The sequence below is a fragment of the uncultured Slackia sp. genome (assembly GCF_959608125.1).
Classification (GTDB): Bacteria; Actinomycetota; Coriobacteriia; order Coriobacteriales; family Eggerthellaceae; genus Slackia.
This window is the reverse complement of record NZ_CAUHPG010000002.1, coordinates 115,344-169,250: the sequence shown is the minus strand read 5'-3', so window position 1 is coordinate 169,250 and position 53,907 is coordinate 115,344. Positions and strand designations below refer to the sequence as shown.

General features: G+C 61.4%; 40 protein-coding genes and 4 tRNA genes (1 of these 44 cut by a window edge). 33 read left to right on the top strand and 11 right to left on the bottom strand.

What is annotated here, in order from left to right:
* From Q6E04_RS01485 to Q6E04_RS01450, 8 genes are all read left to right on the top strand, one after another.
* A partial coding sequence (locus tag Q6E04_RS01485) for a sodium:alanine symporter family protein (RefSeq protein WP_303249058.1) occupies positions 1 to 1,155 on the top strand: 1,155 nt, incomplete at its 5' end.
* A 698-nt stretch (positions 1,156 to 1,853) separates the two neighbouring features.
* Complete coding sequence (locus Q6E04_RS01480) at positions 1,854 to 2,765, top strand: signal peptidase I (RefSeq protein ID WP_303249057.1); 912 nt, start codon at positions 1,854 to 1,856, stop codon at positions 2,763 to 2,765.
* Positions 2,766 to 2,862: 97 nt separating this feature from the next.
* Positions 2,863 to 3,651: a SipW-dependent-type signal peptide-containing protein gene (locus tag Q6E04_RS01475; protein WP_303249056.1), complete on the top strand. Its 789-nt coding sequence runs from the start codon at positions 2,863 to 2,865 to the stop codon at positions 3,649 to 3,651.
* A 246-nt stretch (positions 3,652 to 3,897) separates the two neighbouring features.
* Positions 3,898 to 4,584 carry a hypothetical protein gene (locus tag Q6E04_RS01470; RefSeq protein ID WP_303249055.1) on the top strand — a complete coding sequence of 229 codons (687 nt, stop codon included), beginning with the start codon at positions 3,898 to 3,900 and terminating at the stop codon, positions 4,582 to 4,584.
* A gap of 62 nt (positions 4,585 to 4,646) precedes the next feature.
* Complete coding sequence (locus Q6E04_RS01465; RefSeq protein WP_303249054.1) at positions 4,647 to 10,529, top strand: hypothetical protein; 5,883 nt, start codon at positions 4,647 to 4,649, stop codon at positions 10,527 to 10,529.
* Between the two features lie 179 nt (positions 10,530 to 10,708).
* Positions 10,709 to 11,305: a hypothetical protein gene (locus Q6E04_RS01460; protein ID WP_303249053.1), complete on the top strand. Its 597-nt coding sequence runs from the start codon at positions 10,709 to 10,711 to the stop codon at positions 11,303 to 11,305.
* A 10-nt stretch (positions 11,306 to 11,315) separates the two neighbouring features.
* Positions 11,316 to 12,218 carry a hypothetical protein gene (locus Q6E04_RS01455; protein WP_303249052.1) on the top strand — a complete coding sequence of 301 codons (903 nt, stop codon included), beginning with the start codon at positions 11,316 to 11,318 and terminating at the stop codon, positions 12,216 to 12,218.
* 258 nt (positions 12,219 to 12,476) lie between these two features.
* Positions 12,477 to 13,085, top strand: coding sequence for a YqhA family protein (locus Q6E04_RS01450; protein WP_303249051.1), 609 nt, complete (start codon positions 12,477 to 12,479; stop codon positions 13,083 to 13,085).
* Between the two features lie 171 nt (positions 13,086 to 13,256).
* Here the strand turns inward: Q6E04_RS01450 and Q6E04_RS01445 are convergent, their stop codons facing one another.
* A complete protein-coding gene (locus Q6E04_RS01445; protein WP_303249050.1) occupies positions 13,257 to 13,520 on the bottom strand; it encodes a hypothetical protein in 264 nt (87 codons plus the stop codon).
* Here Q6E04_RS01445 and Q6E04_RS01440 point away from each other — a divergent pair.
* From Q6E04_RS01440 to Q6E04_RS01425, 4 genes are all read left to right on the top strand, one after another.
* Complete coding sequence (locus Q6E04_RS01440; RefSeq protein WP_303249062.1) at positions 13,519 to 14,055, top strand: TetR/AcrR family transcriptional regulator; 537 nt, start codon at positions 13,519 to 13,521, stop codon at positions 14,053 to 14,055. The genes Q6E04_RS01445 and Q6E04_RS01440 overlap by 2 nt on opposite strands.
* A gap of 35 nt (positions 14,056 to 14,090) precedes the next feature.
* Positions 14,091 to 18,821 carry a 2-hydroxyacyl-CoA dehydratase gene (locus tag Q6E04_RS01435; protein WP_303249049.1) on the top strand — a complete coding sequence of 1,577 codons (4,731 nt, stop codon included), beginning with the start codon at positions 14,091 to 14,093 and terminating at the stop codon, positions 18,819 to 18,821.
* Positions 18,822 to 19,006: 185 nt separating this feature from the next.
* Complete coding sequence (locus Q6E04_RS01430) at positions 19,007 to 19,333, top strand: hypothetical protein (RefSeq protein ID WP_303249048.1); 327 nt, start codon at positions 19,007 to 19,009, stop codon at positions 19,331 to 19,333.
* Between the two features lie 161 nt (positions 19,334 to 19,494).
* The gene (locus tag Q6E04_RS01425; protein WP_303249047.1) at positions 19,495 to 20,334 is read left to right on the top strand and encodes a UbiA family prenyltransferase; all 840 of its coding nucleotides are present in this window, start codon (positions 19,495 to 19,497) and stop codon (positions 20,332 to 20,334) included.
* A 353-nt stretch (positions 20,335 to 20,687) separates the two neighbouring features.
* Here Q6E04_RS01425 and Q6E04_RS01420 read toward each other — a convergent pair whose 3' ends face one another.
* On the bottom strand, positions 20,688 to 22,259 hold the full coding sequence (locus Q6E04_RS01420; protein ID WP_303249046.1) for a sodium:solute symporter: 1,572 nt from the start codon (positions 22,257 to 22,259) through the stop codon (positions 20,688 to 20,690).
* An 880-nt stretch (positions 22,260 to 23,139) separates the two neighbouring features.
* Between Q6E04_RS01420 and Q6E04_RS01415 the strand changes: the two genes are divergently transcribed.
* The 10 genes from Q6E04_RS01415 (at position 23,140) to Q6E04_RS01370 (ending at position 35,497) form a co-directional block, all read left to right on the top strand.
* A complete protein-coding gene (locus Q6E04_RS01415; protein WP_303249045.1) occupies positions 23,140 to 24,549 on the top strand; it encodes an NAD(P)/FAD-dependent oxidoreductase in 1,410 nt (469 codons plus the stop codon).
* Positions 24,550 to 24,694: 145 nt separating this feature from the next.
* Positions 24,695 to 25,207 (top strand): hypothetical protein, encoded by a 513-nt coding sequence (locus Q6E04_RS01410; RefSeq protein WP_303249044.1) that lies wholly within the window; start codon positions 24,695 to 24,697, stop codon positions 25,205 to 25,207.
* Positions 25,208 to 25,252: 45 nt separating this feature from the next.
* Entirely contained in the window at positions 25,253 to 25,738 is a 486-nt protein-coding gene (locus Q6E04_RS01405) for an RNA polymerase sigma factor (protein WP_303249043.1), read from the top strand.
* On the top strand, positions 25,735 to 26,667 hold the full coding sequence (locus Q6E04_RS01400) for a hypothetical protein (RefSeq protein WP_303249042.1): 933 nt from the start codon (positions 25,735 to 25,737) through the stop codon (positions 26,665 to 26,667). Before Q6E04_RS01405 ends, Q6E04_RS01400 begins: the two co-directional genes overlap by 4 nt.
* A gap of 176 nt (positions 26,668 to 26,843) precedes the next feature.
* Positions 26,844 to 27,554, top strand: coding sequence for a response regulator transcription factor (locus Q6E04_RS01395; protein WP_303249041.1), 711 nt, complete (start codon positions 26,844 to 26,846; stop codon positions 27,552 to 27,554).
* 102 nt (positions 27,555 to 27,656) lie between these two features.
* The gene (locus tag Q6E04_RS01390) at positions 27,657 to 28,607 is read left to right on the top strand and encodes an ABC transporter ATP-binding protein (RefSeq protein WP_303249040.1); all 951 of its coding nucleotides are present in this window, start codon (positions 27,657 to 27,659) and stop codon (positions 28,605 to 28,607) included.
* A complete protein-coding gene (locus Q6E04_RS01385) occupies positions 28,600 to 29,385 on the top strand; it encodes a hypothetical protein (RefSeq protein ID WP_303249039.1) in 786 nt (261 codons plus the stop codon). Before Q6E04_RS01390 ends, Q6E04_RS01385 begins: the two co-directional genes overlap by 8 nt.
* 220 nt (positions 29,386 to 29,605) lie before the next feature.
* A complete protein-coding gene (locus Q6E04_RS01380) occupies positions 29,606 to 30,493 on the top strand; it encodes a sensor histidine kinase KdpD (RefSeq protein ID WP_303249038.1) in 888 nt (295 codons plus the stop codon).
* Between the two features lie 181 nt (positions 30,494 to 30,674).
* Entirely contained in the window at positions 30,675 to 33,317 is a 2,643-nt protein-coding gene (locus Q6E04_RS01375; RefSeq protein WP_303249037.1) for a YhgE/Pip domain-containing protein, read from the top strand.
* Positions 33,314 to 35,497 carry a YhgE/Pip domain-containing protein gene (locus Q6E04_RS01370; protein WP_303249036.1) on the top strand — a complete coding sequence of 728 codons (2,184 nt, stop codon included), beginning with the start codon at positions 33,314 to 33,316 and terminating at the stop codon, positions 35,495 to 35,497. The genes Q6E04_RS01375 and Q6E04_RS01370 overlap by 4 nt, the downstream gene beginning before the upstream one ends.
* 723 nt (positions 35,498 to 36,220) lie before the next feature.
* Here the strand turns inward: Q6E04_RS01370 and Q6E04_RS01365 are convergent.
* Positions 36,221 to 37,186, bottom strand: a complete 966-nt coding sequence (locus tag Q6E04_RS01365; RefSeq protein ID WP_303249035.1) for a TDT family transporter — start codon at positions 37,184 to 37,186, stop codon at positions 36,221 to 36,223.
* A gap of 192 nt (positions 37,187 to 37,378) precedes the next feature.
* On the opposite strand from Q6E04_RS01365, the gene Q6E04_RS01360 reads away from it, so the two are divergent.
* Positions 37,379 to 38,272, top strand: coding sequence for a LysR family transcriptional regulator (locus tag Q6E04_RS01360; RefSeq protein WP_303249034.1), 894 nt, complete (start codon positions 37,379 to 37,381; stop codon positions 38,270 to 38,272).
* 107 nt (positions 38,273 to 38,379) lie between these two features.
* On the opposite strand, the gene Q6E04_RS01355 is transcribed toward Q6E04_RS01360, so the two are convergent.
* Positions 38,380 to 38,455, bottom strand: a tRNA-Arg gene (locus Q6E04_RS01355).
* 173 nt (positions 38,456 to 38,628) lie between these two features.
* Here Q6E04_RS01355 and Q6E04_RS01350 point away from each other — a divergent pair.
* The 3 genes from Q6E04_RS01350 to Q6E04_RS01340 all read left to right on the top strand — a co-directional run bounded on the left by Q6E04_RS01350 (position 38,629) and on the right by Q6E04_RS01340 (position 39,329).
* Positions 38,629 to 38,705, top strand: a tRNA-His gene (locus Q6E04_RS01350).
* Positions 38,706 to 38,801: 96 nt separating this feature from the next.
* Positions 38,802 to 38,877, top strand: a tRNA-Lys gene (locus Q6E04_RS01345).
* Positions 38,878 to 39,113: 236 nt separating this feature from the next.
* Complete coding sequence (locus Q6E04_RS01340) at positions 39,114 to 39,329, top strand: hypothetical protein (protein ID WP_123198087.1); 216 nt, start codon at positions 39,114 to 39,116, stop codon at positions 39,327 to 39,329.
* A 183-nt stretch (positions 39,330 to 39,512) separates the two neighbouring features.
* On the opposite strand, the gene Q6E04_RS01335 is transcribed toward Q6E04_RS01340, so the two are convergent.
* Positions 39,513 to 40,583: a hypothetical protein gene (locus Q6E04_RS01335; protein ID WP_303249033.1), complete on the bottom strand. Its 1,071-nt coding sequence runs from the start codon at positions 40,581 to 40,583 to the stop codon at positions 39,513 to 39,515.
* Positions 40,584 to 41,109: 526 nt separating this feature from the next.
* On the opposite strand from Q6E04_RS01335, the gene brnQ reads away from it, so the two are divergent.
* Positions 41,110 to 42,402: a branched-chain amino acid transport system II carrier protein gene (gene brnQ / locus Q6E04_RS01330; RefSeq protein ID WP_303249032.1), complete on the top strand. Its 1,293-nt coding sequence runs from the start codon at positions 41,110 to 41,112 to the stop codon at positions 42,400 to 42,402.
* A gap of 168 nt (positions 42,403 to 42,570) precedes the next feature.
* Positions 42,571 to 42,647: transfer RNA gene (locus Q6E04_RS01325), tRNA-Asp, on the top strand.
* A 245-nt stretch (positions 42,648 to 42,892) separates the two neighbouring features.
* Here Q6E04_RS01325 and Q6E04_RS01320 read toward each other — a convergent pair.
* From Q6E04_RS01320 to Q6E04_RS01310, 3 genes are all read right to left on the bottom strand, one after another.
* Entirely contained in the window at positions 42,893 to 44,530 is a 1,638-nt protein-coding gene (locus Q6E04_RS01320; protein ID WP_303249031.1) for an aminotransferase class I/II-fold pyridoxal phosphate-dependent enzyme, read from the bottom strand.
* A 232-nt stretch (positions 44,531 to 44,762) separates the two neighbouring features.
* On the bottom strand, positions 44,763 to 45,182 hold the full coding sequence (locus Q6E04_RS01315; protein WP_303249030.1) for a peptide deformylase: 420 nt from the start codon (positions 45,180 to 45,182) through the stop codon (positions 44,763 to 44,765).
* Positions 45,183 to 45,281: 99 nt separating this feature from the next.
* The gene (locus Q6E04_RS01310; protein WP_303249029.1) at positions 45,282 to 46,661 is read right to left on the bottom strand and encodes an MATE family efflux transporter; all 1,380 of its coding nucleotides are present in this window, start codon (positions 46,659 to 46,661) and stop codon (positions 45,282 to 45,284) included.
* A 358-nt stretch (positions 46,662 to 47,019) separates the two neighbouring features.
* On the opposite strand from Q6E04_RS01310, the gene Q6E04_RS01305 reads away from it, so the two are divergent.
* On the top strand, positions 47,020 to 48,285 hold the full coding sequence (locus Q6E04_RS01305) for a RidA family protein (RefSeq protein WP_123198085.1): 1,266 nt from the start codon (positions 47,020 to 47,022) through the stop codon (positions 48,283 to 48,285).
* Positions 48,286 to 48,408: 123 nt separating this feature from the next.
* Here the strand turns inward: Q6E04_RS01305 and Q6E04_RS01300 are convergent, their stop codons facing one another.
* Positions 48,409 to 48,861: a C-GCAxxG-C-C family protein gene (locus Q6E04_RS01300; RefSeq protein ID WP_303249028.1), complete on the bottom strand. Its 453-nt coding sequence runs from the start codon at positions 48,859 to 48,861 to the stop codon at positions 48,409 to 48,411.
* A gap of 168 nt (positions 48,862 to 49,029) precedes the next feature.
* Between Q6E04_RS01300 and Q6E04_RS01295 the strand changes: the two genes are divergently transcribed.
* The 4 genes from Q6E04_RS01295 to dxs are packed head-to-tail and all read left to right on the top strand — an operon-like array spanning position 49,030 to position 52,100.
* The gene (locus Q6E04_RS01295; protein WP_303249027.1) at positions 49,030 to 49,380 is read left to right on the top strand and encodes an Asp23/Gls24 family envelope stress response protein; all 351 of its coding nucleotides are present in this window, start codon (positions 49,030 to 49,032) and stop codon (positions 49,378 to 49,380) included.
* A 31-nt stretch (positions 49,381 to 49,411) separates the two neighbouring features.
* A complete protein-coding gene (gene nusB, locus Q6E04_RS01290) occupies positions 49,412 to 49,942 on the top strand; it encodes a transcription antitermination factor NusB (protein WP_303249026.1) in 531 nt (176 codons plus the stop codon).
* 1 nt (position 49,943) lies between these two features.
* Positions 49,944 to 50,153: an exodeoxyribonuclease VII small subunit gene (locus Q6E04_RS01285; protein ID WP_303249025.1), complete on the top strand. Its 210-nt coding sequence runs from the start codon at positions 49,944 to 49,946 to the stop codon at positions 50,151 to 50,153.
* A gap of 48 nt (positions 50,154 to 50,201) precedes the next feature.
* Positions 50,202 to 52,100, top strand: coding sequence for a 1-deoxy-D-xylulose-5-phosphate synthase (gene dxs, locus Q6E04_RS01280; protein WP_303249024.1), 1,899 nt, complete (start codon positions 50,202 to 50,204; stop codon positions 52,098 to 52,100).
* Positions 52,101 to 52,210: 110 nt separating this feature from the next.
* Here the strand turns inward: dxs and Q6E04_RS01275 are convergent, their stop codons facing one another.
* A complete protein-coding gene (locus Q6E04_RS01275) occupies positions 52,211 to 53,284 on the bottom strand; it encodes a DUF4179 domain-containing protein (RefSeq protein WP_303249023.1) in 1,074 nt (357 codons plus the stop codon).
* A 149-nt stretch (positions 53,285 to 53,433) separates the two neighbouring features.
* A protein-coding gene (locus tag Q6E04_RS01270) for an RNA polymerase sigma factor (RefSeq protein ID WP_303249022.1) crosses the window boundary here: on the bottom strand, positions 53,434 to 53,907 show its 3' portion. Its footprint extends 192 nt past the window's final position; 474 of the gene's 666 nt are visible here — the last part of the coding sequence; the start codon falls outside the window, past its right edge; the stop codon is at positions 53,434 to 53,436.

Sequence of the window (53,907 nt, the reverse complement as noted above, 5' to 3'; positions counted from 1 at the left end):
GGCGCCGTGCTGTGGATGTGGCTCACGGGCGTGTTCGGCATGGCTACCAAGTACTCCGAGGTCTATGCTGCGGTGAAATACCGCGTGAAAGATTCAAACGGCGAAATGCACGGCGGCGCCATGTACGCCTGGCGACGGGCCTTCGTTCGTCCCGACGGCTCCATACCCTGGTGGGCGAAGCTCGGCTCGGTGGCGTTCGCGCTGTTCGCTGGCGTAGCATCGCTGGGCATCGGGTCCGCGGTGCAGTCCAGCTCCATGGCGGGCGTGATCGATTCCAATTTCCCGGGCATTCCCATGTGGGCCTTGGGCCTTGCGATCGTGATCATGGTTTCGATCGTCATTTTCGGCGGCGTGAAGGTCATTTCCCGCGTGTGCGAGAAGCTGGTGCCGTTCATGGCCATCGCCTATGTATGGGGCTGTGTCGTGATTATCGGCATGAACTGGGAATACGTCTGGCCTGCCATCAAGCTTATCTTCGAATGCGCCTTCACCGCGAAGGCCGCGTTCGGCGGCGCCGTGGGCAGCGGCATCATGCTGGCTTTGCAGTTCGGCTGCGCGCGCGGCCTGTTCTCCAACGAAAGCGGTCTGGGATCGGCCCCGATCGTGGCTTCTGCCGCCGCCACGCGCAACCCGGCACGTCAGGCGCTCGTTTCCATGACGGGCACGTTCTGGGACACCGTGATTATCTGCGCGCTGACGGGCGTGGTGCTGGTTTCCACGATGTTGGCCAATCCCGACATCGTGACGGTGGGCAACCTCAGCGAAGGCGCCGCGCTTACGAGCGCCGCGTTCGCCTCGATTCCGTACGTGGGCACGCCCATCCTGGTGATCGGCATGATCTTGTTCGCGTATTCCACCATGCTGGGCTGGAGCTACTACGGCACGCGTTGCGCGACGTTTCTGTTCGGTCGCCGCGCGTTGCGTCCCTACCAGGTGCTTTACGTGTTCGCGGCGTTTTTGGGCGCGATTGGCGTCGGCGGTGTGGTGTGGACGGTATCCGACATCGCCAACGCTTTCATGGCGCTGCCCAACATCATCGTGGTGTTGCTGCTCAGCGGCATGATCGCCCGAGAAACGCGCCACTATGTGTGGGATAAAAACCTCGACGAGAAGTCGAGCGAGCGCACGCCTTTGAGGGAAGACGTGATGCGCTAGATGCCTGGTCCGCCCCGTCGTCGAATATGCAAGGTTCGACGACGGGGCGGACCTTTTCGGTTTTACGGACCGTACGATCGAGTGTCGTCGATTTGGCCAGGGGCCGCTGCAACTGCATTCGACGCATGGAGCTCTTCGGATAATGCCGGGCAAAGCCTGCTTATTCCGTCTACTTAGTATCATATGGTGAAGATATGTTGAAAATGATGAATAATCAGACCGTCCGAATGAAATAAACGACCGTTTGCCCGTAAATCTAACAAAATCGACATATTGTCGAAACCGCATTGCAACAAATTTTCCACAGTCCTATTATTATTGAGTCGATTTATATGAATAATCATTTGAACGTTGTATGACAGACTGCCCGACCGACGGTCTGTCTTTTTTACACCTATACATTCTGTTGCGGAAAACGAAGGGGGGCGATTCCGCATGAGGGCTCTGCTGCCGGTCGGCTGCAATGAGCGCGCTGCTTTCGTAAGCGGCGCACCTTCTGCGTCCCTTTCTTTTCGGGTTTGCACTTCTTTTCTATTCCTCCTGACGAATAGCGTCCGGGGGGGGGTATTCACAGCTCGTTTAGCGCTTCAACTGAATCGATTTTTCAATCGCTGTCAAACGACGGCGATTTTTGCATGCGTTGTTGCGGACGCATTGCCTCGCTGTGCGCTCGTATCGGGAAAGCGGAGGGCTGATGCATGATCGCGCGCATTTGGAATGTCGTTCTTACGCTCCTGTTGATCGCCGCCGCCGCGTTGGTGATCGCTTTCGCAGGCGTGCGCCTGGTGGGGCTGACCCCTTTCGCGGTGCTTTCCGGTTCGATGGAGCCGCAGTATCCGGTGGGCTCTCTCATTTATGTGAAAGACGCCGACCCTGCGACGGTCCAGGTGGGGCAGGCCATCACGTTCGAGGACGGAGCCGATCGCTTGGTCACGCATCAGGTGTACGACATCGATCCCGAACAACGCCTGTTCTATACCCAGGGTATCGCCAACGTGAACAGCGCGGGCGAGATTTCGCACGACGCCGCGCCCACATCGTGGGATGCGCTGGTCGGCGTGCCGGTGGCGTGCATTCCGTACCTGGGCTATGTGAACGATTGGATCACCCACGCGCCCGGCATCTACATCATGGTTGGTTTGGTAGCCGTGATCATGGCTATCTCGATTGCTATGGAGCTGTATCGCATGAGCGTCGAAAAGCGCCGTGCCGTCGAATTTGAGCGCTACCGGCAGGATATGCAGCGCCGTTCGGGCGCTTATGCGGGCTACGCGCAGGGGCGCAATCCCGCCGCTTCGTATGCCGCGCATGCCATGCCGAACCGCGGCGCGAACCCCGGCGCGCAGGGCGTGCCGTACGGCGCCGTTCCTCCGAATGCTTACGGCGCGCAGCCTTACGGCAATGCGGGTCGCACGTCTGCTTACGACCCCGCGCGCGGCATGGCGCCCGGCGCGGGCCAGGCGGCACCGTATGATGCGCGCGGCGTAGCACCGCAGGTTCCGCCGTATGCCGGCGGCTCTCAGCAGCAGCCCGCAAGCGCGTACGTGCCCGTGGTGCCCGCCGGTGGCAAGCACGCGACTCCTGCGCGCCGTGCTGGCAAACGACGATAGCGAACCCCAGCCCGAAGCGGCTTTCCATAAGGCGACATCCATCCGGTGCGATGTTGACAAAAGGATGCTTGTAGAAGCACGAAAGAAAGGAGAGGAAATGGACACCTCGCAAAACACGGGAAAGAAGAGGACGACGCTGATCGTCGCCCTGGTGGCCTGCCTGGTGCTGGCCGTGGGCGCAGGCGTGTTCGCCTGGTTTAGCGCTCAGGACACTAAGACGAACACGTTTGTGAGCGGCACTGGCATCACCGACCCCGATGTGAAGCCCGACCCCGATAAGCCCACGGACCCCCATCCCGACCCCGATAATAACCCCAATACAGATGGTAAGATCGTCGAGACCGAGTGGAACGAGAACTCCCCGCTGGCTCCGGGTTCCATTACGCCGAAGAATCCCAATATGGGTATCGGTGGGGATTCCATGCCCGCCTACGTTTTCGCCATGGTCGAGAATACCTTGCCTGCCGACGCATATTTCGTGCTGGGCAAAGGCTGGAAGCCGGTAGAGGGCTTCTTCACCGAGTACACGACCGAGAAGCACCCCAGCATTACCGACCCCGATGCCAAGCTCTACAAGAGCGGCCTGTTCGTGTATGTGGGCGAGACCAGCGATTGGGCGATGCTTGCTCCGACGGTCGACCCCGCGGGCAACAAGGCGAATTACACCGGTGAGCTCTTCGATAAGGTCTACACCAGCTCCACGTTCAACAAGGACGAGGTCAAGGGCGACAAGAACACCATCAAGGTAAGCGCTTACTTTGCCGCCGCTTCTGGCGATAGCGAGTACACCGACGGAAACAAGAACCAGCTCAAGCAGGAATCCAAGGATGAAATCCTCGCGAGTGTCAAGGCCTGGGCTAAGCCTGTCGCCACGCCCCTTCCGTAGGTTCTGATTGCCGCTTAGCCGTCTCTATGCGATTTCTTCCATAGGTCGTCGAGAAGGATCCGCGACGGGAAAAGCCCGTCGCGGATGCGGCATTTCCGGCGCTCGTTCAAGTCCTATCGGTTTGTTCGTCGTGTAAGCGCATATATGCGATATGCGGGTTTCCTCGATATCTCATATATGCATTTGCATAGAAGATGAGGCCACAATGTGCAAAGTGGCCTCATGGTCAGAAAGGGGGTCTGCCGCATGCCTGTTAAAGGAAAGCATGCTAAAGCCGACTCGACGAAATCGCGCATGATGCCATGGCTGGTTGTGGCCATGATCGCGTGCGCCCTCATTGTTGCCCAGACCCTCTCTTTCATCACGCGTGAAATACCGCTGCAGACCAAGGTCCAATTCGGCGACGTGGGAATCGTGACGCATGTTCTCACGAAGAATGCCGAGGGTGCCGAGGTCGAAGCTGCCGATGGCGATAATCTCGGCACGCACGACGCCCATGTGAGCCGCATCCTGCGCGTGGAGAATACGGGCGATCATCCCGTGTTCGTGCGTCTGAAGGTCGGCTTCGAATATGCGAAGAGCGGCGAAGAGCAGGGCAAGGAGCAATGGAGCCCCGTCGATGCCGAATACGTCGGCTTCACCTGGAAGGACGCCCCCGATTCGAACGCCGCATGGATCACGCGTCCCGACGATTCCGAGGGCAATACCGACGGATTCTTCTATCTGAATAAGGTGCTTCCGCCCAAGGGAGCACCTGATGATAAAGGGGCTCTTTCCGACCCGTTGAATATCGGCATCGACGTCGATACGGCGGGAATGGTCGCCGCATACGGCGCCGATTGCACGTTCCGGCTTGTCGTGAAGGGCTATGGCGTGCAGAGCGAGAACCAGAAGAGCGAAAACGTACTTGATGCGGAAGGCTGGGCAGAATGAAAGACCTTCTGAAAACGATCCTGAGCGCTCGTAAGCGAGCGGATATCGAAACGAACGCATGCATGCCCCGTGAATGCGCGGCATGCGAGGCGGCGCACGGCCCTCGCACGAGCGAGGGCGTTTCCGCGTGCGGTGCGGTCGGCGCGCCGGCCCGTTTCGGCGCTGCGGCAGCGGCCCTGATGCTGGCGGTCGCGGCCTTGTTCGCGGCGTGCTCGTTCGTCGCGCCCCAGCGGGCGCTGGCCTATAACCCCGACGGGCCGACGATAAAGGTTGCCACCGTCGATGAGCTGTTGATCGAGATCGGTAAATCGCGGGAAGCGTCCTACACGGGAAATATCGAACTTACGGCCGATATCGATTTCAGCGAGTTCGACAAGGACGGCGGCAAGCTCGAAGAAATCGTGAAACAGCACGGTTCGCTTACCTTCGGCGACAAGGACCACCCGTTCAAGGGCGGTTTCGACGGCAAGGGCCATTACATCATAGGCTTGGACTACCATCGAAATTTCTGGAAGCCCAAGGCGAACACGGGCCTCTTCTCCTTTACCGAAGATGCCTATATCCATGACATTCATTTCCGCGACTGCTATATCGGCGCCGACTTCCGCGGCGGTGTGCTGGTGGGTCAGGCGTGGAACACGCGCATCGAATCGGTGCGTATGGAGGATTGCACCATCTCGGTCACGCCGGCCAATAATGCGGTGTCGCTGATCACCAACGCTGGCGTCATGGGCGGCATCGTCGCGGGCGAGCTGCGCAGCGGCTCGCATATGTACAACTGCACTGTGCAGGGCGGCCGCGCGGTGAACAACTCGGTGGTGGGCATTTCCGGCCTGGGCGGCGAGGGCTTGTACCTGGGAGCGCTCGTGGGCTCGGCTGAGAATTCCGAAATCGAATACTGCCGTGTGCTGCCTTCCATTAAGTATTACGAGGACCGCAAGACGAATCCCGATGTCGACGTGTATGCGCGCGACGCCGACGGCCACTACCTGTATCAGACCGAGGTCTACAACCGCTACGAGGTTGCCGTGGGCGCCGTGTCCGGTCAGGGCGTGTACGCCGGCGGCGTGGTGGGTTACGCCAAGGACGTCGACGTGGTGGACTGCTTCTCCACCGCGTGGGTGCATACGTGGGTTGCCAACTACGTGGGCGTGGGCGCCGGCAACATCGGCTACGTGGGCGGCATCATCGCGCATTCCAAGAGCGATGGCGATAACGGCACCACGAGCCAGGTCATTCGCAGTCACTATGCGGGCAACATGGAAAGCTATCAGTGGAACGCGGTGGCCGTGATCCCCATCATCCAGAGCAACGTGTACCTGGCCGGTCTGGTGGAGCGCGACTGGAACGAGGATACGCGCCTGTACAATTCGTATTTCAAACGTAACGACATCGTGGGCAAAGACGAGGCCATCAAGCCGTATCCGCAGGGCTACGTGCGTTCGCTTGGCGATTGGCTGGGCCTGAACCACGGCGACGGCAGCTCGGCCGAGGGCTTCGGCTACGGCCCGATCGCCGACGATGCGAAGTACGCCGATCGCCTGTTCTGGGAAGGCGAGGGCTACGACTTCGAAGGCGACGAGCTGCGCTATTCGACTATCGACAATCAGGGCGAGGGCCATATCAACAAGTGGATCATGGACGACTACCTGGGCATTCCCGTGCACGGCGACTCCGTTAAGGCCACGTTGGACTTTCCCGGCGCCGGCGACGTGACCATCTCGCAGTCCAGCCTGGGCAAGGAGCAGAAGACTGCCGACCCGTATAACTTCGTCGTCCAGCCGGTGAGCGCCAATGAAACGGAACTCACGTTCACGGCCGCGGTGAACAACGATCGCGCCGCCAACCCAGCGCTGGCCATGGTGTCTTCCGATGCCAACGAGGGCTTCCGCTTCCAGGGCTGGTTCCGCAACGAGAAGGTAACGCCCAACCACATCCAGCAGGACAACCATGCGTTCTTCGATCCCATGGTGCCGCCTGCGCCCAACGGTAAGCAGGTGTTCAATAACGAAGCCGACAAGCTGAACCTGGCGTACAAGGCCGTGAACCCGGGCACGGGCGACCAGCGCAATGAGGAATTCTCTAACAACGACTTGTTTGTGGCCTACTACCAGGCCCAGGTTTTGTTCCACGGCGTGAAGGGCGAGGTTCTCGATTTGACGGGCGCCGCGAACGTCGATACGTCGGATGACTGGTACAACCACCAGGACCTGCTGCCCGTGGTTCCTGAGCCCGCAGTGCGCGACGGCGTGGACGGCGGTGCGAAGTTCCTGGGTTGGACTACGCAGAAGAACGCGACCACCGGCGGCGGTTGGCCCAACGTCACTATGTCCGAACTGAACGGCATGAAGGCGAATGGAGAGTTCTTCGAGGGCGGCGAGAGCATCGAGCGTCCCATGGACCTCTATCCCGTATACGCCTCTCTGGGAATGAATATCAACGTGATCGCCGAGGGCCATGAGCTCGATTCGACCAGTTCGGACCTGAATGTCCGAGAGGGCGTTCTGGAAGCGAACGTGACGGCTGTCGACGGAAAATATGTTCTGAGTGTCCAGGGCTACGATGCTGACGAAAAGCTCATGCTCGAGGGCGAGCTGCCCGACGGCTACCGCTTCCTCGGCTGGTACGAGGTGGAGGTGGACGAGGCTGGCGAGCCCGTAGTGGATTCCACTTACGGTAATGCCGTCATGCAAGATTGGGGAAAGTGGAATAAGGACCCCAAAGAGAACGTTATGCCCGTTTCGACTGTGTCTGCAAATGTGTATCAGCATGGCTTGAGACTGTCGGCAAAGCCGACGTACACCATTCCGGCTGACACCGATCTCACAAAGAAGCACGCATACATCGCGCGTTTTGAGTATCGTGTTGATTACTACGCAAAGACCCCCAGCGCCGAGAAGCCGACGGAGTGGTCGTCCCCTTATTTGATGGCTTCGGTATGGGAACCCTACTTGGGTAAGTTCAATGACATTCCGGGCCCCGAGTTCTATGATTGGCGACATGATCACTGGACGCTCGATAAGATTGATGGCTGTGCGGAAACGGAAGAGCACAGGGCTGAAAATAGATTGGTTGCGGGTGTCGTTTCGCATACGCTGGTGAACGGACATAACGTTGACCAGGGCGGAGATGCGTATGGCATGGAAATCTATTCCGATTTCCCTAATTCCGCTACGTTCGATACGGGACACTTGGCGAGTGGTGTATTCTTCGAGGTGTACGCAACGACGAAGAACGATTTTCAGCTTGAAGGCGGTACGTGGGTTCGAACGCACGAACGCAACTATTCGATTATTAAAGAGTCTTATGAAGCGCCCCATAAATACACATGGCGTCTTGGAGCAATGAGTTCTGGCGCGGAATATTGGATAGAAGCTCGTCTTACCGCAGAGGTTGACTTCGTTGATGCGGGGGGCACCGTCGATGCGCCGACCCCGGTAACTGTGACTCGTGGTTACGAGAAATATGAAAACTATGACCCTCAAACAGGGACATATGAGAACAATTACCAGCCCGTATTGCTTGAGCGGGATCGAGTGTATACATATCGATATCCTGTTCGCGAGGGATTCGAAGATGGTGGAAAGCCAATGAGCGCCATGCCATGCGTTGATCGTCCGGAGGATGGTCCTCAGCCATTGACCACCACCAGCGCTGCATCTCCGAAGGATGCGGAGATGCAAGCGAAGCGTCCCGGTTCGCTGTTTGTGGGCTGGATCGACAAGACCGAGATTGCGCACGGCTCCATGACGAAGGCCGAGTACGATGCGGTCTATGACGAGAGCACGCGTACGGCTAGGGTATCGATAGATGCCATCAGCCCGTACCTGGTGACGGAAGAAACGCTGTGCGAGCGTCCCATGACGTTGTACCCCGTGTACGCAGACTATGACTGTGCCACCACGACGAACATCACGCGCGACACCACACTGACCGACCCAGCCAACCCCGCGATCGACCCCGCGCTGGAAAACGTCGCGATTAACCCTGACGGCACCAAGACCGTCACGGTGAAGGCCGATGTCAACCCTGAAACTGCAAAGGGGTATTCGCTGGTCTCTTGGACCATCGAGAGCCCTGAGGGCACGGTTGTCGACACCGTTCGCGCGACTGACCCCGAAGGCAACCCTGCCAAGGCTGACGGAACCGCGGTGAGCAACGGCAACGCAACGCTGAAGTATCCTATCAAGGCTGGTCAGCCGTATGTGATTGTCGCTAATTACGAGGCGAACCGCGATGCCGAGTTGGATGTGAAGTATCACACGAGCGTCGGAAAAACAGAGATTGTAAAGAAACATGCGGGAGACGCGCTGGGCAAGGCGCCCGCTGCCTCTTTCGACGTGCCGAATGCAGCGCTTGTGGGTTGGACTGAGCAGCAGCCTGCTGATAGAGCTGAATACTTGATGTTCGATCAGGCGGATGCGACCAAGATGGTTGACGAATACACGCTCGTCCAGCGCCCGATGGAGTTGTGGCCCGTGTATCGCGCCATCGGCACCGAGGGCGATCAGGCGAACGTGCGCGTGAATTCGAACATCGACGCCGAGCACCCCGATCCCGACGACCACCGTCGCGCGACGGTGAAAACCGCAACCACTCCGCAGGGCACGCAGACCTACGTTGCCCTTGAGGCCGATGCGGTGGACGGCTACAAGTTCATCGGTTGGTATGAGAAGTTCGAAAGCGTGAGCAAAAACGACAAGAACGAAATCGTTGTCGTGGGCACGCCCGTCCCTGGCAACCGTGTGACGGGCGATGAGATGTTCGCAGGCAACCTTTACACTGCCGTTTATATGAAACAGCAGGTGTATAGCGTCATCTATCACTTCCCGGACGGGTCGACGTCTACGGTTGAAATCGATGAGGGCGATACGACGGCGTTCGTGCAGGAGATTCAGCCTCCCAAGCTCGACGAAGATGGCAATCCCATTATCGGACCTGATGGCAAGCCTGTCCTGGGCGAGGCGGTCGATGCCATGGTCGTCGGCGGCGAGGAGACGGCCGCCATCGAAGGCGCCCTTGATGCGAAGAACAAGGCCGGCGATGTTCGTGAGCTGTTCAAGGAATGGCAGTGGAAGAAGTCCGACACGGAGACCGTGCGTTGGGATGGGTTCTGCAGGAATCAGATCGTCGCGAGCATGAAGGACGCGAACGTGACCGAGATGCATCTGTATCCGGTGACGCATCGCCTGAACGCGCTTGACCAGGATGGCGCGCCGTACGCCGCTTCCAATCTGGTGTGGCAGATCGACCCGGCCGTGTTGGCGAAGCCCGATCCGGCCCCCGATGCCATGCCTGCGGTGAAGATCGCGTTCGGTCCGAACACGCTTTATCTGGGCAACAAGCTCACCATCCATATGGACGAGGTGCAATACGCGAACGCTGCAAGCAGTCCTGTGGACGATGCGCCTGTGGGCTTGTACGACAACTTCGACTTCACGAAGGCCAAGCAGCTCGACCGCAAGGTGACGGGCGCCGGCGATCAGGGCGCGGGCAATGCCGTGTTCGAGTTCGAGACTTCGGGCGAGCTGACGATCGAGAAGGTTGCTCCTGCTTCGGCCGACGGTTCCACGTTCACCTTCACGGTGACGGAATGCCAGGCCGATGGCACGGTCCTGCCCGATGCGAAGAGCGCGACGGTTACGGTGACGGCTCAGAAGGCCGGCAAAGACGCCGCAACCGCCACGGCGAAGCTCAACGTGCCGTGGGGCTATTACAAGGTGGCGGAAACCGGCTGGGGTTGGCGTTACAGCCCGACGTATGAGTTCCTGGAAAACGGCATAGTGCATGCCGACCGTCCTGCCAACGTGGTGTTGGTGCGAAGCATCGGCACGGCAAAGGTGACGAATGCCTTGACCAACGACAAGTATCTCGATGGCGAGGATCGTGCGAAGAACGTCTTCGGCGTCGGTAGGAATCCGATCCAGAATGGAGGTGGGCAGTAATGCGCCGACATGACATGAATGTCCCGCGCGGTCGCGCGGTCGGGTCCAAGGCCCGCGCCGCCGCGCCCCAGGCGCCGCATGCGTCCGCCTCTCGGACGCCGACGCCGCATCTTTCCGCGGACGAGGCGCGTCGCTACAAGAGGGCGGCGCGCGCGAAGGCTGCTTCGGGTCGGTCGCACGTGCCGCTGAAGCGCATCGCGGTGGCATGCAGCCTGCTCGTCGTGCTGTGCGGCGTCGGCGGCGCCTTCGCGTGGTTCAACAGCCAAGACAGCAAGCTGAACGTTTTCACGAACGGCGTGATCAAGCCCGTCATCGATGAGACCTTCGATGCTGCGACCGACGTGAAGGAAAACGTGAAGGTGACCAACGAAGGCACGGCGGCCGCTTATATGCGCGCGACGGTTTCGGTGTATTGGGAGGACAAGGACGGCAATCAGCTGTGGGAGTCTCCTGGTGAAGGCACCGACTACATGATTACGTGGGGCGATACGCTTGCGGGCCAGACGGATCCGCGTTGGATCAAGGGCGCCGACGGCTACTATTACTGGTCGCAGCCCGTGGAGGCGAAAGGCTCCACGGCGAATTTGATCGACGTGGCAACTAGGCTCACGCAGCCCGAGGGCAAGCATCTGGTGGTGGATATCGCCACGCAGGCTCTGCATGCGAACCAGAAGGCCTTCGATGAAGTATGGGCGAAATCGAGCGGTTTGAAGATCGGTCAGGACGGCAAGACGCTTGTCGAAGCGACGCCTGACCCTGTTCCGCCGGCGAACTAGGAGGGCGCATATGATGAAGAGGCTTCTAGCGACAGCGCTCGCTTCGTTCGCGTGCGCGATCGCCTGCATGATGCCCGCCATTGCGTTCGCGGCTCCGGCCGATGGCGGGCCTGCCGTGGTGTACGACGGCTCGGCGAAGGAATGGCATGGCGAGAACCTGCAGGCCGCCGACGTTCTGGCGAACTTCTCCGAGGTCATGCCGGGCGATTCGCTGACGCAGGAGTTTTCCCTCGACGCGCGCTACGTGGGTCGAGAGGTGACGGTGTATCTGCGCGTTAAGGCCGATGAAGCGACGCTTCAGGCTTTGGCCGCAGTACCGTTCAAGGTGGTCGAAACCGCTTCCACGGATGCGCAGGAAACTGTGCTTGCCGAAGGCGTTCTGGGAGATATCGCCGATCAGGGCAAGCCCGCCGTGAAGATCGCGACGTTTCCGAGCGACGGCTCCATGCCGCTGCGTATCGAGCTGGGCGTTCCGACGAGCTTCGGTAATGACTACCAGAACCAGGAGTATGCGCCTGAATGGGTGTTCATCGCCCAGGAGGAAGGCGGCGGGACGGGTCCCGACAAGCCGGTCGACCCGGATAAACCGGTCGATCCCGACAAGCCGGTGGACCCTGACAAACCGGTCGACCCCGACCAGCCCGTCGATCCCGACCAACCTGGCGGGCCCGATAGCCCCGCAGGCTCCGATGGGTCGGGCGGTGCCGACGGCTCGGGCGGCGGCGCTGCCGCAGGCTCGGGCGGCGCCGACGGCTCCGGCGGAACTACGGCTTCGGCCACGTCGAGCGATCTTTTGAACAAGACCAACGACGCAACGGCTGTCACGGCCGCCGTGTTCGCCATCGTGGGCATTGCGGCCGCGGCGCTGGCTATCATCGCGACCATCCGCTTGAGGAACGGTAAGAAGCGCTAAGGCGCGGCGTTCGGCATGAACGCATCGAGGAAGGCGGACGGCTGAGGGCCATTCGCCTTCTTTTCGTTTTCGGCCGTTCGAAAGCAACGTCATGCCCACAAATGCCCGTTCTGTGGCCTGGGCGCGCCGATGGGGCTACAATGGTGCGGCGAAGGACGCTTCCGGCCGCGTTGCACGGTCGATTGCAGGTTGCGTCCCCGATGCAGACGAATGCGCGGGCTCAAGCCCGCTTCCCATGCCAGAAGAACAGGAGGCGCCATGTCTGACGACATTCGCCCGAATAGCACCGATGCCGCTCTTCCCGTCGTGGCCGATAATGCGCAGGATGCCGCCGCAGAAGGCGCCGCCGCGCCGCGGGTTCCCGAGGAAAGCCGCGGAAGACGCCGCGAGCGCAAGCTGGTGGGCTACTCGCGCTTCATGGCTATCGTGCCCAGCGTCGGATTGTTCATCTCGTCTATGGCGCTTACCATTTCCACGCTGATATCCACCGTCATGGTGACGTTCGAGGCGGCGTGCGGCCGGCTCGAAATGCAGGACATGCTGGTCGATTACATCGAGTTCGCCGACTTCTTCCTGCTTGCCGTGGTGCTCTACATCATGTCGGTGGGCTTGTATTCGCTGTTCGTCGACGACGGCATCGATATGCCTTCCTGGCTGCAGATTCGCAACCTGGACGATTTGAAGGAAAAACTGGTCGGCGTTATCGTGGTGGTCATGGGCGTGTATTTCCTGGGCCTGCTGATTCACGGTACCGAGCCGATCGACCTGCTGCTGACGGGTATCGGCATCGGTGCGGTGGTGCTGACGCTTGCGTATTTCGTGCGCTATGTCATGGTGGCCCACAATAGCCATGATCGCGACAAATGATCGTCGCTGAAAAGAAATCGACCTATAAGGCGCGCCGTCAGGGCGCGCTTTTTTTTGCGCTTGTGCGCCGTGCCAGGCGCTGATCTTATGTACCTCCGGTTTGAATGTAAAAATACGACCGTTTTGTCGGCATTCTGTTGCCCGCCGTATGCCGCGATTATACAATACGCTCTATTGAACAAAGTGTTCATTACTGATCATCTTGTTCAAAATGCCTGATGATATAGGTAAAACGAAAGGTGAGTCGATCGGTTTGGCGGCAATTTCTTTCAAAAGCGCCAAAAAGAAAAGCTCGAATGCGGAGGTGCCCGAGGCATCGTGTTCATGCGTCGCGCCCGATTCTTCCGCACGTGCCCGCACGGGGTGCGCCGCACCGTGCGACCCGCGCATCGCGCGCTCGAAGGCGGCGTTGCGCGAAGCTCTGATAGAGCTCATGGAAGAGCGGGGGTTCGACGGGTTCACCGTGAACGACCTCTGTCAGCGTGCGGGCCTCAACCGCGGTACGTTCTACAACCATTTCAAAGACAAAGACAGCCTTCTGCAGGCGTTCGAAGACGAGGTTCTGGCCGAACTCGACGATTTCAGCTGCAAGATGAGCGAACTTTCCATCGTGGAGCTCATGCACTATCGCATGCTGAAAAAGCCGCTGCCGGTGCTGGTGGAGCTGTTCGACTACGTGCGCAAGGAAGGCGAGTTCTTCCATGCGGTGCTCGGTCCCGGCGGTGACGTGCGCTTCGGCCCGCGCCTGCGTGAAGCGGTGTGCAGCAAGCTGATCATGTCGCTTCTGCATGACCAGTACCGCGAAGACCCCACGCCGTTCGTCAATTACTACATCGCTTATTTCGCGGGCGCCTATGTTTCCGTGATCATCCGTTGGATCGAGACGGGCATGCAGGAAAGCTCGGAAGAAATGGCGCTCATTGCCGTTCGTCTGTTCTTCATCAAACCGGGCGAATCGATCAAGCTTTAGGATAAGGAACCACCATGATTCAAAAGGAGAACATCATGGCTGCCGAAACTATGAAAGACCAGGTTGCGAACAATGCGGCCGTCGAAGGGGAAGCACACGCCGTGCAGGTTGCATGCGCCGCGGCCGCTTCGCCTTTGCATATCGGCATCGACGTCGGCTCCACCACGGTCAAGGTGGCCGTTCTCGACGATAGCCACGATATCCTGCATTCGTGCTACCGCCGCCATCACGCCGACATCCGCGCTACGATCGTGGAAGTGGTCGAAGAGGCGGCCGAGCGCTATCCTGCCACGCCCATGACGATCGCCATCACGGGTTCGGGCGGCCTGCTTTTGGCCCAGTGGCTGGGCATCGAATTCGTCCAAGAGGTCATTGCCTCCAAGACCGCGGTGGAGACCTTCATTCCCCAGACCGACGTGGTGATCGAGTTGGGCGGCGAAGATGCCAAGATCATCTATTTCGACAACGGCATCGAGCAGCGCATGAACGGCACGTGTGCGGGCGGAACGGGCGCGTTCATCGACCAGATGGCGGCGCTGTTGGACACCGATGCGGGCGGCTTGAACGAACTGGCGAAAAGCCACACCACGATCTATCCGATCGCAAGCCGCTGCGGCGTGTTCGCGAAGACCGACGTGCAGCCCCTGCTGAACGAAGGCGCGCGCAAGGAAGACATCGCGGCGTCTATTTTCCAGGCCGTGGTCACGCAGACCATCTCAGGCTTGGCGTGCGGCCGCCCGATCCGCGGCAACGTGGCGCTTCTGGGCGGCCCGCTGCAGTACCTATCCGAGCTGGACAAACGCTTCTGCGAAACGCTCGGCCTTGACGACGAACATGCCATCCGTCCCGAGAACGCGCATTTGTTCGTGGCGAGCGGCGCCGCGCTGTGCGGCGCGCAGGGCAAGGCCGAGCTTCTGTCCGACGTGCTTAAGCGCCTGCGCAACCTGGGCGACATCCAGGGCAGCGAAGTGGTGCGCCTTGATCCGCTGTTCGCCGACGAAGAGGAATTCGCCGAATTCAAAGAGCGCCACGACCGCGAGAAGGTCAAGCGCGGCGACCTGATGGCCTACACGGGCACCGCGTATCTGGGTATCGACGCCGGATCCACGACGTTCAAAGCCGCATTGATCGGCGAAGACGGCGAACTTCTGTGGAGTTCGTATTGCAACAACAAGGGCGATGTGCTGGGCACGGCCAAGCGCGCGATCGCCGATATGTACGGCGCGCTGCCGGTGGATGCCACCACGGGCGAGCCGTTCGTGACCATCGGGCATGCCACCGTGACCGGTTACGGCGAGGCGTTGCTGCTGGAGGCGCTGCGCGTCGATTCGGGCGAAATCGAGACGGTGGCGCATCTGCGCGGCGCGCAGGAGATGCTGCCCGGCGTCGAGTTCATTCTGGATATCGGCGGCCAGGACATGAAATGCCTGCGCGTGCGAGACGGCGTGATCGACCATATCATGCTCAACGAGGCGTGCTCGTCGGGTTGCGGCAGCTTCATCGAAAGCTTCGCCAGCGGCCTGAACCTGGACGTGACCGAGTTCGCCAAGACGGCCAACGCCGCCAAGCACCCGGTCGATCTGGGAAGCCGCTGCACGGTGTTCATGAACAGCCGCGTGAAGCAGGCGCAAAAAGAAGGCGCCACGGTGGGCGACATCGCCGCCGGCCTGGCCATTTCGGTCATCAAGAATGCATTATTCAAGGTAATCAAGATCCGCGATCCGCGCGAGGTGGGCGACAAGGTGATCGTGCAGGGCGGAACGTTTCTCAACGACGCCGTGCTGCGCGCTTTCGAGCAGCTTTCGGGCGCGAATGCGGTACGACCCGATATCGCGGGCAACATGGGCGCATACGGCGCCGCGCTTCTGGCGCGCGACCGCGCGAAAGGCGAGCGCCCCGTATCGACGCTTCTTTCGCTCGAGCGGATCGAGGCGCTCGAGCCGACGCATAAGACCGTGCGTTGCAAGGCATGCTCCAATCACTGTCTGCTTACGGTGAACGACTTCGGCGTGGACGAAAACACCGGCAAGCACCGCCGCTTCATCACGGGCAACCGCTGCGAGAAAGGCGCGGGCGTGCTGGGCGAATCGTCCAACGTGCCGAACCTGTTCGACTACAAGAGCCATCGCCTGTTCGACTACGAGCCGCTTTCCGCCGACGATGCGCCGCGCGGCACGGTGGGCATTCCACGCGCGCTGAACATGTACGAGAACTACCCGTTCTGGTTCACCTTCTTCACGAAGCTGGGCTATCGCGTGGTGCTTTCCGACGCGTCGTCCAAAAAGACCTACGAAGCGGGCATCGAGAGCATGCCGTCCGAAAGCGTGTGCTATCCGGCCAAGCTTTCGCACGGACACGTGATGAACCTGCTGGAAAAGGGCGTCGATTTCATCTGGATGCCGTGCGCCAAATGGGAGCGTCAGGAAGACGCCGGCGCGGGCAACCACTTCAACTGCCCGATCGTGGCCAGCTATTCCGAGGCTCTGCGCTTGAACATCGACGAGCTGCGCACCTCCGATGCGAAGTTTTTGAACCCGTGGCTGCCCTACGACCAGAAGGACAAGCTCAAAGAGCGCCTGTTCGTCGAGCTGTACGAGAATTTCTCCGACGCCACGTGCCGCCGCGCCGCTGCGCCCACGCGCGCCGAAGTGTCCGATGCGGTGGAGGCCGCTTGGGCCGAAGACATGGCGTTCAAGGACGATATCCGCGCTAAGGGCGAGGAGACGCTGCGTTGGATGGAGGAGACCGGCACGCACGGCATCGTGTTGGCGGGCCGTCCGTACCATAACGACCCCGAAATCAACCACGCCATCCCCGAGCTTCTGACCAGCTTCGGCCTGGCGGTGCTCACGGAGGATTCCATCGCGCATCTGGGCACGCTGGAGCGCCCGATCCGCGTGGTGGACCAGTGGATGTATCACACGCGTCTGTACGCCGCCGCCAAGGTGGCCACGCAGCGCGACGATCTTGATCTGATCCAGCTGAACAGTTTCGGCTGCGGCCTGGACGCGTTGACCACCGACCAGGTGCAGGAAATCCTGGAGGCATCGGGCAAGGTATATACCGTGCTCAAGATCGACGAGGTGTCCAACCTGGGTGCCGCGCGCATCCGCGTGCGTTCGCTGCTGGCGGCGTTGAAGGACAAGGCCGACGAGCGCGCCGAGGCGAACCGGACTCCTATGGCATGTCCTACGGTGGCTATGAACAAGGAATACAGCACCGAGGCGGCCGTCCTCGAAGACGAGATGAAAGAGCATTCCCGTCATGCCAAGATCCGCATGGACAACAAGACGGGCGTGACCGAGGCCGAGGCTGCGCGCGTGGTGGCGCAGGCCGATGCGTTGATCAAACAGCGCCCATGCGCGTCCACCGAATTCGAGAAGGTGCAGTTCACCAAGGAGATGAAGGAGGCCGGCTACACCATTCTGTGTCCGCAGATGGCGCCGATCCACTTCGACCTGCTGGTCGAGATCTTCCGCAAGAACGGCTACAACTTCGAGCTTTTGCCCAGCGTGGACCACGGCGCGGTGGATGCCGGCCTGAAATACGTCAACAACGATATCTGCTATCCGTCCATCCTGGTTACAGGTCAGATCATGGAGGCCGTGATGAGCGGTCGCTACGATACCGACAAGCTGGCCGTGATCATCACGCAGACGGGCGGCGGCTGCCGCGCCACCAACTACATCGCGCTGATCCGCAAGGCGCTGGCTGCGGCGGGACTGGGGCATATCCCCGTGATTTCGTTGTCGTTCAAGAAGCTCGAGGAGAGCAATCCCGGCTTCGAAATCACGCCTGCGATGCTGTTGCAGGCGGTCTACGGCGTGCTCTACGGCGACTTGCTGATGACGTGTTTGTATCGCACGCGCCCTTACGAGGCCGAGCCGGGCGCCGCCAATGCGCTGTTCGACCATTGGATGGGCGTGTGCAAGGGCCAGCTGGCCGCGGGCCTTTCGCGCAGCGAGTGGAAGCGCACCGTGCGCCAGATCGTGGAAGATTTCGACACGCTGCCGCTGGTGGGCGAGGGCACCAAGCCGCGTGTGGGCGTAGTGGGCGAGATCCTGGTGAAGTTCCACCCCACGGCGAACAACCAGATCGTCGACGTGATCGAGCGCGAGGGCTGCGAGGCCGTGGTGCCGGGCTTGACGGAGTTCTTCCTGTTCGGCCTTGCCGGCGCGATCTTCCAGAAGGACCCGCTGGGCCGTTCCGCCAAGGGCGCGCTGGGAAGCCGCATCGCGCTGGCCGCCATCGACAAGTTCCGCAAGCCCGTCAACGACGCGCTGCGTGCGTCGCACCGTTTCGAGGCGCCGGCCGACATCTACGAGCTGGCGGGCTACGCGAGCGAGATCTTGAGCCTGTGCAATTCGATGGGCGAGGGCTGGCTGCTGACTGCCGAGATGGTGGAGCTCATTCGCACGGGTGCGCCCAATGTGGTGTGCACCCAGCCGTTCGCATGCCTGCCGAACCATGTGGTGGGCAAGGCCGTGATCAAGGAGCTGCGTCGCAGGTATCCCGAGAGCAATATCGTGGCGGTCGATTACGATCCGGGCGCTTCCGAGGTCAACCAGCTCAACCGCATCAAGCTTATGATCAGCGTGGCGAAGGCCAATTTGGAGGGCAAGGAGGCCGAGGCGCGTCGGATGCGCGATGTGGCGCGTGCCGCCGATAAGATGGCGGTCGATGCGGCTGCCGGCTGCGCGTGCGGATGCGGCAGCACCGAAGAGGTGGGCGCATTCGAAGTGCAGGAAAGCCGCGCCGAGCGATAGTGCGCCGCGGCCATGTCGGGCGTCGATAGATGATCAAGCGGGGTCGGAACGTGCGGTTCCGGCCCCGCTTTTGTTTGCCGGGCGTCGGCTCCGTATACCGAAGACGATTTGAAGAAAGTTAATTGATGCTAACTTTGTAGCGTTTATCGGTTATGATGGCGGCGAAAAACAAGAAGGAGCCAGCCATGTCTGACAAGAAAAAGAACGCCGCCAAGAAGCTCTCGAAAAAACAGCTGAAGAAGCAGGCGAAAAAACAGGAAAAGGCGGTGCGCAAGGCCGCCAAGAAGCTTGCGAAAAAGCTTTCGTCCGACAAGGCGAAGCCGGCCAAGGCCAAGGCCAAGGCTGCGAAGACGGGCAAGGCGGCCGCTTCGGGTGCCGCATCGTTCCAGCTCAACCTGGGTACCTGCCCGTGTTGCAGCAAGCGCTGCCCGCTTTCGAAGCCGAAATGCGGCAAGGGCCGCGCCGTCGCGCGCAAGAAGCGCGAGCGCTTGATGGGCGACGCCGCGGCATAGGCGCTTTCGCCGACACCGCGATGGGCGGGTGCGGGAATGTTTCCGCGCCCGCCCATCTTTTTTGCCGCAGGACTTCGGTTCCGCTTCGCGGCCGCGTGATACGATTCGCTGCGCCGCATGCATTCGGCATCGGCGTTTGCAATACGGGAGCGGAGGGTGCGATGGTTTCGGTTTCAGCGTCATCGAAGAAAGTGCTCGGCGTCGTCACGCTGGTCGTGTTGTTTGCGGCGTTCGGAATTCTGTTCGCAGGTGAGTGGGCGCCTTCCATCGGGTATATGGGCTTGGTGCGCTATCTGTGCATGGCGGCCGGCTTCGTACTGTTCGCCCTTTCGTTCGTCGGGTTCGCCATCATGCTGGTCGTGGCTTCGCAGGAGCGCAAGGGCGGCACGGGCGCGGGCTTTGCGGCAACTGCGGTCCGGCTCGCGCGGGAAGTCGGCCGGTTCGCCGTGGCTTGCGTCGCCTATGCGGGCTCGGCTTTCGTGGCACTCGGCGTGATCGTCGCGTTCGGCGAGGGCGCGCCGACGCCTGTGCGCTTAGTCAAGCTGGTCGCGGTTTTGGCTGTCTGCATCGGCGTCGCCGTGTCGTATCGCCTCTATCGCAAGAAGCATCCGGCTTCGTACGACATGCTCGGCAGCGCCGGCATCGCAGCTCTGTTAGTGCTGCTTACGATCGGCAGTTTGGCTATCGGCGTCATTCAGTCCAAAGACGCTTTGATCGATCTGATGCGCGGCCCGCAGACCGAGCTATGCTGGCTCGCCGAGGTTGAGGAGGACCGCGCGACCGGCCGCTACAGAGGGTTCAGCCAGGACACGCTCGAAATGACGTTCAAGACCCTCGACGATCGATCGATCCATATCAGCGTCGCCGAAAACGACCGCCCCGGTCTGGCCGACGTGGTCGGCGCCGAAGGCGTGGTGTGGCTGACGTACTTCCCCGAAAGCGGTGTGTACCTATCCGCGAAACCGGGTCTGGACGACTACCTCGCCGCAGGCGGGCAGTAGCGGCGCACGTACGCGGCCGGTTCATGCGCATTTCGAAGCGCAAGCGGGCTTCTTTGGAAAAAAGAGGCGTCTGAGGCCAAAAAATGCGAGGTTTGGCACGGCCATGTCGCGCACAGCGTGTCTGCGAAAAATCTGACCTGGGGAAATGTTGGCACGAAGATTCAAACATCGGCGTTTCGGTGGTCTGCGCCCCCTATTTCGTGGCAGAACCTCGAAAAAATGACCGAAGAGCCCCGATTTTTCCAAAGAAGCCTTTTTTGAGCGGAACGCAGCCTCGGCGCGCCCCCGAAAAACGACTTCGCCGAGCCTCCTGCGATGCGAAATCGCCTGAGGCTCGGCGTCGTGGGCCGCACTTACGCGGTCGGTTCCATTTCAGGCAGGTGCTCTTCGCGCATTTCGGTTTCGATTTCGCGGTCGGTGGCGCTTTTGCGGCTGGGCAGCGCGATGTCCATATTGAAATCGACGGGCTTGGTGACAAGGCTCACGAGCGGCACGATCGCCATCGAGAGCACCATGGCAAGTGCGCCGCAGTTAATCGGGCTTGCGATCAGCGGTGTGCCGAAGAACCCGGCGATCATGTTTCCGGTGGTCAGTCCGACGCCCACGATGAAGCTCGCCCATACGGCAGCCTTGCTGATGCGCTTGCTGTACAGGCCCCAGAAAAACGGGCCCAAAAACGCGCCTGCCAGCGCGCCCCAGCTGATCGACATGAGCTGCGCGATGAACGTGATCGAGCTGTTGTACTGCACCAATGCGATAGCGGCCGAAATGACCACGAACAGCACCAGCAGGCCGCGCATCCACAGAAGCTGGCTTTTCTCGCTCATATGCTTGATCACGTTTCCCTTCAGCAGGTCGAGCGTCAGCGTGGAAGACGACGTCAGTACGAGCGAGCTCAGCGTGCTCATGGAGGCGGAAAGCACCAAAACGATCACGAGGCCGACAAGAATGTCGGGCAGCCCCGAAAGCATGGTGGGAATGATGGAGTCGTAGACGGGCGCCCCGTTGGCGGAGTATGCGATCTGGTCGCCGTACAGGCGTCCGAAGCCTCCCAGGAAGTAGCTGCCTCCCGCCACCACCACGGCGAACAGGGTCGAGATGATCGCGCCCTGCTTGATGGCGGGGCCGCTCTTGATCGCGTAGAATTTCTGTACCATCTGCGGAAGGCCCCAGGTGCCCAGGCTCGTGAGCACGATGACGCCGATCAGGTTGGGAAGGTCGGGACCGAACATGCTGATGAAAGCGCCTTCGAGCGCGCTGTTTTCGGCAGGGATCTGCGAAAGCGATATGAGCGCCTCGCTGAATCCGCCGTTGCCCACGACCACCGCGACGATCACCGCCACGATGCCGAAGAGCATCACGATGCCCTGGACGAAATCGTTCACTACGGTTGCCATGTAGCCGCCGATCACCACATAGATGCAGGTGATCAGGGCCATACCGATCACGCATGCTTCGTAGGGCAGTCCGAACGCCATGCCGAACAGGCGCGACAGTCCGTTGTAGACGCTTGCGGTGTAGGGAATCAGGAACACGAAGATAATCGCGGCTGCGGCGATGCGCAAACCTTTGCTCGAAAAGCGTTTGCCGAAGAATTCGGGCATCGTGGACGCTTGGAGCCGCTGCGTCATCTCGCGCGTGCGGGGGCCGAGCACCCACCATGCCAGAAGGCTTCCCAAAATGGCGTTGCCGATGCCGATCCACGTGGCGGCCAGGCCGTACTTCCAGCCGAACTGGCCGGCGTACCCGACGAAGATGACGGCGCTGAAATACGAGGTTCCGAAGGCGAATGCGGAAAGCCAGGGACCGACGTTGCGGCCGCCCAGGATGAATCCGGATACGTTGCCGGCGTGTTTGCGGCACAGAATGCCGACGCCGATGGCAGTGGCGGCGAAGATGGCCACCATGAGGGCTTTGACGAACATGGGATATTCCTATCGTGCGATGGCGAAGGCGGGCGGACAGCGCCGGCGGTTCGCCGAGAACGGTCAGGTCGAGGTCGAGACGTTATGACGAAACGGCCCGAGGGACGCAGCGTTTTCCGCCGGAACGGAAAACGCGTATCGCCCAGGAGGCGCACACGGGAGGCGGGTCGAGCGAGAGAGAAACAACGCCCGCGCTGCATCCGTGTGCTAAAGGTATCGATAGGAATATGCGTGAGAAACGGTGCCGAAACGGCGATGCCCGCAGGCGCTGCGGGCATCAAATGGGGTGAGATTGAACATGAAGGGGAGACAACGGGGGGTGCCGCAGCAGGCTGGGGAAGCCGGGGTATGTGCGGTTCCGTTGCTCATGGCTGACTCCTTCGATGTTGCGAGATTCATTATAAAGAGAGCGCTTTTGTGGTCAATAATTTATTGCAACAAAGCAAAAAAATTGTACATTCGCTCAAAAAGGATCGGTAGATATCCCGTCTGCCGCTTCGATTCTACCGCTAGCGTTTTCAGGTTCGGCATGCTTTTCGGCGCTGTTCTTCCTTTAAGCGCGGAGTATACGGGATTATCGGTTTAATCAGGCGAAAGTGCCTGATATTCTACTGAAGGGCGATGATCGGGGCGGGTTTCGCGGGTTGACGGAGCGTCAATGCCGCACCTCGGATGCTTTCGTAGAAGTACTTTAGCCTGATGAAGTGCCATATTTGCGCAGAGGATGCGATATGCGGCGCAACCGCGCTATTCCTTGGACAGCTGTCCAATTTCAGAGGAGCGTTTTCGGGCGGAATGCGCCTGATTCGGGCGAAGCCTTTCGCGCTACAATGCCAAGGCGCCGCCGTGCGGCGTCGATTTGCACAAGGGGAGGAATATCATGCGTTTCGATTCGAGCGCCGACGTCGTCATCGTTGGCGCGGGCCCGTCGGGCATCTTCACGGCTTTGGGCCTTTTGGAAGGCGGCGTTGCCGCGCGTATCGTCATTGTGGAAAAAGGTCTCGCTATCGAGGACCGTTCGTGCCCGAAGGCCAAGGTGGGCCGCTGCGTCGGCTGCGAGCCGTGCCGCATCACCACGGGCTTTTCGGGCGCGGGCGCCTTTTCCGACGGCAAGCTTTCGCTGTCGTGCGAGGTGGGCGGCGATTTGCCCGAGTTGATCGGCGAACGCCTCGCCCAAGACACCATCGAACGCGTCGACGACGTATACCTACGTTTCGGCGCCGATACGCACGTGGAAGGCGTGGGCGCGCCCGACGAGGTGAAAGAGATTCGCCGCCGCGCCATCCAGGCGGGCCTGAAGCTGGTCGATTGCCCGATCCGCCACCTGGGCACCGAGAAGGCCCAGGAAATCTACGGCAGGATCGAGGACCACCTGCGCGAAGCGGGCGTCGAGTTGCTGTTTCGCACGGAATGCCTGGACGTGGCCATGGAGGGCGACGTCTGCCGCGGCGTAATCGTGAAAGGCCCGGACGGCATCGAGCGCGCCATCGCCGCCGAACGCGTGGTGGTGGCCACGGGCCGTCGCGGCGCCGACTGGCTCGAGAAGCTGTGCGTCGAGCACGGCATCGAGCATGCACCCGGCCCGGTGGACGTGGGCGTGCGCGTGGAGATGCGCAACGAAATCATGGAGCGCGTGAACAACGTGCTCTATGAAAGCAAGCTGATCGGCTATCCGAATCCGTTCCGCAACAAGGTGCGAACGTTCTGCCAGAACCCGGGCGGCTTCGTGAGCCAGGAGAACTACGACGGCGGCCTGGCGGTGGTCAACGGCCATTCCTATAAAGAACGCAAGTCCGAAAACACCAATTTGGCGATCCTGTGCTCGCATAACTTCCGCGAACCGTTCGACCAGCCGATCGCCTATGCGCAGAAGATCGGCGCGGTGGTGAACATGCTGGGCGCGGGACGCATCCTGGTGCAGCGTTTCGGCGACATCCTGGACGGCAAGCGCACGTGGCAAGACGAATTGAACCGCTCCAATGTGCGTCCGACGCTGCCCGATGCCGTGGCGGGCGACATCACGAGCGCCATGCCGTATCGCACCATGACGTCGATCATGAACTTCATGCTGGCCGTCGACCAGGCTATTCCCGGTTTCGCGGCGGGCGAGACGCTGCTGTATGCGCCCGAGCTGAAGTTCTACAGCAATCGCGTGAAGATGGACGAGAAGCTCGACACGAACATCGAGAACCTGCATTGCCTGGGGGATTCCAGCGGATGGACGCGCGGCCTGATGATGGCGTCGGTCATGGGGTATTTGATGGGCGAGCGCCTCGCGCGCGAATCGTAGGACGGAAAATTTTTTCGACATTCTTGCAAGGAAACGCCGCGCCCGATCGTGTTCAAGGCGAAGGGAAAGAAAAACCGCCGCCGCGCTTTCGAGCGAAACTGATCGAAATGTCGGACGCGAGCGGCGCATCGGAAAAGAGGTCGAGATGAAAAACACGGTCGATACCGCCAAGAAGGCTCAGCCCGCCAAAACGGCGTTTGCGGTTCTGGCGGCGACGGCGCTGGCATTCTCGCTGGCTGCGGTTCCCGCATTCGCCCAGGGTCCGCGCGCCGGTGCAGGTTGCGATTCTCCTTGCATGCGCGCATGCGCGGCGGCGGCCAGCAAGTGCCTCGCCGATATGGGCGCGTATGCCAAGAACGCATGCTGCAAGGCGGCTTCGTGCGAGGGCTTCGTCGATGCCGACGCCGACGGCGTGTGCGATAACTTCGGAACGCATATCGGTCGTGGCAACGGGACGGGCCAGGGCTTCGTCGATGCCGATGGCGATGGCGTATGCGACAACCGTGCCGGCGTGTGCGCTGCGGGCGCGTGCATCGATGCCGATGCCGACGGCGTGTGCGACAATCGCCAGGACGGCGTCGGATGCGGCTACGGTTACGGCCTCGGCCATGGCCACGGCGACGGCGCAGGTTTCGGCCACGGTCGCGGCGCCTGGTAGCATCAGGAGGTCGTTTCGTTTTCAACCGAGGAAAAGGGGCAGCACGTGCGCGATGCGCGAGATATCGAAGAGGCGGTCGAGCGCTACGGCGATGCCGTCTGGCGCGCGTGTCTGACGTATGTGCCGGCGCATGACGCCGAAGATGTATTCCAGGACGTGTTCGCCAAATACGCCCAACGCGACGAGCCGTTTCGCGAACAGGAACATGTCAAGGCGTGGCTTTTGCGCGTGGCCATCAACGGCTGCAAAGACCTGTTGCGCTCCAGGGCCAGGGCGAACGTGTCGCTCGACGCCGAGATGGAGCGTCGAGGCGATACGTTCGCGTGCGGAGGCAAGGAACACGTCTCCGAGGTGCGCGAGGTGCTCGACGCCGTGAATCGGCTGAGCGATCCGCCCAAAACCCCGCTGTATCTTTTCGCGTGCGAGGGCTACACCGTACCCGAAATCGCCCGCATGATCGGCGCGCCCGAAAACACGGTGTATTCCTGGATTTCGCGGGGCCGCAAGCAGTTGAAGGAGGCGCTGTCATGAGCGATGTCGACGATCGTCTGAGCGAAGCCTACGGCGCGCTGAAAGCGCCCGACGCGCTGAAAGCCGCCGCTATCGCGCGGATCGAGGCGCGGCGCGGCGAAGAGTCTGTCGCATCCGATGGGTCCGATGCCCGGGTGTTCGCGCCTTTGTTCGTCGCGTCCGGCGCCGCCGCCGAGCAGCCGCCTCGCGACGGCCGCGTTTCGGCCGAGGCCTTTGCGCCTGCGCGCCGCCGTGTGCCGCGTGCGCGCAGGTCGTTTTCGCGCAAGGTCGCCATGGCCGCGGTCGCCTGCGCCGTCTTCGCCGCAATCGGCGTGGGCGGCTTCGCGTACGCCATGGCTCCCGTGGCGCGCGTGGGCATCGATGTGAACTCGTCGTTCGAGCTTTCTGTAAACCGCTTCGACCGCGTGGTGGACGCCCGTGCCGTCAACGACGACGCCGCGGCGGTGCTCGACCGGGTCGATATAGACGGCATGGCGTGCGAAGAGGCCATGCAGGTCCTGGCCGATGCATGCGAAGGCTATATCGGCGAAGGCGCGGTGGTGGAAGTGGGCGTCGCATGCGACGACGAGGCGCGCTGCGCGGCCATCGAGTCGGCGGCGCTGCGCAGCTTCGAGCGCGAGGACGCGGAGGTCCACTGCGGAAGGCTTACCGACGAGCAATGCCGGGCCGCCGGCGAAAGCGGCATGGGTCTGGGGCGGTATCGCGTGTACGAGGCCCTGGTCGCACAAGGGGTCGACATCTCTCAAGAAGATGCCGCGACCATGACGATGGCCGAGTTGAGGGCCCTCGCCGCCCAGACAGGGGTCGATACATGCGATTCCGCCTGCGCGGGGCATGCGGGCGAGCAGGGTTTGTCGTGCGGGCCGGGCCATGGACGCGGATGCGGGCATCAGGGGCAAGGCGAAGGCCGCGGCCGTCAGGGCGCGTAGGCGGCTTCGCTGCCTTTCGGGGGCCGAATCCATGTGCGAAAGGCAGGCGATGCCGTGGGAAATCCGGGAGCCGGAAGCGATTCGTTTCCGGCTCCCGGCGTTTTTTCGGCCGGCTTTTCGCCGTAGCGTTTCCGCCGCGCGCCGTATAATCGTGCGTCGAAGAGAAAGGCGCACGCATGGAAAACACCGCATACGGCACGATCTTGATCGTCGAGGATGACGCGGCGATCAGCGACGTGGTTCGCACGACGCTCGAGCGCGAAGGCTATGCGTGCCGGTGCGCCTATTCGGGCAGCGAGGCGTGCCTGCTGATCGAGGGCGGGTTCGCATTCGATGCCGTTATCTGCGACCTCATGCTTCCGGGGGTCACGGGCGAAGAGGTGCTTGCCGCCATCCGTGCCCAGGGCGATGTGCCGGTGATCGTGGCATCGGCCAAAGGCGACGTGTCCGACCGCGTGGCGCTTCTGCGCGAAGGCGCCGACGATTACCTGGTGAAGCCGTTCGACCTCGATGAGCTGCTTGCGCGTCTCGAAGCGGTGCTGCGTCGCAAGGGCGTCGTTTCCGCATCGGGTGCGGACGATGCTGCATCCGTGTCGGTGTTTTGCGAATGGCGCATCGACGAGCAGGGCCGCACGTTTTCGGCGGCGGGCCGCGAAATCGCGTTGACGCGTACGGAGTTCGACATTCTGGCGGCATTCGTTCGCCACCCTAAAAAAGTGTTCACCAAGCGCGAGCTCTTCGAAATCGTGCGCAACGAAGAGGCGCTGACCGACGAGCGCACCATCAGCACCCATATTTCCAATATCCGCCGCAAGCTTAAAGACAGCGGCACCCAGGATTACATAGAAACCGTCTGGGGCATCGGATTCAAATTGGTTGACGAATAGCCGATCGGCAATCTTGTATCTTTCTTGTAAAAGGCTGCGAATTTCCTGAAGGGCCGCCGCGTATTCTCGATGGCAGTGGATACCGGAAAGAAAGGAACGACGATGAATGTCATCGAAACCGCGGGGCTTTCAAAGGCCTACGGACGCAAGCGAGCCGTCGACGGGCTTGACTTGACGGTGCGCCGCGGCGAAATCTACGGTTTCGTCGGTCGCAACGGCGCCGGCAAATCGACGGCCATGAAAATGATCGCGGGTCTCGAGCCGCCCACGTCGGGTACGATTTCCCTGTTCGGCGAAGCTCAGGCGCCGGGCGCCACGAGCAGACGGCTGGGCGCGCTTATCGAGAACCCGGGCGTCCTGCCCTCTCTTTCGGGCCTCGACAACGTGATGTGCCGCGCGCTTTCGCTCGGCGTGGCGGACGCCGAGCATGTAAGCTCTGAAGTGCTTGCGATGGTCGGTCTTGCCGACGTGGCGAAAAAACGCGTGAAGTCGTATTCGCTCGGCATGAAACAGCGCCTGGGGTTGGCGCTCGCACTCGTGGGCTCGCCTGATTTGCTGTTGCTCGACGAGCCGTTCAACGGGCTCGATCCGCAAGGCGTGCGCGCGGTGCGCGATTTGATCGTGTCGCTCGCCCATGAGCGGGGCATCACGGTGTTCGTCAGCTCGCACGTGCTCGACCAGCTTGAACGTATGGTGACGCGCTATGGCGTGTTGCGCGAAGGGCGCCTGGTGAAAGAGCTTTCCGCCGAAGAGGTTGAGCATGCCTGCGCCGATTACGTGCGCATCCGTTGTACGGCGCCGCAGCTGGCACTCGCTGCGTTGCAGGAGGCGTGCCCCGAGGGGCGTTTCGCCGTGATGGAGGACGACTCCATCCGCGCCCAGGGCATCGAGCCCGAGCAGGCGGGCCGCGCGCTCGCCGCTGCAGGCGTGGTGTTAAGCGATCTTTCGATTCAAGGCCGCGATATCGAAGAGCTGTTCATCGGATTGATGGGCGAGAAGGGCGATTCGCATTCTGCCGCCCATGCCTCGAAAGGGGGCGGTCGCCGTGCTTAGCATGATGAGGGCGCAGATACGCTATGTGATCAGATCGCGTTATGCGGCGGTGTTCGGAATCGTGTTCGCGTGCATGTGCGCGTTCGAAGCGGCTGCCATCTGGATGCATCTGCACGTGCCATGGTTCACCGAGCTGGGCATCGTCGTCGGCATCCACGACGGCGTTCCGTCATTGGCGCTGTGGGGTTCGTCGTTCGTCGGCGGGTCGCTCATCGCCATGCTCTTCTCGATTTTCATGGCATCGATGGCGTCGGAGTTCTTCAAACACGGCTACGTGAAGAACATGATCCAGGCGCGCGGCGGCAGAGCGTCCTATGCGCTTGCGTTCGTGGCATTGTGCGTGTTGCTGTCTGCGGCGATGACCGTGGTGGGCGTCGTGGTCACCGAGACGGGCGTGCGCATCGCGGGCGTGGCCCCGGCGCTTCCTTCGATCGGGGATTTCTTCCAGTGGCTGACCCAGGTGATCCTGTGCGTGACGGCTTACGCCGTGCTGACCGTCTTGATCGTGTTCGTGACGAAAAGCGAAGTGGCGGGTGTGATCGCGGCGTTGTTCTTCGGCGGCGGGGGAGCGGAGAATCTGACGATGTTCGTCTTGGCCAACGTTCCCGGAATGCCGGCCGTTATTCGCGATTGTCTCGACGGCTATCTTGCGGCCGACGTGTCGACGCTCGGGGCGGGCGGCATCTGCGATCCGCTTTCGTATGCGCAGACCGTCGGGACGATTCTCGTCGTCGGCGCGTTGTGCGTGCTCGTGATGCGTCGTCGCAGCTTGGGCTGATCGTCTGCACCGCGCGCCGCCTCATGCGCGGCGCGCACAGACGCTGCAACGGATGCGCCTTGCGGCTTTTGCGTTCGGGCGGTCGAGCGCCGCGCTAATCGCCTGTCGCTCGGTCGAAGGCGCGCGGCGTTTCAGGCGGGCATATCGTCATTGGAGTTTCGCGGCCTCGGGCGTACGAGGCCGCTTCGCGCGTATTCAAGAGAAAGAGAGGTGGCGCATCATGGTTTCGGTCGTCGTCGCGTTTGCCGCCGTATTGGCGGCATTCGTGCTGTCGTTCGTCGTTGTAAGCTATGAGCGCGAGCTGCGTTCGGTGGCGCGGTTTCTCGCCGAACGCGAGCGGGGGAGCAACGAGCGCATCTCCGTCGAATTTTCGACGCGCGGTATATCGGGGATAGCGAAGGCCGTCAATGCCGAGCTTGATGCTCAGCGCGATGCGCGGATCGAGCGGGACCGCCGCGAAGAGGCGTTCCGTCAGGATCTGGCTTCGCTTTCGCATGATATCCGCACGCCGTTGGCCGGCGCCCAGGGCTATCTGCAGCTTTGCGAGCGTGCAAGCAGCGATATCGAGCGCGCGCGGTGCCTGGCCGCAGCGCAAGACCGCCTTGCCGCCATGCGTGCTTTGACCGACGACCTGTTCGAATATGCGAAGGCGTCCGATCCGCAAAGCCCGCTTTCCGCGGGGCCCGTCTGTTTGTTTTCCGCCGTGGCCGATGTGCTTGCGGGCATGTATCCGCAGTTCGTCGAAAAGGGATGGACGCCCAAGCTCGATTTCGAGAGCGAGACGGCGTGCGTTTCCGCCGATGCTGAATCGCTTGCGCGCGTGTTTTCCAACGTGCTCTCGAACGCTCTTCGTCACGGCGCGGCCGCGCCCTGCATCGTCCAGCGCGCCTCGACGGTCACGATATCGAATCGCGTCGTCGATGCCGCCTCGATCGAACCCGCGTGTCTGTTCGGTCGATTCTATCGTGCCGACACATCGCGTGCGGGCGGCGGGTCGGGACTCGGGCTTGCCATCGTGGCGCAGCTGTGCGAGCGCATGGGCGGATCGGCTTCCGCGCGCCTCGAAGGCGACGTCTTGTCTATCGAGCTGCGTTTCGACCGGACCTAAGCGCCGCCTCGCTACGCGATGCCGGCCCCGTTTTCCTTCCCCGTACGTCCTGCGCATTGTCGCTTCTCTTGAAATCGGTAACAATTGTGTGACAGGGGTCGTCCGCTCCTTTCCACGCGTCCCCTGCAAGTAGAATCAGCTTTCTGTACAAATGTTGATTATCTTGGCAAAGGAGGAGCGAGTGGGCAACATCCTGCGCGTGTTCGTGCGCGACGTGAAACGCATCGCGAAAACGCCTGCGGCCTGGCTCGTGGCGCTGTTTCTCATCGTGCTGCCTTCCCTGTACACCTGGTTCAACGTCATAGGTTTTTGGGACCCGTACGATAATACGGGAAACCTGCGCGTGTGCGTGGTCAACGAAGACGCAGGTGCAAGCGACGAAGCGCTCGGAGATTTGGATCTGGGCGATCAAGTGGTCGAACAGCTGAAAGAGAATAAGCAGCTGGGGTGGCATTTCGTCGACCGCGACGAGGCCATGCGCGAAGTCGAATCGGGCGAGGCCTACGCGGCTTTTATCATTCCCGAGGATTTCAGCTCCGATGTGACCACGCTTCTTTCAGGCGATTTTCAGCAGCCTGAGCTGGAATATTACGTGAACGAGAAGGCGGGGCCCGTTGCGCCGAAGATCACCGACACCGGTGCCACCACCCTCGACAACACCATTAACGACACCTTCGTATCGACCATCAGCTCGACGGTCGTCTATGCGATCGACGAGGCTATGAAGGAGGCCGACGCCGATTTCGAGACCACGCGCGGCAATGCGGTCGTTCGTCTGGACGAAGCCGCGGCCGACATCGCATTGGCTCGCGATTCGCTGAGCAATCTGGCGACGGCGGCCGACGAAGCCGTCGAGAAGACCGCCGCCGCCCAAAAAGCTCTCGAAGATGTAAAGGCGCAGGTCGTGCTTTTGGGCAAAGGGCTCGGCCAAGTGTCCGAGCTTGCAGGAGACGTGAACAGGGGAATCGTCACGTTTTCCGGCAACGTGGGCGGCGTGCTCGATCACGGGTCCGTGTTGCTTTCCCAGGCCTCGTCAAAGACGAACGAGGCTATAGGACAGACCACGTCGGGCATCGTCGCCGCGACGGGCCACGTGGACGCCGCCGTGGGCCGCGCCCAGGCCGTGGTGGACGAAAACGCCCGCATCATCGCCCTTCTGCGCGAAATCCAGCAGGCGCTTCCGGGCGATAGCGCCGCGTCCGGCAGTATCGATGTCGTGGTGACGTCGCTCGAGGAGCGCAACGCCGAGGCGAATGCGACGCTGGGCGCGCTGCGCGACCTTTCCGCCGGCGTGTCGGGAACCGCATCGTCGGTGGGCGACGCGGCGGGTTCTGTGAACACGGCCGTTCAGCAGACGCTGACCAACGTGGACGGCTATCGTGCCACGCTCTCCAACACCGCCATTCCCCAGGCAAGCGACGGTCTGACGCGGATCGTCGCGGCTACGAGCGGCTTCGGCTCGGCGGTTTCCAACCAGACGCTCCTGGTGGACCAGGGCATCGGCGTGCTCGATCAGCTGAAGGCCACGCTCTCTTCATCGGTCGATGCTTTGTCCCAGACCGATTCGCTGCTGGCCGACTTGCAGGCCGATTTCGAGACGGTCAAGACCGACGTGGCCGCGTTGGGGTCTTCGGGTTCGGTGGCTGCGCTCTTCGACGACGGTCGCATCGATGCATCCAAGGTCGCCGAGTTCATGCAGTCTCCCACCCAGGTGCAGACCGAGAACCTCTATCCCCTTAATTCGTATGGCTCGGCTATGGCGCCGCTGTTCATCAATCTCACGTTGTGGATCGGCGTGTTCATGCTGTTGGTGATCATGCGCAACGAGGTGGACGACGAGGGCATCCCCAACCTTACGATCGGTCAGCGTTTCCTGGGCCGCGAGATGCTGCTGGCGGTCATGGTGGTTCTGCAATCGATCGTGTGCTGTGCGGGATGCCTGGTCATAGGGGTGCAGGCGATCAACGTGCCTGCATTCTTCCTGACCGCGGCGATCTGCTCGTTGGCATACCTTGCTGTCCAATACACGCTTGCTACCACGCTTCAGCACATCGGCAAGGCGATCTGCGTGATCTTGGTGTTCGTCCAGATCCCAGGCGCCACGGGTCTGTATCCGATCGAAATGACGCCGAGCTTTTTCCAGACGGTCTACCCGGTATTCCCGTTCACCTACGGCATCAACGCCATTCGCGAAACCACGTGCGGCTTCTATGACGGCGCGTGGCTGCAAAGCGTCGGCATGCTGCTGTTGTTCCTGGCGGTGTTTTTGACGGCAGGTCTGGTGGCGCGTCCGTATTTGGCGAATTTGAACCATCTGTTCGCGCACCAGATCGAGGAAAGCGACATCATCAACGGCGAGCCCGTGCAGCTGCCCGAGCGCCGTTACCGCATGGCGCAGCTCATCCGCGTGCTTTCCGACCGTGAGGAATACCGCAGCGCCATCGCCGCCCGTGCGGCGCGTTTCATGAAGCTGTATCCGAAGTTCAAGCGGGGTGCGGTGGTCGTAGGCATCCTGGTGCCCGTGGTGGTGACGCTCGTGTTCGCCATCACCGAGACCGAGAAGGTGGTCATGCTCACGGCATGGCTCGTGTGGATCGTGGCGATCATCGCTTTCCTCGTGGTCGTGGAATATCTGCGCGACAGCCTCGAGCGCCAGGTGTCGCTCGAGGCCATGAGCGACGAAGAGGTGCGTTCGCTGTACGCCAGCCGCAACGACGTGTGCGCATGCGATGCGCCTGCGGGATGCGGGGGCGATGTTCGAGTGCGCGCCTCGGCCTATGCGGGCGGTCGACGTATGTCCGATGATGAAAGGAGCCGGCGATGAGAAATATCTGGCGCCTTTTTACGGGCGACCTGAAGCGACTCGGCCATAACGTGATCACGGTGATCATCGTGTTGGGCCTGGTGGCCATACCGTCGCTGTTTTCGTGGTACAACCTGATCGCGTGCTGGAATGTGTTCGACAACACGGGCAACCTCAAGGTGGCCGTAGCGAATTCCGACGAAGGGTACAAAAGCGACCTGGTGCCGCTGGAGATAAACGTCGGCGAACAGGTGGTTTCGGCATTGCGCGCCAACGACCAGCTGAAGTGGACGATCACCGACGAAGAGGACGCCATCGACGGCGCCCGATCGGGTCGCTATTACGCGGCGGTGGTGATTCCTTCGAGCTTCAGCCGCGACATGATGACGTTCTACTCCGACGACGTCGAGCACGCCAAGATCACCTACTACACCAATGAGAAGAAGAACGCGATCGCGCCGAAGGTGACCGATCAGGGTGCCGACGGCGTATCGGCCCAGGTGAACACCGTGTTCGCGGAGACGCTTTCGGAGGTAGCGCTGGGAATCGCCACCACGCTCGCCGACTATGCGGAGAATTCCGACATGGGCGGACGCATCGGCGAGCTGGCCGTGCATATCGACAACGTGGGCTCCACCATGGACAAGGCGTCTTCGGTGCTGACCATGTATTCGTCGGTGCTGGGGTCGGCTCAAAGCCTCGTCGACGATTCGGCGGCGCTGCTCGGTCAGGTCAAAAACGAGGCCGACGGCGTGAAGGATTCGGTGTCGGATATCAAGGCGGCTGCGGGCGATGTCGGCGACGCCATCGGCACGTCGGCTTCGGCGCTTTCGACGGCTATCGAACAGAGCGCCGCAAGCTACGGCGCGGTGGTCGATTCGGTGGACGCCGCGTTCGATTCGGCGTCGTCGTTGGCGTCTTCGTCGGCTTCGCAATTGACTTCGGCCGCTTCGAGGGTCGACGGTCAGATCGGCGATTATCGCAATATCATCGAACACCTCGAATCGCTTAAGCCCCTTTTGCCGAGCGCGGCGCAATCGGCGGTGGATACTATGACGGCGCGCCTGAACGCTTCGATCGCGTTGCAGGAGCAGTTGCGCGATTCGCTTAATTCGGCGGCGGCCGATATCGAGGCGGGCCGCACGAACACGCAGGCCAAGCGCGATGAAATCAAGGGTCTTGCACAGCAGGCGAAGGATGCGCTGAGCGGCGCCAAGGCCGATTACGACACGCAGCTCAAGCCCGACATGGAGGCTCTGTCCGACACCGTCGGCGAGGCGAGCGCGACGTTCTCTTCCACGGCGGCGACGCTTGACGCCACGGCGTCCGATCTGTCGGGTGCGGCGGGTTCGGTGTCTTCGGGCATCGGCGACGCCAAACAGAAGCTCGATGCGGCAGCGTCGGATTTGTCGTCGTCGGCGCAGCGCATGCATGACGCGGGCGCCCGCATCGCCGAGGCGGCCGCCAGCGGCGACGTCGAGGCCTTGCGCGCGGCGATCGGCTCGGATCCGTCCGCCTTGGCGAAGGCGGTTTCGGCGCCGGTGAAGCTGGACAGGCATGCGGTGTATCCGGTCGACAACTTCGGATCGGCCATGACTCCGCTGTACACGACGCTCGCCCTGTGGATCGGCGCGCTGCTGGTCATGGTGACGCTTAAGGTGACGCCTTCGAAGCGCATCCTCGACCAGATGGGCCACGTGCCCGCATGGCAGCAGTTCATCGGGCGCTTCGGCGTGGTGGCGCTGATATCGCTCATGCAGAGCACATGCGTGAGCGTGGGCAATATGGTGTTCCTCGGCGTGCAGACCGCGAATCCGTTCCTTTACCTGTTGTGTTATTGGGTATCGGGATTGGTGTTTGCGTTCATCATCTACACGCTGGTGGTGTCGTTCGCCAACTTCGGCAAGGCCATTTCGGTGTTCCTGCTGATCATCCAGGTGTCGGGCGGCGGAGGAAGCTATCCGCTGCAGTCTCTGCCGACGTTCGTGCAGGAGCTCAGCCCGTATTTGCCTGTCACGCATGCGGTCAATGCCATGCGCGCGGCCATGTTCGGCGTGTACAATGGCGACTTCTGGACCGAGATAGGCATCTTGCTGCTGTTCACGGTGCCGTTCATCGTGCTGGGCTTGGTGCTTCGCACGCCGTTGATCAAGGTGGTGTCGAAGTTCGTCGAGATGGTGGAAAGTTCGAAGGTCATGTAGCGCTGCATCGCGTCGCTGTGGAGGCGGCGCTCGGCGCGATGCTGGGGCCGATGTATCCGATGGGTGCGTTCTTCAGGGGGGGGGCGCACCCATTTTTTATGCTTGGGAAGCGGCGGGCTGCGTCGCAACGCCGGCGGACTTTCGGTTTCGCGGGAAAGGCGGGCGTTGGGGTCCGTGCAGCTGCATCCGACGGCCGTGTCGCGGCGTACTTTGGAAAAAAGAGGCCTCCGAGGCCAAAAAATGCGAGGTTTGGCACGCCGCCGCGCCGATTCCCCGCTATCGGGCTCAAGTTAATACCCGGTTGAATGATGTATGTGGTATATCGTTGCGTTCGTCCCGTCGAATGGCAGCGTATTTGCTCATTCGAGTGGCAGACCCTCGAAAAAATGGCCTGAGACGCCCCTTTTTTTCCAAGAAACCCCCTCCGGCCGCAGCGGGGGAGGAATGAGGCCGTGCCGTCTTGGCTCGGCGGTGTCCGCCATGCGGTTTCTCGTGTGCCTGAGGGGCGCTTTTCAAGGGCGTGTATCCCGGTCGGTTGTTCGACCGCTCGTGTGCAGCGAAACGGCGCGCTTGTTCGTGGAGGCGTTACGGGATTCGGCGTCGTCGTGACGCGCCCCTTCTCGCGGAGCCTTCTGCGCATGCAAAACGGCCCGACGCGGTAAGACGTCGGGCCGTTTCGGAAGAGGGAGCCGTTTCGGGGCGGATGAAGAGGCTTGGGCGGTTCTATTCGGCGGCCAGCTCGCGGCGGCAGGAACGCTCGGCGATCAGGCTGCGGCCGATGCGGGCGAATTCCATGAGGAATCGCACGAACACGTAGCCGACCATGGCGCAGGCAAGGACGGTTTCGATGCCGACCAGCACATGGAGGGCGGCGGGGTAGACGATTCCGGCGTTCGCCAGCATGGTGAGCGTGCGGTCGAGCGCGGTGGCGGTGATCACGAAGGGAAAGGTCATGGCCGCATAGCTGGGATAGAACTTCAGGCGCAGGAAGTGCGGCAGGCGGATGAGCACGGCGACCAGCAGCAGCTGGGCCAGCACGGCGAGCACGCAGGCGAACACGGGGTTCGGGATGGGCTCGGTAGCAAGGTAGCCTGCCAGCGAAAGGCTCATGGGCGCGGTATAGATACAGAACAGCGGACGTGCGCCTTCTTCGACGGGATGCTTGGCATAGCGGACGGTCACCATCACGAGCAGCGCGGCGTAGGCGACGAAGCCGAACCAGAAGATGGCAGAGCCCAGGCGCTCGAGTCCGTAGACCGGCGAGCTCACCGACGCCACGACGATGCCCACGTAGCAGATGAAGTAGGTGGGATAGACCTTGGTCAGGTCGAATGCGCGCAGATGATACACGGTGAACCAGGCCATCAGCACGAAGTGCGCGATCACGGCGCAGGCCCAGATCGCGAAGGCGGGAACATGGGCGAACGGGGCGAGATAGGTGCTCAGCTGCATGGCGGTCATGAGGAAGGTGGCGCTCACGCTTGCCAGGATGGGGTTCTCGAAGTCCTCGCGGATGCCGGCGGAATCGCTGAGCAGACGCGCGGCAAGCAAGATCGTCAAAGCGAAGGAGCATAGGCCGCATGCCGCGTAAGCCGCTGTCGACATAGGTTTGAGCAGAATGCCCAGCGCGGCGAGGCCGAGGGCGAGACCGCCCGTGGGGATAGGTACCTTCTTCAGAAACTCTCGCATGATCGCTCCTTATCAATCGGGCGGCTCTTTGCGCCGCCGTTATTTCGATGGGCTTATCTTGCGCCTGTCTGTCGATGAAGTAAACTTATGATTACTAATGGTACGAATAGTTTTACTTATGGTTATCGTGCGGGCGTCGCGGCGGCTCGGCGTTTGTCGCGCGCCCGCGAGAAAAGCGTTCAGGAGGATGCCATGCTCGATACCCGCGTCGCCACGTTTCTGGCCGTGTGCCGTACGCTCAACTACACCCACGCCGCCCGCGAACTCAGCCTGACGCAATCGGCGGTCTCGCAGCATATGGCCTATCTCGAGCGGGCCTACGGCGCCAAACTGGTATCGATCGAAGGCAAGACCATGCGCCTCACCGAGCAGGGAAGGCTGCTGCAGCGGGCCTTCCTTTCGTTCGCGCACGACGAAGCCCTGCTGCGCCGCCGCATCGCCGCCGTCTCGTCGGACGAGGTGGTGTGCCTCAACGTGGGCACCACGCTTACGGCGGGCGAATACATCGTGGCGCCCGCGCTGGCGCGCTCCCTGAAGCGCAATCCGCGGTTTCGCGTCACGGTGACGTCGCGCAGTACCGACGAGCTGCTCGAGCTTATGGACAAAGGGTCGATCGACTGCGCCTTCGTGGAAGGCATCTTCGAGAAGAGCGCGTTCGCGTGGGATCTTCTATGCGAGCAGGAGCTGGTCTGCGTCTGCTCGCCCGAGCATCGGCTGGCGGGAACGCGCTGCCGTATGGAAGACCTGTTCGGCGAGCCGTTGATCGTACGCGAGAAGGAGTCCGGCTCGCGCGCGGTGCTCGAGCACGCTTTGCGCGGGCGCAATCTCACGTTGGCGTCGTTCGCCGATGTGGTCGAGGTGTCGAGCATCGGGATCATCAAGGCGTTCGCGGCGGAAGGGTTGGGCGTGTCGTTCGTTTACGAGGCGGGCGTGTCGGCCGAGCTTGCGTCAGGGGCGCTTGCACGTATCGAGGTAGAAGGCGACGCGATCGTGCATGACATCTCGTTCGTCCGCCCGAAGGAAAGCGTGTTCGAGGACGGGTTCAGGGGGTTCTTCGAGGGCGTGCGCAGCGAATTCGGCGCTTGAACCGACCGCCGCTCGGGTTCGTAGCGAAGGGGTATTGCCCGGCTTTCAAGGTTCTTTCTGCAAGAAAGGCCTCTCCGATGCAGCGGAGAGGCCTTGCGGGTTTTATATGGCGCCCCCGGCGGGATTCGAACCCACAACCATCGGATTAGAAGTCCGGTGCTCTATCCATTGAGCCACGGGGGCGTGACGGACGCGATCGATGCGCGACCTTGGGCACGGCGAGTCGTTGATGAAGAGGACGAATGCGTGCGGCTCTTTATTATAGCGGAAACAAAAAAAGGAAATAATTGAAAAATGCTCTTGCAAAACGGTAAAGAGGTCTGTATATTATCCACTTGCACATTGCGTGTGACGTGGTGGGTGTGGCCTAGTTGGTTAGGGCGCCAGATTGTGGCTCTGGAGGTCGTCGGTTCGAATCCGATCACCCACCCCAGATTTTTTAAATTGGCTCTTGCGTAATTCGAAAGAATAGTCCACAATAGCCAAGCGCTTCAGCCACGAAGTGCAGAACCTTTACATATGCTTTTTCGGATCGTTAGCTTAGTTGGTAGAGCAGGGGACTCTTAATCCCAAGGTCCGGGGTTCGAGTCCCCGACGATCCACCAGATAGCAACAGGGCTGGAGGCGAAAGTTTCCAGCCCTTTTTAATTGTTCGGATCGCATGGCGGCGAAAACGCCGTATACTGTTCCGAACCATCAAAACGAACCGTTAATGTATACATTCAGGGAGCTTTGTTACAGAATGCTTGCAACAGGGGGCTCTCTGCATGTAAAATCGCGGTTCGTTGTCAAAGAAGATGCAGGGTTTCCGTGCTGACAGGTTGAGAAAGGCAGGCGAGCAATGAGCGAACTGATGAGGTATAAAGGCAGGCGCTCCTTGATTACCGGCGTGAGCCTCGAACCCGGTCAGGTGTACGAAATCGTCCCGCTCGACAGGAAATACGGTCGCGACGGTTTTTGGGTCGAGGTTACTGACGGCAAGGATAAATGCCGTTGTCCGTACGAGGATAAAGAAGCCTTTCTGAATAACTGGGAAATGGCTAACGGGGCGCTCTAGGCGCCCTTTTTTATGCCCCGATCGCGCTCTCGTACTGTCCCGGGCGGTCTTGCGCGTCAAGCTGTCGACGATCCCGCTAAAAGAACATAGGCGGAGAAAAGGCCTCCCCGCCGATCGGCGGGGAGGCCTTCGCCTTGCACGGCACCGTCTGGCTCCGCGTGAAAAAACGCTCGAAGCGGCATGCTACTTGAGAGTGACCTTCTCGATGACCGCCATGTCGGCCATATCCGTGCTGGATTTGCTGACTTTCTCGCTCTTCTTGAATGCCCAGCTGTTGATATAGCCGTCGAAATGAACCATGTTCTCCTTGAGCTCCGTGACGCTGTCAGAGGTCCTATCGAACGTGTCGCTGCGCCAGATGTTGTTGTTCTTCGGCTGGGCTGCGGGTTTCAGGTCAAGGCTGACGCTGGTAAGGATGTATCGTGGCATATCGGGATAAAACATCGCGATTTCGGAATGCAGGGAGCGGTTGCCTGCCGAGCGAGCTACAAGCGATTTGGCGCCGGTCGTGGACATATGGATCGACTCCCGCTTCGGCGAGGCGGAGTCGTTGTGCCAAGCGATGAAGGGCATGTCCGCATCGTAGTCGAACGTGCGGCCCCTCTTCTTCGATTTGGCGAAGGCGCGATCCCATTTCACGGTGGACATGCTGCCCGTGCAGAAGGTGTACCACTCGTTGGTCGTGTAGCAGAAGTACGCCTTGCCGGTGGGCTTCGCAAGGCCGCTGTCTTCGGCACCGTCGTCGGATTCGGCCTGGTCGGCGTTGACGACGTCGTTGAGGTGGGCCGCGTCCAGCGTGAGCGATGCATTGCCTTCGCCGTCGGTTTTCACCTGGGCGTTGGGAAGGTCTTGGCGGGTGCCGTCGGGTGCGAGCACCGTAACGGCCAGATTTCTCGCCTCAACGGGGTCTTCGTCGTTATGCAGGGTCATGTCGACCGTGACGGAGCCGTCGTCTGCGATTTCTTCGAAACGAACGCCGGCTTTCTCGGCTTCTTCGTATTGCGCCAGAAGCGCGGCATCGATATCGGACGTGTCGTTGCGTTCGAGCGTCACCGCATTGGCGTTTCCGCCAGGGTCTTCCGATGCGCTCGTCGGCTGTGCGGCCGCGGGCTCGGTCTTCGCGGGTGTTTCCTCCGTCTTGTTGTCTAGAGGCTCTTCGCTCTTGCAGCCGGCGATGGGCGTGAACGCAAGGGCGAGCGCTGCTGCGAGAAATACGCAGAGCGCCTTTGAACGGCGAGCGGTGCTGTACGGCATAGCTGCCCCATTCAGCGGTTTTGGCTGCGAAATCGCATGATGCGCGGAATATACACGCTGGTTCAGGGCTCGGGACGCTATTCGTCGAGGTATTCGCCGAGCAACGGATTCGCATGAATCGTTGCGTGCCGTGAAAGCCGCGGCGCCTCCTTCGTCGTCATATTTTTTCATCCGCTATTTTCCGCGCGGACCGTATCGTTTTACGAATGGGGTTTCCTCGAGCGGCGAACTTGATATATAAAGAAAGGTTGTATCTATCAATACGGTTCGGCCTCGACTTCTGTATCCGTCGGGAGCCGAACGCAATGCGTGTTCGCCGGAGGTCATTGGTGCGTCGGGCTTGCAGGGCCCGGCCGTCCGATGCGGCGAGGGTTTGCGGCTTCGACGGATGTTCTACCGTGCGGCTATCGCGCGTAGACGTTTGCGGCCTGCATGCGACCGGCCGCGTGCGGATGCGCGATAAGCACTGCAATGCAAGAGGAAGTGGGGATTCGTGGAAAAAACAAACGAAGCGAAAAAAGGCGGAATGAGCCGCATGCAGCTGCTGATGCTCGGCGGCATGCTGTTCTCGATGTTCTTCGGCGCAGGCAATCTGATCCTGCCGCCGCTGTTGGGCTTGCAGGCGGGTACCGACGCCGCCCCCGCCACGGCGGGCTTCTTGGTGGCAGGCATCGGCCTGCCCGTACTGGGCATCATCGCGGTGGCCCTGGTGGGCGATATCCGTCAGCTTGCCGGTCGCGTGCATCCTCTGTTCGCATCGGTGTTCATCGCGACGGTCTATCTGACCATCGGCCCCTTCCTGGCCATTCCGCGTACGTCTACCACGGCGTTCGAGATGGTGAAGCCTCTGATCCCGGGCGGCGACTCGTTCGTGGTCGCCGCGGTGTTCTCGGTGGTGTTCTTCGCCATCGCGTTCTTCCTGGCGCTTCGCCCCGGCATGTTGTCGCGTATCCTGGGCCGTTTCTCCGCTCCCGCGTTGATCGTCCTGATCGCGCTCGTGGTGGGTGCGGCTCTGTTCGCGGGTGCGGCCGACGCGCCGGCGCCGCGCGCTCCGTATGACGGAAACGCCGTGTCCGAGGGCTTTTTGGCGGGCTATCAGACCATGGACCTGCTTGCCGCCCTGTGCTTCGGCATCGTGGTCGCTTCCAACGTGAAAGAGCACGGCGTCACCGACCCCAAGAAGGTGACGGGCGCCATTTCCGTCGCGGGCATCATCGCGGGTGTCCTCATGGCCGCCGTGTACTGCGGCCTGTCTTTCGTGGGCCTTTCCATGGCGTCGTCCATGCCCGACGCCGCCAACGGCGCCGAGATTCTGGCCGCTTCCGCCAACCTGCACTTCGGTGCCGCAGGCTCCGTCATCGTGGCCGCGATCTTCCTGCTGGCTTGCCTGAACGTGTGCACGGGTCTCATTTCGTGCTGCTCCGAGTACTTTTCCGAGGTGTGCCCTCGCGTTCCGCTGCCTGTCTGGGCCGCTATCTTCGCGGTGTTCAGCTGTTGCGTTTCGCTGGTCGGTCTCGATTCGATTCTGATGTTCTCCGCTCCGCTGCTGGGCGCTCTGTATCCGCCGGCCATCGCCATGATGGTCATGGGCCTTGCCCACAGCGTGTGCGACAAGTCGCCCCGCATGTGGCCGTGGGTCGTGCTGTCCACGACGGTCGTCAGCGTCATTGTGGCGCTGCGCGATGCGTTCGCTCCCGACATGTGGATCTTCCTGGATGCGCTGCCGGGCGCCGATATGGGTCTGGGATGGATCGGCGTAGCCGTCATCGCCGCCTGCGTCGGCGCGCTGCATTCTTCGATCGAGAAGAAGCGCGCGTAAGCATATGCTCAAGCCTGAGGGCCGCCGTTCGTTCGGCGGCCCTTTTTGCGTTGCGGCGGGGCCTTCCGAGGGGCAGAAAAGAAAGTCGAAAAAATTTTAAAATTTCTCTTGGCATATGGGTAAGGCTTCTGTATACTAACAACTCGTTGCAACGGCAACAAACAACACGGGGTGTTAGCTCAGTTGGTTAGAGCGCCGGCCTGTCACGTCGGAGGTCGCGAGTTCGAGTCTCGTACATCCCGCCATCTGAATTCGAAAGAGTCGCTTCGGCGGCTCTTTTTCGTTATGGAACGTATGTCGCTTCCGTTCGCGTAACGCCTCGATTTTTCCCTAAGAAATTCCCGACCTCGTATTCGGGGTTCTTGTTTCGTCGGACGTTTCGGACGGTTGCCGTGCGCATGGAAAAAGCCCGCGTCCTGGATTTGTTTCCAGGACGCGGGCTTCGGTCGCTTGCGGGCCTCTTGCGGACCGCTTATACGGGGCGTCGCGTTTAACGCTGACGATAGTGGGCGAAGAAGTCTTGCAGGCTGTCCATGGCCTCGGCCAGCACTTCGATGCGCGGCAGATACACGATGCGGAAGTGGTCGGGTTTGTGCCAATTGAAGCCCTGGCCGCGTGTGATGAGAATCTTCTTCTGATGCAGCAGGTCGAGCGCGAACTGCTCGTCGTCGGTGATGTTGAACTTCTTCACGTCGATTTTGGGGAAGATGTAGAACGCCGCCTTCGGCTTGACCACCGAGATGCCTTCGATGTCTTTCAGGGCGTTGTAGACGAACTCGCGCTGCTCGTAGATGCGGCCGCCCGGCACCACATAGTCTTTGACGCTCTGGTGTCCGCCGAGGGCCGTCTGCACGATGGACTGCGCGGGCACGTTGGAGCACAGGCGCATGTTCGAAAGCATATTGATGCCCAGCATGAAGTCGCGCGCGCAGCGCTTTTCGCCCGACATGATCATCCAGCCCACGCGATAGCCCGCGATCATGTGCGATTTCGACAGGCCCGAGAACGTGACGCAGAACAGGTCGGGGGCGAGCGACGCGATCGAGATGTGCTCCTCGCCGTCCATGACCAGGCGATCGTAGATTTCGTCGGAGAAGATCATGAGCTGGTGCTTGCGCGCCACTTCGACGATTTCCTCGAGCACCTCGCGCGGATACACGGCGCCGGTGGGGTTGTTGGGGTTGATGATGACGAGCGCCTTGGTGCGTGGGGTGATCTTGCTTTCCATGTCGGCGATGTCGGGATACCAGTCGGCCTGCTCGTCGCACAGATAGTGCACAGGCGTGCCGCCTGCCAGCGTGGCGCACGCGGTCCACAGCGGGTAATCGGGCGAGGGGATCAAAATCTCGTCGCCGGTGTCCAGAAGGGCTTGCATGCACATCTGGATAAGCTCGGATACGCCGTTGCCGGTATAAATCGAATCCATGTCCACGTTGGGGATGTGCTTGATCTGGGCATACTGCATGATCGCCTTGCGCGCCGAGAACAGGCCGCGCGAGTCGGAATAGCCTTCGCATTCGGGCAGCTGCATGCGCATGTCGGCGATAACCTCGTCGGGCGTGCGGAATCCGAACGGCGCCGGGTTGCCGATGTTGAGCTTGAGGATGTGCTGGCCTTCGCGCTCGAGACGGGCCGCTTCGTCGACGACCGGGCCTCGCACGTCGTAGAGCACGTTGTCGAGCTTGGACGATTTCTTGAATTCACGCATCTGGGGGCTCCTTGAAGAAGAAGGGGAGGGCTGGTTCGGGTCGTCGGCGGTCGCAGGCCGCGCGTCGGCTCGCGTATCGGGCGCTTTTCCGGGTTCTGATCGCTGCGCGGCGCTCGGGGCCTCTGCGCGCTCCGTGCGGGCGGCTTGCGTGGCGTTGCGTGCGGCGGCGCGGCGCGGCGGCAGGGCGGGCTTTTCGCCGTCGGTGCCGCGCAGAAGCCATGCATCGTCTACATCGAGGATCGCCGCAATCAGAGCCGCTACGTCTTTGCGCGGAATGGTCTTGCCGCTGACGTATTGGCTCACCTGGCTTTTGCCGAGCTTCGATCCACGCGCGGCGGCGGCGCCGATTAAATCGGTCTGCTTCATGCCCGCGTCGGCCATGGCGTTTTTCAAACGGTCGGAAAAGGTCTCGGAAGTCACGGACCCTCCTTTGCGGTCGGATTGAACCGGATAAAGCTAAAAGTTCAATTTCGTTCATATAAGTTCAATTTTCGTGCAGTCTAGCACAGATGAAATTGAACTTACTTACGATTCGGTTCAATTTCACCCTATCCGGCGAACGGCCGCTTCGTGCGGCGCCAAGGCGAAGAAAAGAAAAGGCGCGCAGCCGAAGCCGCGCGCCTTACGTCGTCGTTGGTTTCGCGTGAAGCCGTTAGATGAGCTTGCCTTTGCAGTGGTCGATCATGTGCTGCAGCATCTGGGCGGTCCAGCCCTGGAAATCCTCCTTGCGCAGCTTCATCTCGCCGTCCACCAGCTCGTGGTAGGAAATCTTGGCGCGGTCGTAGCGCGTGGTGATGCTTGCTTCATCGCGGGTCAGGCAGCCTTCTTCGGCCCTGAATGCGCCCAGGCCCAGCAGGAGCTTGGGGTTGTACATGACGTGCGGTCGGTCCTGCTCGTCGAGGTAGGCGACGACGGCCTTGGCCTCGCCGATCTGGTTGGCCGCCAGGCATGCCGCGCCTTCGGTGGCGAGCAGGGTGTCCACCAGGTCCTGGGCGATCCGCTCGTCGGCCGGGGTGGCCTTCTCGCACGGTTTGGTCAGGATCGCTTCGTCTTTCACGAGCTCTTTGATCATGGGATGTCCTTCCCGTAGGGTTTCGAATCGTCCGGCTATGGTATCACGCTTTCGCCGCCGCCGCTCCGACTTGCGGCCGATGCGCCGGCGCGGGGCCGCCTACCTCGTTTTTTTCGGCGCGTAGGAGCGTTTTCGTGCGAAAAGATAGAGCGCGATCATAGAAACGCCGGTTATTCCCCATGTCACAGGATAGACCGTCATGAGATGGTCGAAGGTCGGAGCCGTTTGGAACAGGGTGAGGACGTAGGCGATCCTCAACACGCACGACCCGAGAATCACGACGACGGTCGGCGTCACCGACCACCCCATGCCGCGCATGCCGCTTGCGGCCACCTCGTACGTGGCGGTCATGCATTCCAGCAGCTCGACGCGCCACATGCGAATCGAGGCGTATCCGAGCGCGGCTGCTTCGGTGGTGAAAATGCCGAGCGAGAGATCCTCCATGCCGACGAAGACGGCGCTCAGCGCGGCGGCGGATACGATGGCGCCCGCCAAGCAGAGCTTCATGGCCTTATCGCACCGGTCGAATTTCTCGGCGGCGAAGTTCTGTCCGACGAAGGTGACGGCCGCCTGGGCGAAGGCGCTCACGAAGAAATACGTGTAGTATTCGAAGTTCATCGCCGCCGAAGACCCTGCGGCGGCATCGGTGCCGAAGCCGTTGATGAAGGCCTGGATGATGACGTTTGACACCGAGAATACGACGCTTTGCAACCCGGCGGGAAGGCCGATGTAGAGGATCATCTTCAACGAAGGGAAATCGATTCGGAGTCTGCGCGGGTCGAGCCTGAAGGCTTCTTCTTCGCGCAGGAGGAACCATACGACGAGCATGGCGCTTGCCGCATTCGATAGGTCCGTTGCGATCGCTATGCCCGCCACTCCCGCATCGAACACGACGACCGCCGCGTAATTGAACGCCACGTTGAGGGCTACGGCAACGGCCAGGGCGTACAGGGGCCTGCGCGTGTCGCCCTTCGCTCGAAGCACCGCCGACCCGAAATTGTAGATGAGGAAGAAGGCGATGCCGGCGAAGTAGATGCGCAGATAGCACGCCGCTTCGTCGCGAGCGTCGGAAGGCATGGACACGGCGTCGAGGATCGGGTCGGTTATGCATACGCCGAACGCCGTGAGCAATGCCGAGCTGACCAGGGCGAGCACCGCCGTGGTCTGCACGGCGTCTTTGATTCTGGCCGTCTCGCCATGCCCTATGCGGATTGCGATCGCCACGTTCGATCCGATGGACAGGCCGACGAAAAGGCCGATGAGCAGCGATATGACGGGTGCGACGCCTCCTACGGCGGCAAGCGCGGTATTGCCCACGAAACGGCCTGCGAAGACGGCGTCGGCGGAATTGAAAAGCTGCTGCAGAATGCTGCTCAAGGCGAGAGGCACGGCGAATACGATGATCTTCCCGAGAAGGGGGCCGTGGAGCATGTCGATGCCGTTGCGTTTTTTCGGTCGATCGCCTGAAGCTGTTTTCATGTGTTCGGCTTTCCGTCGTTTTCGTCGTTTCGCGCCCGGTCGGCGCATATGCGAGTTTACGTGTTCGTGCGCGCTCGAAGTCAAGCGTCGCCGACGTCGTTTTACGCGGAATTGATGCGCGTCGCCCAAGGGTTCGCCCATCCGGCGGCCTCGTCGCCCTTTTTCGACGGAAGCCCTGTCCCAGACGGTGCGGCATCGGCGGCATGCGGCGAGTTGGAAAACGGTTTTGCAAAATGTGTTGACAAGATGCCCCCCGTACCGTGTAATGCGCTGCGTGCAGTAACGACTGCACGGCAGGACAGGGGCAAGAAGTCCTGCGAATGTAATGACCGATGGGTGTCAAAAGGAAGGTAGAACCATGGGTGACAACGTCGTATTGGCGCGCAATACCGAAGACGCGCCGAAGTGCCCGATGTCTTCTCAGACCGTGGCGTTCTCGCACTACAACAACATCTCCGCTCAGCTGGGCATCGACCCGGCAACCGGCGAGCTCGTCGAAGGCGGCGTGCTCGAACAGGCCGCCCAGGCTTTCGCGAACCTCGAGTCCGTCGTCGAAAGCATCGACCATGTTCTCAACGACGTGGTCCGTATCACCGTGTTCGTCAAGGACATCCGCGACATGGATGACGTCGACGAAGTCCAGAAGATGTTCTTCCCGACCTACGCCCCCACGCGTACCGTGGTGGCCGTCGACGACCTGCCGTTCGGCGCCCTCGTGCAGATCGAGGCCCTGATCACTAACGGCGAGGGCACCATTCCCAACGAGCCTCAGGCGGGCGACCTGCTGAAGTATGTCAACAATACCCACGCGGCTCCGATGAACGTGATGTCTTCCCAGACCGTGGCGTTCTCCCACTACAACAACATCTCCGCCCAGCTGCCGATCAACCCCGGCACCGGCCAGATCGTCGAGGGCGGTATCAAGGCCCAGACCGCTCAGTGCCTCAAGAACATCAAGGCCATCCTGAACAGCGTCGACGTTCCGTTCGACGACATCGTCAAGATCACCGTGTTCCTGCGCGACCTTGCCGATCTGGATGCCGTGAACGAGGTCTACACCACGTTCTTCCCCGATTCCGCCATCGCGCGCGCCGTCGCCTACATGCCGGCTCGCACCGTGGTCGAGGTCGCCGACCTGCCTCTGCACGCGCTCGTGCAGATCGAGGCCGTGGTTTCCCACGGCGACGGCACCCCGCCGCAGGCCGTCGAAGACCGCCATGGCCTGATTCTCGAGGCTAACAACACCGACGCCGCTCCGAAGTGCGCCCTTTCCACGCAGACCGTGGCGTTCTCGCACTACAACAACATCTCCGCCCAGTACGGTATCGACCCCGCCACCGGCAAGCTCGTCGAAGGCGGCGTGAAGGCCCAGGCCGTCCAGGCCCTGAAGAACATCAAGGCCATCATCGAATGCGTCGATCACGTGATGGAGGACGCCGTCAAGGTGAACATCTACGTGAAAGACCTCGCCGACATGGACGCCGTGAACGAGGCGTACAAGGAGTTCTTCCCCGAGGGAACCCCTGCCCGTCGCGTCGTGGGCGTGAAGAATCTGCAGGGCGAGGCCCTGGTCATGATCGACGCCATCTTCGGCAACTTCGAAGGCACCCCGCCGGTGAAGTAGATCCGATCAGGACAGGCTTTGCGGCAGGCGCGACGCACGGCGTCATGCAGTGAAATGAAAAGGACCCGAGAGCATTCTCGGGTCCTTTTCATGTGCGGGCGGCGACGAGCGCGTTGCGCGGGGCTAGCGTCCTTCGATGCTTTCGAGCATATCGATGGCCAGGTCGAGTCCCAAGACGATGCACTCGTCGCACGGGCGCAGCGGCGTGGCGCCGTCGGTCGTCTTGATGTCTGCGCACAGCGTGGAGCCGACGGTTTCGCGGAAGCGGTCGACCATCTGCTTGGTCAGCGCATAGGTGTCCTGCTTGCTGGTGGGGTCGTCGTAGCCGTTGCTGCGGGCGAGCCCCGCCACCATGGCCGCGCCTGCGATGGCGCCGCAGGTCTCGGTGAAGCCGCCCATGCCGCCGCCGAGGCCTTCTGCGGCGCGGAAGACGTCGCGTTCGTCGGTATTCACGAACGGGGCGAGGGTGCAGGCGACGCATTGCGCGCAGTTGAAGTTGCGGGCGTGCAGCTCGAGCGCGTGCGCGGCGAGGGCTTCGCGGTCGAAGGCGGGACGGGCAGGGTTTTCGGTAGTCATGGCATCTCCTCGGGCCGTTGTTCTGCTGTGCTATGGATTGTACGCCGCCGTGCGTCCCGTATGAACGAGTTCGGTATTTCGATCGAAACTCGGGCATATTGCATGGGTCGCCGCCGAATGGAGTACAATAAACGGATGCTTAGTCAACAACGAGCCGAAAGGACCGTCATGAGCGAAGAGTTGTATGTCGACGGCTTGGGGCTTGCCCCGGGCGTCATGGAAACCATCGTGGCAATCGCCGCTAAAGAGGTCGAAGGCGTCGCGAGCGTTGGTTCTTCGACGTTTTCCGGCATTCGTTCGCGCTTCGTGTCCAACGCGGCCGCCCAAGGCATCGAGGTCAGCATGAACGAGACCGAGGGCGTCGATATCGCCGTGCATGTCGATGTGTATTTCGGAAGGCCCATTCCTTCCGTCGCAGCCGAGGTGCGCCAGGCCGTCGCCGATGCCGTGGTCACGCAGGTCGGATTCAAGGTGTCTTCGATCGATGTCTATGTCGACGGCATCCGCTTCTCGGCATAACGCATAGCACGTATATAAGGATAGGGAATAGATGAAACGTCACGAGCGCTCTTTGGCGCGCCGCTGCGCGCTGCAGGTTCTGTATCAGAGCGAGATTCTGAACAAGCCGGCCGACCAGGTAGTCGAAGAAGGCCTGGTCCCCGATGAGGCAGGCATGGGCGATTACGCGCGCATGCTCATCATGGGGGTTTCTTCGCACAAGACCCAACTCGACCGCATCATCAGCGTCAGCTCGCAGAACTGGGCGATCGACCGCATGCCCGTGGTCGACCGATCCATTTTGCGCCTTGCCGCGTTCGAATTGAAATACGTGGACGATGTTCCCGTGTCGGTCTCCATCAACGAAGCTGTCGAGCTGGCCAAGGAATTCGGCGGTGAAGACGATTCCCATCGCTTCGTGAACGGCATCTTGGGCCGCATCGCGCGCGATAGCGAATCCGGCATCGATCCGACGCAGGTCGCCGAAGAGGAGCCTGTCGCCGGCCAGGTCGAGGGCGCAGGTACCTCGACCGACGCGCCGGTTCAGCCCGAGCCCGCGAAGGCGGACGAGGTCGCCGAGTAGCATGGATGCCGACGAGCAGACGCGCTCCGGCTTCGCTGCCATCAGAGACCGCCTCGACGAGATAGCGGCGCAGGTGCGCAGCGACGACATGCCCCTCGATGCCGCGCTCGATCTATACGACGAGGCGGTGAAGCTCGGTATGAAGGCGACGGAGCTTCTGGAAACCATCGAAGAGGGCGATCATGCCGAGTCAGGAGAAGAGGCGCGATGACGCCTCTTCCAGCCACGTGGCAAACACCCGCAAGCTAAGGCAGGATGTATGGAACACCGCATTCTTGACATGATATCGTCCCCTGCAGATCTCAAGCTCCTCACCGATGAGGAGCTTGCTATTCTCGCCTCTGAAATACGCGAGCAGATCCTCGAGACCACTTCGAAAAACGGCGGCCATGTGGCCCCGAGCCTCGGCGTGGTCGAAATCATCCTGGCGTGCCACAGCCTGCTCGACTGCCCTCATGACAAATTGCTGTTCGACGTGGGCCATCAGTCGTACGCCCACAAGCTGCTCACCGGCCGCCTGGATATTTTCGACACGTTGCGCCAGTACAAGGGCATGTCGGGTTTTCCGAAAGCATCCGAAAGTCCCTACGATGTGCATCCTTCGGGCCATGCGTCCGACTCGGTGTCGGTGGCGCTCGGCCTTGCCATGGCGCGCGACCTGCGCGGCAGCGACGAGAAGATCGTCACGATCATCGGCGATGCGTCCCTTTCGGGCGGCATGGCTTTCGAGGCCCTCAATCACGCCGGTCAGCTGCAGACGCCCATGGTGGTTATCCTCAACGACAACGAGATGTCCATCTCGCGCAACGTCGGCGCGTTGGCCAAATATCTCGGCCATAAGCGTGCATCGCGCGAATACACCCAGGCCCGCGACGGCATTCAGAGCGCGCTCGAGGCCCAGGGCGATTGGGGTCACGGCTTGGTCGATTTCGGTCGCAACGTGAAGGACTCGATCAAGCAGATGATCATCCCCGGCGAAATGATTTTCGAAAAGCTGGGCTTTCTGTGCACCGCCCCCGTTCCGGGCCACGACATCACGGCGCTTAAGCACACGTTGCGCGTGGTGCTCGACGCCGAGGTCCCTGTGCTCATGCATGTGGTCACGAAGAAGGGCATGGGCTATGAGCCGGCCGAGCGCCGCCCCGATGTGTTCCACGGCGTGGGCCCGTTCGACTTGGCTACCGGCGAGGTGAAGAAGTCATCGTCTTCCGCTCCCAAATACACAAGCGTGTTCGGCAAGGCCCTCGTGCGCGAGGCGGCCGCCAATGAGGACATCGTGGCCATCACGGCCGCCATGAAAGACGGCACGGGCCTCAACGAGTTCGCCGACAAATATCCGAAGCGCTTCATCGACACGGGCATCGCCGAAGAGCATGCCGTGGCGCTTGCCAGCGGTCTTGCTATCGGAGGCAAGAAGCCTGTCGTGGCTATTTATTCCACATTCATGCAGCGTGCGGTCGACCAGCTGATCATCAATAACGCCTTGCCCGATCTCGACGTGGTGTTCTGTCTCGATCGCGCCGGTTTGGTGGGCGATGACGGCCCCACGCATCACGGCGTGTTCGACATCGTGTACACGCGTATGATCCCGCATATGAAGGTTATGGCGCCTTCCGATGAAGCCGAGCTGGTGCATATGCTGCACACGGCGCTTTCGCTGCACGGCCCGGTCACGTTGCGCTACCCGCGCGGCGAGGCTCGCGGCGTCGAATTGCCCGAAACCCCGCAGATTCTCGAGGTGGGCAAATCGCGCACTACGCGCGAAGGCGACGATGTGGCCATCCTTGCGTTCGGTCGCATGGTGCAGGAGGCCGAAGGCGCATCCGATATCCTGGCCGCCGAAGGCATCGGCGTGCGCGTGGTCGACATGCGCTGGATCAAACCCTTCGACGAAGCCGCCGTGCGCGCCGCCGCCGAGGAGTGCTTGCTGGTGGCCACGGCCGAAGAAGGCGTGGTCGAAGGCGGCATCGGCGAGGGAATCTTGGAGGATTTGGCCGCCAACCCGCCCGCGAAAGTGCCGCCCATCTTGACGTTCGGCATTCCCGATCGTTTCGTCAGCCAGGGCAAGGTGCCCTTGCTGCATAAGGAAGTGGGCCTCGACGCCGAGAGCATGGCGAATCGCATCCGTGAAAAGCTTGCGTCCATGAGGGAAGCCTAGGGGCGCTGGGTCATATCGCAACGCAAGGAGGCGACGGAATTCTATTCCGTCGCCTCCTTCTTATGTGCTCGAATGCCATGTTCCGGTGTCGCTCGGCATGCGGCATCGAGTTAGCGCTGCCAGACCTCCGTGCCTGCGATGCTGACATTCGTTATGTCTTCAGGTGCGGCGAAGACGTCGAACACGTAGGTTTTGTGGACGCTCGTGGTGCCGTTATCGTTGGCGCGGCTTGCCGAGCCGCCTTCCGTCGCATCGATCACGGTGCCGTCGGCCAGAGAAATCAGGATGGGCAGATTCAGAATGCGGTCCATTTCTGTTTCGTTCCAGTCGGACATCTTGCCGCTGTCCTGGTCTTGCCAGTCCATGACGTCATGTGCCGTGTAGTCGACGGTGATGCCGATGGGGGAGATGGCCACCGAATCGATATCGGCGCTCAGTCCGTTGTAATCGACGGAGAATCCGGCGGGAAGGTCGATGGTCGTATCGTCGTAATTCATCGTGAACTTGAGGTCCCAAGTGCCTTCGACGAGGGTGCGCAGACCATTTACGTCGTCGAGTACGCAGAGGTTTTCAAGATGCACGCGAGCGGTGTTGCCGATGATGCCTTTGCCGTTGAAGGTGTCGGCGGACATGCTTTCGACCATCTGAATGGCGTTGTCGTTCGGGTCGGCATCGTAGAAGTGGATGCTTCCGCCTCCGCCGTTCATCCAGTCGATATGAGTGCCCGAGGGGCCTTCGAACATCAGAGGCAGCGTGCCCGCATCGTTCGGGGTCACGTCGAAAGGCTCGCCGTCGTCGCGCGCGATGCTGAACACCACGACGTAATTGTAGCGGTCGCCCACCACGGCGTCTGCGGTCACGGTGACGCCGTTGCAGGTGGCGGATGCGCCGATGGGACGGCCGATCGCATCGATGACCTCGGTGGATGCCGGCGCGCCGTTGAACATGTCGTCGAGCAGCCCGTTCACGGTGGTCAGCGTGCCGGTCGCGGCGATCGCGCCGGCGCTTCCCACTACCAGGGCGCCCGCGAGGCTTGCGGCTGCGACGAGTTGCCAACGTTTCTTGAAGCGCGGTGCGCGCCTGTTCGTGGCGTGCGTCTGCGTGGCGGCGGGTGCGGGCACGGCGGCGGCGTCTGTCTCGCGTGCTTGGCGTTCGGCGATGGCCTGGGCCAGATCGTTTGTCATGCGTTCGGATGCTTCTTCGGAAAAGGCCATGGAGTCAAGGGCCTGTCGATATGTTTTATGCATGATGGCCTCCAGAGAGACTGAGGGTCGGTAGGAGAGGTCCCGTCGCCCGACGTGTCGGCGACGGGATGCGGGATGCCGCGAGCGCATTAAAGCGACTGCGTTGCGCCATGTGCGGCGTTCGTTGCCTTTCGGAATATCGACGGCGCTCGTGCCGCATGCTTTTTCGCAACGGGGTCGTCGTCTTCGGCTCCGTCGTTCGGTTCGGGGCCTAGCTCGGATGCCGCATCGCCCAGCAGGGAACGCAGCTTCGTGCGTCCGCGGCTCAAGTGCGCGGCTACCGCAGAGGCGCTGCGGTCGGTGAGGGCGGCTATCTCTGCGATGGAATACCCTTCGTAGTAGTGCAGATAGATCGATTCGCGGTATTTTTCATCGAGCTTCATCACCGCGTCGAGCACGTCGCTTCCCTCGGGCTCTTCGGGCGCTTTACAGTCGGCGGCAGCTTCGAGCGGGGCCGAGGTGCGACGATAGGAATTGCGAAGCAGGTCTTTGCAGGCATTGGCCGTCGCGCGCACCACCCAAGCTTTCTCATGCTCTGCGCTCTGGAACGGCTCGCTTCGTCC

Excerpts from the sequence above, each read along its gene's own strand:
- Q6E04_RS01480 (WP_303249057.1), top strand. The coding sequence starts at position 1,854 with ATGATCGCGCGCATTTGGAATGTCGTTCTTACGCTCCTGTTGATCGCC.
- Q6E04_RS01475 (WP_303249056.1), top strand. The coding sequence starts at position 2,863 with ATGGACACCTCGCAAAACACGGGAAAGAAGAGGACGACGCTGATCGTC.
- Q6E04_RS01470 (WP_303249055.1), top strand. The coding sequence starts at position 3,898 with ATGCCTGTTAAAGGAAAGCATGCTAAAGCCGACTCGACGAAATCGCGC.
- Q6E04_RS01465 (WP_303249054.1), top strand. The coding sequence starts at position 4,647 with ATGCCCCGTGAATGCGCGGCATGCGAGGCGGCGCACGGCCCTCGCACG.
- Q6E04_RS01455 (WP_303249052.1), top strand. The coding sequence starts at position 11,316 with ATGATGAAGAGGCTTCTAGCGACAGCGCTCGCTTCGTTCGCGTGCGCG.
- Q6E04_RS01450 (WP_303249051.1), top strand. The coding sequence starts at position 12,477 with ATGTCTGACGACATTCGCCCGAATAGCACCGATGCCGCTCTTCCCGTC.
- Q6E04_RS01440 (WP_303249062.1), top strand. The coding sequence starts at position 13,519 with ATGGAAGAGCGGGGGTTCGACGGGTTCACCGTGAACGACCTCTGTCAG.
- Q6E04_RS01445 (WP_303249050.1), bottom strand. The coding sequence starts at position 13,520 with ATGAGCTCTATCAGAGCTTCGCGCAACGCCGCCTTCGAGCGCGCGATG.
- Q6E04_RS01435 (WP_303249049.1), top strand. The coding sequence starts at position 14,091 with ATGGCTGCCGAAACTATGAAAGACCAGGTTGCGAACAATGCGGCCGTC.
- Q6E04_RS01430 (WP_303249048.1), top strand. The coding sequence starts at position 19,007 with ATGTCTGACAAGAAAAAGAACGCCGCCAAGAAGCTCTCGAAAAAACAG.
- Q6E04_RS01425 (WP_303249047.1), top strand. The coding sequence starts at position 19,495 with ATGGTTTCGGTTTCAGCGTCATCGAAGAAAGTGCTCGGCGTCGTCACG.
- Q6E04_RS01420 (WP_303249046.1), bottom strand. The coding sequence starts at position 22,259 with ATGTTCGTCAAAGCCCTCATGGTGGCCATCTTCGCCGCCACTGCCATC.
- Q6E04_RS01415 (WP_303249045.1), top strand. The coding sequence starts at position 23,140 with ATGCGTTTCGATTCGAGCGCCGACGTCGTCATCGTTGGCGCGGGCCCG.
- Q6E04_RS01410 (WP_303249044.1), top strand. The coding sequence starts at position 24,695 with ATGAAAAACACGGTCGATACCGCCAAGAAGGCTCAGCCCGCCAAAACG.
- Q6E04_RS01400 (WP_303249042.1), top strand. The coding sequence starts at position 25,735 with ATGAGCGATGTCGACGATCGTCTGAGCGAAGCCTACGGCGCGCTGAAA.
- Q6E04_RS01395 (WP_303249041.1), top strand. The coding sequence starts at position 26,844 with ATGGAAAACACCGCATACGGCACGATCTTGATCGTCGAGGATGACGCG.
- Q6E04_RS01390 (WP_303249040.1), top strand. The coding sequence starts at position 27,657 with ATGAATGTCATCGAAACCGCGGGGCTTTCAAAGGCCTACGGACGCAAG.
- Q6E04_RS01380 (WP_303249038.1), top strand. The coding sequence starts at position 29,606 with ATGGTTTCGGTCGTCGTCGCGTTTGCCGCCGTATTGGCGGCATTCGTG.
- Q6E04_RS01370 (WP_303249036.1), top strand. The coding sequence starts at position 33,314 with ATGAGAAATATCTGGCGCCTTTTTACGGGCGACCTGAAGCGACTCGGC.
- Q6E04_RS01365 (WP_303249035.1), bottom strand. The coding sequence starts at position 37,186 with ATGCGAGAGTTTCTGAAGAAGGTACCTATCCCCACGGGCGGTCTCGCC.
- Q6E04_RS01360 (WP_303249034.1), top strand. The coding sequence starts at position 37,379 with ATGCTCGATACCCGCGTCGCCACGTTTCTGGCCGTGTGCCGTACGCTC.
- Q6E04_RS01340 (WP_123198087.1), top strand. The coding sequence starts at position 39,114 with ATGAGCGAACTGATGAGGTATAAAGGCAGGCGCTCCTTGATTACCGGC.
- Q6E04_RS01335 (WP_303249033.1), bottom strand. The coding sequence starts at position 40,583 with ATGCCGTACAGCACCGCTCGCCGTTCAAAGGCGCTCTGCGTATTTCTC.
- brnQ (WP_303249032.1), top strand. The coding sequence starts at position 41,110 with ATGAGCCGCATGCAGCTGCTGATGCTCGGCGGCATGCTGTTCTCGATG.
- Q6E04_RS01315 (WP_303249030.1), bottom strand. The coding sequence starts at position 45,182 with ATGATCAAAGAGCTCGTGAAAGACGAAGCGATCCTGACCAAACCGTGC.
- Q6E04_RS01310 (WP_303249029.1), bottom strand. The coding sequence starts at position 46,661 with ATGAAAACAGCTTCAGGCGATCGACCGAAAAAACGCAACGGCATCGAC.
- Q6E04_RS01305 (WP_123198085.1), top strand. The coding sequence starts at position 47,020 with ATGGGTGACAACGTCGTATTGGCGCGCAATACCGAAGACGCGCCGAAG.
- Q6E04_RS01300 (WP_303249028.1), bottom strand. The coding sequence starts at position 48,861 with ATGACTACCGAAAACCCTGCCCGTCCCGCCTTCGACCGCGAAGCCCTC.
- Q6E04_RS01295 (WP_303249027.1), top strand. The coding sequence starts at position 49,030 with ATGAGCGAAGAGTTGTATGTCGACGGCTTGGGGCTTGCCCCGGGCGTC.
- nusB (WP_303249026.1), top strand. The coding sequence starts at position 49,412 with ATGAAACGTCACGAGCGCTCTTTGGCGCGCCGCTGCGCGCTGCAGGTT.
- Q6E04_RS01285 (WP_303249025.1), top strand. The coding sequence starts at position 49,944 with ATGGATGCCGACGAGCAGACGCGCTCCGGCTTCGCTGCCATCAGAGAC.
- dxs (WP_303249024.1), top strand. The coding sequence starts at position 50,202 with ATGGAACACCGCATTCTTGACATGATATCGTCCCCTGCAGATCTCAAG.
- Q6E04_RS01275 (WP_303249023.1), bottom strand. The coding sequence starts at position 53,284 with ATGACAAACGATCTGGCCCAGGCCATCGCCGAACGCCAAGCACGCGAG.